Source organism: Mesorhizobium sp. WSM4816 (genome assembly GCF_055811535.1).
The window spans coordinates 56,737-100,362 of the sequence record NZ_JBVVQR010000021.1; the positions used below are offsets into that span (position 1 = coordinate 56,737).

Here is a 43,626-nt window from a genome sequence, read left to right on the forward strand (position 1 = left end):
GTCACCCCGACCTCCGAATTCAACATCTATGTCGACCCGCATGCCGCCGATGTCGTATTCAAATCCGGCATTCCGATCGTCATGATGCCGCTCGACGTCACCCACAAGGCGCTGACCACGGCCAAGCGCACCCAAGCCTACCGCAAGCTCGGCACCAGGGTCGGCACGGCCACGGCGGAGATGCTGGAATTCTTCGAACGATTCGACGAAGCGAAATACGGCACCGACGGCGGTCCGCTGCATGACCCTTGCGTCATCGCCTATCTGTTGAAACCCGAGCTGTTCAGGGGCCGCAACTGCAATGTCGCTGTGGAAACCGCCTCGGAACTCACCATGGGCATGACCGTGATCGACTGGTGGGGCGTGACCAAACGGCCGAGCAACGCCATGGTGATGCGCGACATCGACCACGATGCGTTGTTCGCGCTGCTGCTGGAAAGGCTGGGCCGGCTTTAGGTTCTTCTTCTCCCCAGGGGCCCCAGGGGAGAAGAAAAAGAGTGCCGCTCACTTCGCCTTTGAAAACGCCAGCCACAGGCCGCCGCCGACCAGAAAACTGCCGCTTATCCGCGACAGCAGCTTGACGCGGCCGGCCGAAAGCAGGCGTCCGGCGCGGCCGGCGGCCAGCGCATAGGTCGAATCCGATACGGCGGCAAAGATCATGGCGGTGAGACCCATGACGCCGATCTGCAACCCATAGTTGCCGTCAGGGGCGATGAACTGCGGAAAAAAGGCGCCGAAGAACACCAGCGTCTTGGGATTGCTGATCGCCACCAGCAGGCCCTGCAGGAAGAAGCCGCCGCGCGGTGTCTTTGCCGATCCGTCGGCGTTCAGCTTGCCCTTGGAGCGGAACATCTGCACACCCATCCAGATCAGATAGGCGGCACCGATCAGCCTGACCCATTCGAACCAATGGCCCATTCCCGCGATCAGCGAGGTCAATCCGATGCCGACAATGGCGATCATGATCGCCAGTCCGGCCTGTGTGCCGGCGACGTTGGCGAGGCCGGCGCGAGAGCCATGGCGGATGCTGTTGGCGATGATCAGCGTGACCGTCGGTCCGGGTACCAGGATGATGACAAGGCAGGCGACGAGATAGGTGGCATAGAGTTCCAGCGACATGATTTCCTCGACGGTATGCGGCTTTGCGACACGGCTGACCGCGATCAATGCATGACAGTAACGCGGGTGCAAGCCGGCAAGAGATGTCGCTGGCAACCTTGACCTGGATTTAGGCTCCAGCCAGCCACGGCAGCGTCGTCTCGTAGGCTGCCGCCGCTTTCAGCACGGCCATGTCGCGGCGCGGCCGCCCGATCAATTGCATGCCCATCGGCCTGCCGCTGCCATCGAAGCCGGCCGGCACGTTGACCGCCGGGCAGCCGCCCAGCGTGGCGAGCGCTGACACCTGCATCCAGCGGTGATAGCTGTCCATGGCACGCCCGGCCAGCTCCCTGGGCCAAGGAGTACCGACATGGAAGGGAAAAACCTGCGCAGTCGGCAGCGCAATCAGGTCGAATTGGTCGAAGAGTGACAGCAACGTTCGATGCCACGACGAGCGCCTCACCGTGGCGGCGTGGATCTGCGGTGCCGTGAGTTGCAGCGCCTGTTCCACCTCCCACACGGCCTCCGGCTTCAGAAGAGCGCGTTTCAAGGGATCGTCGTAATGTGCCTTGAGCGCACAACCGCTGCTCGCCTGGCGCAGCGTCACGAAGGCCTGCCACAGCGCTTCGAAATCGACATCCGGCACCAGCGCTTCGGTCTGAAAGGATGCCGCGGCGAACCGGCCGAGAGCGGCCTCGCAAAGACTAAGGATGCCGGGTTCGACCGGCAGATGACCACCGAGATCGCCGAGCCAGGCGATGCGGCCGCCGGCCGTCGGCGTTTGCAGTCCCTGCAGGAAGCAGCCCTGTTTGTGATGCGAGAGCGGCGCGCGAGGGTCGTAGCCAGCCTGCTCGTCGAGCAGCAAGGCCATGTCGCGAACGTTGCGGCCCATCGGCCCTTCGACGCCCATCTGGGCGTGGAAGACGTCAAGCTCGGGGCCGGCCGGGACAAGCCCCTGCGACGGACGGAAGCCATAGACGTTGTTGTAGGCGGCCGGGTTGCGCAGCGAGCCGCCAAAGTCGCTGCCGTCGGCGACAGGCACCATGTCGAGCGCCAGTGCGACCGCCGCGCCGCCGCTCGAGCCGCCGGCGGTCAAGGCCGGGTCGAAAGCATTGAGTGTCGGGCCGAACACCGTGTTGTAGGTATTGGAGCCCAGGCCGAATTCGGGAACGTTGGTCTTGCCGATGATGATGGCGCCGGCCTTGCGGATGCGCTCGACGAAATAATCGTCTTCCTGCGGCACGAAATCGGCAAAGATCGGCGAGCCGAAGCTGGTCCTGAGGCCCTTGGTCTGCGCGAGATCCTTGATGGCGATCGGCAGGCCGAAAAGCGGTGCGGCATGCCCAGCATGCGCCAGATGGGCGTCCGCCCTGTCGGCCTCGCGCAAGATGTCGGCACGGTCGCGCAGCGAGACGATGGCATTGACCAGCGGGTTTACCGCGTCGATCCGGTCGAGGAATGCCGTCGCCACCTCGCGCACCGACAACCGCCTGCGCCGGATCGCCTCGGCAAGATCCACGGCGGACAGGCGGCAGATATTGCCGGCAGGCGGCACGGCGTGTTTTGTGGCCGGACGCATGGCTCTCACCTGGCTGGCGTGTTTTGGAGCGCCGCCTCGACGTCCTTCGCCAGCGGGATCGCCGGCTGGGCGCCGGGCTTCAGGCAAGCGAGCGAACCAGCGGCTGCAGCACGGGCGAGCGCCTGGTCGAGCGGCAGGCCGGATGACAGCCCGGCGGCAAAATAGCCGCAGAACGTGTCGCCGGCGCCGACCGTATCGAGCGGAGTGACGTTCAACGCCGGAACCATCAGGAGATCGGCTGGCGTGGCGGCCAGAACGCCGTCACCGCCGAGCGTGACGACGATTGTGCGACCGGTCGTCCCCGCGAAATCGCGCATCCGCGCCGGGCGATCGCGGCCGCTCAGCGACAGCGCCTCGCCATAGAGGTCGAATTCGGTTTCGTTGGCGACGACATAGTCGGCCTTGCCGAGGAAGGCGGCCGCCTCTGCGCGGAACGGTGCCGTGTTGAGCACGGTAACCGCGCCTGCCGCCCGTGCTGCGTCAAGTGCTGCATCGACAGTCTGCAGCGGGATTTCCTGCTGCAGGAGCACGACATCGCCCTTCTTCATGAAAGCCTTGGAGAGGTCGCCTGTGACGACCGAATCATTGGCGCCCGGCACCACGGCAATGACATTCTCGCCGTCGTCGGCGACCATGATCAAGGCCGTGCCGGTCGAGGCGAAGGTTTCACCGACACCGGACAGGTCGATCTTGCCGTCCCGCAACAGCGCCAGCGCTTCGGTGGCGAAATTGTCCTTGCCGACCGCGCCGACCATGCGCACCGTGGCGCCGGCACGCGCGGCGGCCAGCGCCTGGTTGGCGCCCTTGCCGCCGGGTGCGGTGGCGAAACCGGAGCCACGGACCGTCTCGCCCGGTGCGGGCAAGCGGTCGACATTGGCGATAAGGTCGAGGTTGATCGAGCCGACAACGATTATCAAGTGGTGCCTCCCTGCTGACTGCGGGAAGCTACTCCGTAAGGCCGCCGCTTGCCAGACCGCGCGATCTAATCGCGTCAGGTTTGAACGCGCTTCTCAGCGCACTCCAGGCGTCGGCGGTGCCGACATCGACAATTGGCGCGCGATTTCAGGATCCGACCTGTCCCGCTTCCCAGCCAAGGATGGCGCGTTTGCGCGTCAGGCCCCAGTGGTAGCCTGTGAGCGCGCCTGACTTGCCGAGAGCCCGGTGGCACGGCACCACGAAGGACATCGGATTGGCGCCAACCGCGGCACCCACCGCCCGGCTGGCGCTCGGTGCGCCGATGCCGGCGGCGATCGAGGAATAGGTGCAGGCCTTGCCCATCGGGATGCGCAGCAGGGCCTCCCAGACGCGGACCTGGAAGTCGGTGCCGATCAAGACGACGCGCAGCGGCTGGTCGGCGCGCCACAGTGCCGGGTCGAAGATGCGCGCCGCATAGGGCGCCGTCGCGGCCATGTCCTCGATATAGTTTGCGTTCGGCCAGCGGCCGGACATGTCGGCGAAGGCCGCACGCTCGTCGCCGACATCGCTGAAGGCGAGGCCGGCAAGCCCACGGTCTGTGACCATGATCAGGGCGATGCCGAAAGGCGAGATATGATAGCCGTAGCGGATCGTCAGCCCGGCGCCGCGCGCCTTGTAGTCGCCCGGCGACATCGCTTCATGGGTGACGAAAAGGTCGTGCAACCGGCCGGGGCCCGACATGCCGACCTCGAAAGAAGCCTCGAGCAGCGGCATGCCGGAATCGAGCAGTTTGCGCGCGTGGTCGAGCGTGACCGCCTGCAGAAACGCCTTGGGCGACAGGCCGGCCCAGCGGGTGAAGAGCTTCTGCAACCCGGTCGGCGTCTCGCCGACTTCCTCCGCCAATATCTCGAGCGACGGCTGGTCACGATAGTCAAGGCTGATCTTCTCGATCGCGCGCCGAACAACTTCGTAGTCACCGCCTTCGGGTGTGATGTCTTTCTTCAGAATAGCTGTCTGTGCGTTCATCGGGCCATCTCCTTGATCGTGAATATCGTCCTTCGCGGCTCCGATCACCACCCGAAACTTGCCTTCTCGTCATGTGCATCCAGATAGATCTGGCTTCGAGCAAGGAGCCGACGAGGGCTGGCAAAACGTGCATTCAAGCAGGGAGAAGTAGACGCTGCCGATTACCGTTTATGGCAAGGCACCGCAGAACCGGTTCGCGAACGAGGCGGTTCGCTCACATTCAGCGCGCTTTCGCGGTCGCCAGGGCGCGCGAAAAGGCTGACGCAAAGCTCTCGCGGTCGTCGGGATTGAGGAAGCCGCCGATCGGCACATTCTGGCCTTGTGCTTCCACCGCCATCCTGGTGATGCCGATTTCGGCGTGGCGGGCGACCGAAAAACGCGCCCAGAACGGATTGAAGCGATGCGCTTCCGATTTGCCTGATGGCGCGGTCTTGCGGATGTCGAGGCTGGTGCGCGAGACCGACACTTCCTCACGGGCGCGGGCGGCACGATAATTGGCGCGAAAGGCGATGTAGACGGCGATGACGTCGAGACCCAGGAAGCCGAACACCGGCCAGGCGCCGCGCGACAGGAAAAACGCTCCGGTAGCCAACGAGCCGAACAGCAGAGCGCCCATCAGGATGGCAAAGCCGGTTTTGCCCAGCGAGCGATGCGGTATCAGCAACGCCTGGAAGAATGGCTCGTCGGCCTGATATGAGGCGTTTGTGTCGCTCATGCCGGGATATTATAGGAAGGGGATGACGAGCCCCAAGTCCAAAAAATCCTCTACACCCAAAAATGAACTGCTCCCCGGCCGACGCGACGGCTCGAACGCCAAACCGCGTGCCCGGCCGGTGCGGTCCGATTCGCGCTACAGCCCGGCCGAAGTGCACGAGATTTTCCGACGCTTTTCCGTTCAGCGGCCCGAGCCGAAGGGCGAACTCGAACACATCAACGCCTTCACGCTGCTGGTGGCGGTGGTGCTTTCGGCACAGGCGACCGATGTCGGCGTTAACAAGGCAACGCGGGCGCTGTTCAAGGTCGCCGACACGCCGCAAAAGATGCTGGCTCTCGGCGAAGCCAAGGTCGGCGACTATATCCGCACCGTTGGGCTGTGGCGCAATAAGGCCAAGAACGTCATCGCGCTGTCGGAGGCGCTGATCCGCGATCATGGTGGCGAGGTGCCCGACGACCGCGATCAATTGGTCAAGCTGCCGGGCGTCGGGCGCAAGACCGCCAATGTCGTGCTCAACATGGCCTTCGGCCAGCACACCATGGCCGTCGACACGCATATCTTTCGCATCAGCAACCGGCTGCGGCTGGCGCCCGGCAAGACGCCGGAACAGGTCGAGCAGGGGCTGTTGAGGATCATTCCGGACGAATACATGCGCCATGCGCATCACTGGCTGATCCTGCATGGCCGCTATGTCTGCAAGGCGCGCAAACCGGATTGCCCGGTCTGTGTCATCGCCGACATCTGCAAGGCCGAGGAGAAGACGAATGATGTTCCGGCGCCGCTGGTCGAAATTGCGCCGCTCGAACCCGTAGGCGAAATTCAGTAGCCGTAGCCGCGCGCCATCGCCGCGGCGAAGACCGGGATCAGCAGGAAGATGAAGGCTTCGGCGCGGACATAAGTTCGAACGGATGCAAGTTGTGCTGTCGGCACTTGAAAGCCGGGGCTGGCCGAGGCCTGCCTGCTCCAGGACGCAAAGCGGACCGTCGGGACGATCGACAGCAGCCCGACGGTGACGAAGGCCACCATCTTTGCCCAGAACGCCCAGTTGTAGACGTAGAATTCCCAACCCTTCAGCCCGTAGATGACGCGTCCGATGCCGACAACGATGATCAGCATGGCGATGATGCCGTAATGGCGATCGATGCCGACAAGCCGCCGAAGCGTCGCGGCGGGCAGATCGCCGCGGATCAGGACAAATTCGGCGCCGATGATGCCGGCCAGTGAAAACACCAGCAGATGATGAAAGATGGCAAGCAGAAGATCGGTGGTATCCATGCCCTTTTCCCTCCGTCGGACGGCACAGCGGACGCTGAATCAGTTTCGTGCGAAGGGTAGCATCGTTCGGCAAGAATCCCATGCCGGAGCTGGCGTTCGCGACTACGTCCCTGCGTTGTTGACGCCAAATCCTGACAGCCAAAATTTTGCCCATGACCAGGCTGAAACGCGCCTTGAACCCGATGCCGGACGACATTCGAACCGCTTTGACAAAGCAAGGATTGATGGCGGCCTATGATGACAGACCGGATTATCAGAAGAACGACTATCTCGGCTGGATCGCTCGTGCCAAACGCGCCGAGACAAGACATAAGCGGCTCGACCAGATGCTGGACGAATTGAAGCGTGGCGGCGTCTACATGAACATGCCGTGGCGCGGCTGAAATCGCGCGTGTCAGGTCACAGTTTCCCGCGGTCGATGCGCCTCGACCTCGTTTCTCGCGCTGGAAGATGATCTGCCCTGTCCTGGCTCTTGTTGGACATTTGGGCGACATGCATGAGGCACCGGCAAAGAAACACTTTGAATTTGCGCATGATCGTTTCGGAGGCGGTTTTTCGGCGATCGTGCGTGGCGAGGCAGAGTTATGGGAAATCCGGGAGCAGCCAGCGCGCCGGTCATCGAGACGAAGCGAACCATCTTGCGGCCACACCAGCTCGATGATTTCGATGCCTATGTCGCCATGTGGGCCGATCCGGACGTCACGCGCTTCATCGGCGGCAAGCCGCGCACGCGCGAGGAAAGCTGGATGCGCTTCCTGCGTCATGCCGGCCTGTGGTCGCTGCTGGGCTACGGCTTCTGGGCGATCGAGGACAAGGTATCCGGCCGCTTCATCGGCGAGGCCGGCTTCCACGATCTGAAGCGCGACATGGTGCCGTCGATCGAAGGCGTTCCGGAAGCCGGTTGGGCGCTGGTCCCGAGCGCACATGGCCAAGGGTTCGCCAGCGAAGTCGTCGGACGGGCTCTCGCCTGGGGCGACGAGGCATTCGGGCGTGCAAGGACTGTCTGCATCATCGATCCGGAAAACACCGCTTCGCTGAGCGTCGCGGCCAAATGCGGCTACAGCGAAGTGTTGCGGACCACCTATCACGACAATGCGACGATCCTGCTGGAACGGCAGCCCTAGCGGTTGCGGCCTGGCATCCTGTGGTTCTGGTCGAATTGAGGCTTTCTACGCCTGCCGCTTCAGCACCGGGCCTTCCGCTTCGGCCTTTAGGGCTGCCTGTTCGAGCATCGAGGCGTCTTCGCCGAAAGCGCGGGTGGCGCGCGCGGCCGCCTCAATCAGCGGATTTTTCATGCGCTGCAGAAAGGCCACGTCGACGCGCGTGCTCGGGCCGGACAGCGTCAATGCACCGAGCAGGGTGTGCCCCGGCCCGAACACTGGTGCCGAGACGCCCGCCGTCTCGGGGTCGCGATCGCCGACCGACAAACAATGGTAGGTTTTGCGGATCGTCTCGTATGGTTCGCCCTGCTGACCGGAAAACGCCGCAAGCACGCGGCCGCCTGTGCCGGCCAGCAGGGGCAGCACGTCGCCTTCCCGGATGGTGTAGCGGATGGGATGCTTGGACTCGACCCGGTAAAGACAGGTGCGCACGTCGCCCGAACGGACATAGAAAGCGACGCTTTCCCAGCTTCGCTCGGCCAGATCGCGCATGATCGGCAGCAGGATGTCGATCGCCACCACCGAACGCTGGTATAGGGCGCCCAGCCGAAAGGTGGCAGGGCCGACACGGTAGCGGCCGTCGTCGAGACGCTCCAGCAATTGCCCGCGCAGCAACGAGTTCGCCAGCCTCAGGATCGTGCTCTTGTAGAGGCCGGTGCGCGCCGCGATTTCGGCCAGGCTGAGCGAGTGCTCGGAAGCAGCGAAAGCGTCGAGGATGGCGATCGCACGATCGAGCGCGGCAACGCCGTTGGTCGACGCAGGCTTGGATTGTGTTACGGTTGTCCGCTTGACCACGTCGTTCCGTTCCCAGTTGGACAGAAGGGCCGATCGGAACAATTGTGCCGCATCCGGACAGTTCTGTCCAGCAGAATGCCATTCCGGTTGACAGAACGATGCAAAGACTGCATGAATTTTTGTCGAGCGGGTCTGAATTCAGGCTACGTTGCTGGCAGGCACCGGAGGAGGTGTCGTGATTGGAGGAACCCCATGCTGAACAGACGCAGATTTTTAACGAGCACCGCCGCTGCCGGCGCCGCCGGTTTCGCAGCGTTGCATCTCTCGCCCGCTTTCGCGCAGGACGCACCGCAGATCCAGATCTTTGTGCCGGCAGCGCCCGGCGGCGGCTGGGACCAGACGGCGCGCACGATGGACCAGGTGCTGCGCAGTGAGAAGCTGATCTCCGGTTCGCAGATCACCAATGTCGGCGGCGCCGGCGGCACAGTCGGCCTGCCGCAATTCATCAGCCAGTGGAACGGCAAGGGCAATTCGCTGATGGTTGCCGGCATGGTCATGGTTGGCGCCATTATCGCCAACAAATCGGCCAACAATCTCACCGAGGTCACGCCGATCGCCCGCCTCACCGGCGAATTCGAGGCGCTGGTGGTGCCTGCGGCCTCGCCGTTCAAGACAGCAGCGGATTTCGTCGCCGCCCTCAAAGCCGATCCGACCAAAGTGCCGGTGGCTGGCGGTTCGGCCGGCGGCTCGGACCACATATTGTTCGGCCTTATCGCCAAGACGGCCGGTGTTCCGGCAGCCAACCTCTCCTACGTGCCGTTCGCCGGCGGCGGCGAGGCATTGTCGGCGCTTCTCGGCAACCAGGTCGCGGCCGGCATCTCCGGCTACGGCGAGTTCTCCGAACAGGTCAAGGCAGGCGCGCTTCGGCTGCTTGCCATTTCCGCGGACAAGCGCCAGGAAGGCATCGACGCACCGACGATGAAGGAAGCCGGCATCGATGTTGAACTATTCAACTGGCGCGGCGTCTTCGCACCGCCGGGCGTTTCCGACGCCGACAAGGCGGCGATGATCACGCTGGTCGAGACGATGGCCAAAAGCGAAGCCTGGGCCACCGAATGCAAAAACCGCAACTGGACGCAGATCCTGCTCACCGGCGACGACTACGCGAAATTTCTCACCGAAGACACGGCTAGGATCGCAGCCATCCTTAAGGACCTCGGCCTTGCCTGATGTCCCCGGAGAGGGGCGGTCTGCACTGCCCCTTTCCGATGTTCGCCAGCCGCATGGACATACGATCCGGCGCGAGTGAAACTGCGATGAGGTCGGCCGTGGGAGACCGGCTATCCAGGGAGGACGATCATGAGCACCAGCGACCAGCAGGCGGCGCGGCCGCGCCTTGCCGTGCCCGAATTGCTGATCGGCATCGGGCTTCTTGCCTGCGCCGGCGCAGTGGCCTGGCAGACTCTTTCGATTCCGGTGTCGCCGCTCTACTCCAAGGTCGGCCCGACCGTCTTCCCCTACATCACCATGGTCGGCATGACGGTCCTTTCCCTGCTGCTGATCGTCGCCGCTCTGCGGGGCGGCTGGCAGCCGGAGGAAGAAAAGGAAACCCCGACCGACTGGAAGGCGATGGGCATCGTCGCCGTCGGACTGGTCGCGAATCTTGTTCTGATCCAGCCGCTTGGCTTCACCGCAGCCTCGGTGATCATGTTCGTTCTCATCTGCCACGGATTCGGCAGCAGACATCCGCTGCGTGACGTGCTGCTCGGCCTGATCCTGGCGCTTGCCGCCTATTTCGGCTTCGCCAGGGCGCTCGGCGTCAACATCGGCGCCGGCTTCATCGAGAACCAGCTGAACACGGGCCTCGATTCGATTATCCGTATGTTGAGAGGCTGAAGCCATGGAAACGCTTGGCCATCTCGCGCACGGATTTTCGGTCGCTTTTACGCCGGTCAATCTCATGTGGTGCCTGCTCGGTACGACACTGGGGACAGCGATCGGTGTGCTGCCCGGCCTCGGACCGGCACTGACCATCGCGCTGCTTTTGCCGATCACCTACCAGGTGGCGCCGGAAGCGTCCTTCATCCTGTTTGCCGGCATCTATTACGGCGCCATGTATGGCGGTTCGACGACATCGATCCTGCTCAACACGCCGGGTGAAAGCGCGACCATCGTCACTGCGCTGGAGGGCAACAGGATGGCCCGTTCCGGCCGCGGCGGCGCGGCACTTGCCACTTCGGCGATCGGCTCCTTCGTCGCCGGTACACTCGGCACGCTGGGGGTCGCCTTCCTGGCCCCGGTCGTCGTCAAATTCGCGCTGTCCTTCGGCCCGGCCGAATATTTCTCGCTGATGGTGCTGGCCTTCATCACGGTTTCGGCGGTGCTCGGCTCGTCGTCGGTTCGTGGCCTGACCAGCCTGTTCATCGGCTTCGTCATCGGCATGATCGGCGTCGACCTGCAGACCGGGCAACCGCGCTTCACCTTCGGCATGAGCCAATTGCTCGATGGCGTCGACGTGATCGTCGTCGCCGTCGGCCTCTTTGCGGTCGGCGAGACGTTCTACATGGCCTCGCGCCGCTATGCCGGCAAGGACGAGATCGTGCCGCTGAAGGGCTCGCTCTACATGACGGCGGCCGAATGGGCACGCTCGTGGAAGGCTTGGCTGCGCGGCGCCCTGCTCGGCTTCCCGATCGGCGCGCTGCCGGCCGGCGGCGCCGAAATCCCGACCTTTCTGTCCTATGCAATCGAGAAAAAGCTCTCCAATCACAAGGAGGAGTTCGGCACGGTCGGCGCCATCGAAGGCGTTGCCGGGCCGGAAGCCGCCAACAACGCATCGGCCGCTGGCGTGCTGGTGCCGATGCTGACGCTTGGGTTGCCGACCTCGGCGACGGCCGCGATCATGCTGTCGGCCTTCCAAAGCTATGGCATCAATCCCGGGCCGATGCTGTTCATGACGCAGGCCAATCTGGTCTGGGGGCTGATCGCCAGCCTGTTCATCGCCAACATCATTCTCGTCATCCTCAACCTGCCGCTGATCGGGTTGTGGGTGCGGCTGCTGAAAATCCCGGCGCCGCAGCTCTATGCCGGCATCCTGGTGTTCGCCACGGTCGGCACCTACGGTATTTCTCAGTCGCCGACCGACCTCGTCATCCTCTATCTGCTCGGCGGGGCCGGGTTCCTGATGCGGCGCTTCGATTTCCCAACGGCGCCGGTCATCATCGGCATGATCTTGTGGCCGCTCGCCGAAACGCAGTTCCGCCGCGCGATGACCATCTCGAACGGCGACTGGTCGGTGTTTTACAAACATCCGCTGTCGCTGACACTGCTGACGCTGGCGTTCATCGGGCTGATCGGGCCGCATGTCTACGCTTACATCGAACGCCGCCGCATGCGTGGACCGGAACACGTGCCGGGCGATGCCTGACCTGCTTGTGACATCATGACCGATCTGCTGTCCGGCATCCGCGTCCTCGACCTGACCAATGTTCTGGCTGGCCCCTACTGTGCCTATCAGCTAGCGCTGCTCGGGGCCGATGTGATCAAGGTCGAGGCGCCGCAAGGCGGCGATCTGGCGCGCCAGCTCGGCGGCTCGCCGGAACTCAACAGCACCGGCATGGGCGCTTCATTCCTGGCGCAGAACGCCGGCAAACGATCGGTGGTGCTCGATCTCAAGAAAGAGGCCGATCGCGAACGCTTCCTCGATCTGGTCGCCTCCGCCGACGCGCTGGTCGAGAATTTCCGGCCCGGCGTGATGGATCGGCTGGGGCTCGGCTATGCCAGGCTGAAAGAGGTCCGCCCCAGTCTTGTCTATTGCGCGATTTCGGGCTTCGGCCAGACCGGGCCGATGCGCGACAATCCGGCCTACGACCAGATCATCCAGGGTCTTTCGGGCATCATGAGCATCACCGGCACAGCGCAGACCGCGCCGCTGCGTGTCGGATACCCCGTCGCCGACACGCTGGGTGGGCTGGTCGGGGCGTTCGCCATCACGGCGGCACTTGTGAAGCAGAAGACGACAGGCGAGGGCGCTTTCCTCGACGTGTCGATGCTCGAATGCACGCTTTCCGCGCTGGGCTGGCCGGTCTCCAACTATCTGACGGCAGGCGTCGAGCCGCAGCCGATGGGCAACGAGAACATGACGGCGGCACCTTCCGGCACGTTTCGCACCGGCGACGGTCTGCTCAACATCGCCGCCAACAAGCAGGAGCAGTTCGTCACGCTCTGCCGGCTGGTCGGGCTGCCGGAGCTGGCGTCGGACCCGCGCTTTGCCGAGCGCGAGACGCGCAAGCGCAACCGCATCGCCTTGAAGGCGCTGATCGAGGATGCCCTGGCGAACAACTCGGCCGCAGCCTGGGAGGAGACGCTCAATCGCGCAGGCGTGCCGGCGGGCAGGGTGCTGACGATCCCGCAGGTGCTGGCCGAGCAGCAAGTGATCGAGCGCGAGATGACCACCCGTTTCGATAGCATGCCGAACATCGACCGACCGCTGACCGTCGTGCGCGGCGGGTTCATGGTCGATGGTGCAGCACCGTTGCCGACCAGGCCGCCGCCGGCGCTGGGCGAGCACATGGACGAGGTGTTTGCCAGTCTGCCGCCGCGCGTCAAGAAAAGGGCGCAGGCATGAGCGACGCGAGAACATGAGCAACGTTGAGAAAAAAACCGGCCGCGAGCGCGGTGAGGAATGGTGGCAGACCGATATCATCGAAATGCGCCCTGGCGTGATCCGGCTGCGTGGCTATGAGATCCAGGACCTGATCGGCCGCGTCAGCTTTCCGGCGATGATCTGGCTGATGCTGCGCGGCGAACTGCCTGGCGAGGAGCAGGCGGCGCTGCTCGGTATCGCGCTGGGGGCGGCCGTCGACCACGGGCCGCAGGCGCCGTCGATCGCCATTGCCCGCATGGCGGCCACCTGCGGCGTCGGCATCAACAGCGCCATGGCTTCAGCCATCAATGTGCTTGGCGACGTGCATGGCGGCGCCGGCGAGCAGGCGCTTGCCTTCTACGGCGACATCGCCGCGGCACTGGACGCAGGCGTGACGCTTGCCGATGCCGTCGCGTCGCGGCTCGATCGCTTCTTCGCCGAGGAAAAATCCTATGTGCCGGGGCTCGGCCATCGCTTCCACCCGGTCGATCCGCGGGCGCCGCGTCTCATCGAGCTGACCCGCGATTTTGCCGCGCGCGGCGTCGTCAGCGGACGTTTCGCCGACATCGCCGAGGCTGTTGAGGCCGAGGTCGCGCGGCGCAAGGGCAAGAAGATCCCGCTCAACATCGACGGCGCCACCGCCGTCATCTATGGCGAGCTCGGCTTTCCGCCGCCGCTGACACGTGGCCTTTTCGTGCTGTCGCGCTCGGTCGGCATCTTGGCGCATGCGTGGGAACAGTCGCAACAGAGCGACCGCAACAAAGGACCACTGCCGCGCGAATGGTTGTGGGCCTATACCGGCACGCCGGTGCGGTCTTTCCCTCAGGGAGAGGACGACGCCAAATGAGACCTTGGTTCAAGTTCGCCAGCGGGCGCTGGCTGGGGAATTTTCAAGTTCTTCAGCAGCGTTGAAAGTTCGGGCTCGTCGATAAGCACGGCTGCGTCTGCCGGCGCCAGCCATGCCCGCTGCCGCCTTTTGGCTTCCTGCCAGTTGGCCAGTTCCTCCGTCACCGCCAGCAGGTAGACGGTGACGTCGACGCGGACGAAGCGGTTCGTCAGCCGCTTCCAGTAGGAATAGGTGCCGGCCGGCTGCTTCAGCGTCTTGCCGAGGACGCCGGCTTCCTCCCGCGCTTCGATGGTGGCTGCCTTGCGCCCACTCTTGCCCTTCATCGTCCAGCCCTTGGGCACGATAAAGCGCCTTCTCGATATCGAGGTGACCAGCATCACCTCGACGCCGCCATGCCTGCCCAGCCGAAAGGGAATTGCCGCGACCTGGCGGATCCGCTCGCCCTTCCTCGCCTTGCGCACGACCTTCTTCCTGGTGGCTGCCATTGCCGACGATCCAATCAGGGCAGTGCCCAAGCGCAAAGGCACGTTGCGAAATCAAAACCGCCTTTGATGCTACTTTAAGTAGAGCGGCGTTCAAGCATATCAGCTAAATAAATGAAACGCCGGGCCATCAGCGGCAGACGCTGATGAGGCGGCTGCCCGATCGCCGCAACTGGCAAGTAGGCGCCATCTGCGGCACATCTGGCCGTTGCGGCACGACCACGCGATCCTGGGCACGGAACTGCTGTTGCTGCTGCTGAAATTGCTGCCGTCGCAGCCTGTTCTCCAGCATCTGCAATTCGCCTTGCAGGACCACGGTATTGCGATTGGCGGGAGCGACGTTCTGCGCGGAGACAGCCGCGCCCGACAGCATCGCTGTTGCCAGGATTGCCGACATCAAGATCGTCGAAAGGCGAAGCGGCGACATCCATCCATTCCCTTACGAAACACATCTTGGGCCCGCACGAAACAGAACCCTGCGATTATATAGGGCGTTTGTCTGATGATGCCATGGCTAAAGCCTCGCCGGAGCGGAATTGGCGGGCTAGCCAGTCAGGGCGCAAAGCCCGTCGACCGATGTGTGCTGGCGAAGGGCACCAATACGAGGGCCGACGACAAGAAGCTGGAGAGCATCCTGCACTTCCATGCCTTTCAGGCTGGCTTGGATAATTTGAACCGCAACATCACACAGTTGAAAAGCTCGGCATGGCCGGGCTGCGTTCCCCGGAGCCCTGGCCACGGCACGGCGATAGGCCAGCCGCGCGATTATTCGCGGAATGCGCGGCTGATCTGGTCGGTCAATGGCTTCATCAGAAACGAGATGACGGTGCGATCGGTCGTGCGCATGAACGCCTCCACCGGCATGCCCGGCTTGAGGCTTTCCGGATCCAACGAGCCAAGCTTGTCTTCGTCAAGCCTGATCCGCACGCTGTAGTAGGATAGTCCGTTCCGCTCGTCTTCGACGAGGTCGGGAGAAACCGTTGCTACATGTCCTTCGATTTCCGGCGTGACCTGCTGGCTGAACGCCGACAACCGCAGATGGACAAGCTGGCCGGGCTGGACCTGATCGATGTCTTGAGGCGCGATGCGTGCGTCCACAGTCAATTCGTCAGCGGTCGGGACAATCATCATAATTGGCTCGCCGGTCGTGACGACGCCGCCGACCGTATGGATCGCAAGCTGATGCACCCGTCCGTTCTGGGGTGAACGAATATCGGTCTGTCTAAGCAATTCCTCCGCGGCGATCTTTCGCTCTGCCAATTCTGTGGTTCGAGCCTCCGTTTCGCGCAATTCTTTCGCGACCTCGCTGCGCCAATCCTGCTGGATCTGGATGATGGCCATTTCTGTTTCGCTGATTCTGCCGTTCGCTTCGGCTATCGCAGCGACGAGTTGGCCGCGCCCTCCCTCGATCTGAGCCTCGCCCCGCTCCAGGTCCAGGAGTCGCGACCGCTGGACGAGTTTCTTTTCCCAAAGGCCCCTGACGCCCTTGATCTCGTCGCGGACCAACGCAATCTCGTGCTCCTTGGCCGCCCTTTGTGCCTCGAGGCCCGCTATCTCCTCCTTGAGCTGGCTCACCCGTTGCCTGCGTTGCTCGATTTGGGCACGGTAAGCTCCCCGGCGCAAAGCGAAAAGTTTCTGCTCCCCGCCGATCACACGCGCCACATGTCCAACAGAGGAGCGGCTGGTGAGATCCTCGGAAAAGGCTATCGCCTCGGCACCCTCACGCTCCGCTGTGAGGCGTGCCTCCCGCGCCGAGAGTTCGTCCAGGGTATTGGTTATGACGGCGAGATTGGCGCGTGTAAGCGTGTCGTCGAGACGGAGCAAAATATCGCCTGCTCTGACTTCATCGCCGTTGCGCACGTTGATCTCACCCACAACGCCGCCGCTTGGATGCTGAACCGCCTTGACGTTGGATTCCACTGCGATATGGCCGGTAGCGATGACGGCGCCTGACAATTCCGTCGTTGCGGCCCATGCACCAAGGCCGCCGACAAGCAGCGCCACGGTTGCGGCGCCAAGAAGCATATACCGGCGAAGGGATAAGTCGTTCTGCGTCGGCTGCGATCGCACATCGGTAGGGAGGTTAGCCCGAACGAACAGCAGCCCGCCGATTTTGCCCTTGACGCCGGCCAGATGGCTCGCTCCGGCACGAATATGCGGAATCATCCCCCTCACGCCGTTACGCGCGCCAAAGAACGATCGATCATGAAATAACGTCATCCTGATGCCTTTTCCTCCGGGGCAACTGCTTGAAGCGTTCCCACGGAGGCACTCCGCGTCGTGCCCCGGACGACCAGATCCCTCGCCCCAAATGCGTGCTGACGGCCGGAGTCGAGAACAAGTAAAAGGTCCACTGCCGCCAGGGCGCTTGGACGATGGGCGATTACGACAACCACGCCGTGCCGCTGTTTGACCGCAAGGATCGCCTGGGTCAAAGCCTGCTCGCCTCCAGCGTCCAGATTCGAGTTCGGTTCATCCAAAACAACGAGGAAAGGATCACCATAAAGCGCGCGGGCCAGTCCGATGCGCTGCCGCTGTCCTGCTGAAAGCGATGCGCCGCCCTCGCCGATCTCGGTCTGATATCCGCGAGGCAAGCGCAGGATCATTTCGTGCATGCCCGCGGTCTTGGCCGCCGCGATAATGGTTGCCGGATCCGGAGAAGGATCAAAGCGGGCAATGTTTTGAGCAATGGTGCCTGCGAAAAGTTCGACATCTTGCGGCAGATACCCGATGTGCCGCCCCAGTGCCTCAGCCGGCCACTGTTCGATGGCGGCGCCGTCCAGGCGGATTTTGCCGCGCGCTGCCGGCCAGACGCCGACGAGCGCCCGCGCCAGTGACGATTTGCCCGATGCACTCGGACCGATGACACCGAGCGCGGAGCCGGCGCTCAGCGAAAACGCAACATCCTGTACGACAAAACGGCGTTCGCCTGGCGGAACGACGCTGATCTCTTCAACCGAGAGTTGTGTCCGCGGCGGCGGCAGCTGCAAGCGATCCTCTGTGGCAGGGAACTGCGTGAAAAGTTCGTTCAGCCGGTGCCAGCCTTGTCTGGCGGCAAGAAAGTTCTTCCAGTGCGCAATTGCGAGTTCGACCGGCGCCAGCGCTCGCGCGGTGAGAATAGAACTTGCGATGATGATGCCAGGCGTGGCTTCCTGGCCGATCACCAAATACGCTCCGATCGCGAGAACGACTGATTGCAGCAGCATCCTAAAGCCGCGGGAGAGCGCGCCGAATGAACCCGTGACATCGCTGGCGCGCATCTGCGCCTGCCTGTATTTGCCGTTTGCTTCCGCCCAGCGCGAGGCCATAGTGGATCTCATGCCCATCGCTTCGAGCACCTCGGCATTGCGGATGCTTGCCAGTGCGATATTGCTGCGCGCTCCGGCATATCCAGACATTTCAGTTGCTGGACGGCGGACCGTTTTCTCCGTGAGCACGGTCAATGCCAAAAGCAGGATCGCCCCAATCAGCGCAGCCAGGCCGAGCCAAGGATGGAAGGCAAAACAGAGCGCGAGATAAAGCGGCATCCACGGCAGGTCGAAAAGAGTGGCGGGACCACCGCTGGCCAGGAAACCACCGATTTGATCGAGATCGCGCACCGGCTGCATGCCCTCGCCCGAACGGCCTCTGGCCAAGGGCAATTGCGACATCACGCGGTAGGTCCGTTCACTCAGGCGCTCGTCGAGTCCGCTGCCGATACGCGCCAGCACCCGGCCGCGGATCGCGTCGAGGGCACTTTGAAAAACATAAAGAATCGAAATCAGCAGGACCAGAGCCACCAGCGTCGGCACGCTACGGCTGGGCAGGACCCTGTCGTAGACCTGCAGCATAAACACCGAGCCGGACAACATCAGCACGTTGATAAGGCCGCTGAAACCCGCCACCGCCAAAAAGGCGCGCCGGAAATGCGCCAGGCAGGCAGCCAATTCGGACTTCGCCCTCGGCGGGCGGAGCTTCTCTGAACCAGATTGTGACATTGATGTCCCCTCGATCAACCGCATGCGTCAGCAGGCGATGCGGGCCCATAACTGCAGGCCCGCATCGTCCGGCATTGGCTACGCGGCCTGATCGGCGATCACGCTGTTGTTATGCGCAGACAGTTGCTCGATGAGTTTCGCAGCCAGCGCGTCGGCATCGCCCGCTTGCGTATGTGCATACTCTGCCCAATCAAAAGCCGGTCTCGGATCGCCCGCATTTGCTAGCGCGGTCGATACAGCGTCCCGGACCTGCTCGATAGCGTCGTCGAGTTGGCCCCGAGCGTTCCCGAGTTGTGGAAACACGATGTTATCGCCCTCAAGCGCCACCTGTGCGCCACTCTCCTTAGCCGTGCCAGGCGTTGCTTCGGCCTCCTCATGTTCGGCCAGGGTCTGCTCAGACCGGAAGTTTGCGCCCTGTTTGCCGAAGAAGTTTGCAAGCCACTGGGAGCCAGAAACCGGCTGGCCAGAGTCCGGCTGGCCAGAAACCGGCTGGCCAGAAACCGGCTGCCCAGAAGCCGGCGGCGTTGTCGGGGCCGGTTCAGCTGGCGCGGTTGGCGTCGGGGCCTGCTGCGGCGCCGGATCGGAAGCCGCAGGTTCATCCTGAACGGCAGCGACGGATCCCTGCTTCGGATCGACGAGATCGAGTTTGACGTTCTTGCTCCCGACAGAGACGGTGCGCGTCGAAGCTTCGATGCCCGCCCCCGAGAAGGTTACTGTGTAGGTGCCCGGCTTGAGGGCGAGGTCATAGCCGCCAGCGGCCGTGGTCTTCGCCGTAAACGTCGTGCCCGTCGAACTCTTTGCCGTGATGGTGAGACCGGATAGACCTTCACCGGGATCGTAGAACCTGTCGCCGTCCTTGTCGTCGATCGCCACACCGGTCAGGAACAGGTCTGATCCGGTCTTGCCGAAATTCTCCGTCACGAAACCGCTGGAGCGCCCCCGGTAATCGCCAACCTCGAATCCAAGCCCTACCTCGCGGAAGTTGCCGTTGAGGATGTTGGCACGATGACCCGGGGAGTTCATCAGGTTGTTGTGCAGGAGCAGAATCTCGTCATTATAGCCTGTCGGTGACCTGGTCGTAGCCCACGCGATGTTCTCCCCTGTCGCCCAGGAGCCGGCGAGGGTGTAGCCAGCCGCCTTCATGCGCTGGGTGGGCGAGGAGCCTCCCGACCCCGTGTGAGAAAAGGTGTCGGTTGCAAGCATCCATCTGCTGTGCCCCTCAGCCGACTCGCTGAGATCATTGTCAAAGGCCAGCGGCTGCACGCCGGCCTTAGCCCTCTCCGCGTTGATAAGTTCAAGTAGATATTGTTCTTGTGCGCTATGTTGCGGCATTAGGTCGTCGCTCCACTGTTTCGTTTTTGGACGGTCCCGCCAAGCTGTAGAATTTCCCCAATCACGCTTGGTAAAAGCCGACTGTGGCTAACCTGCGGCAAGCAGCTGTTAACCATGATTTTGTTAAAGAGAATTTGTGGGGATGCGATAACACAAAATTTCATATTGTAATGCAACCAGCAAGTGTGACATTCAATTATGCGCGTTCTCGCGATGCGCGACGTGCGCGCCAGGCCGTGACGAGTTGCGAGAGGTGGCGGCCGCGGCTATGCCGCCGGCAAGAGGTCGGGCTCTCGTCCTTTACCCCGCATGCCGCCGGCATCCAGATCGGGACGGCGCCCGGTCCGGTCCCGAACGCCTCGCGTCGACCATTGCCATTAACCGATGGTTAATCGCCGATCCTGGACATCAGGGACCCGTGTGGCCGAAGCCATCTCGATCGCTGTCAAGATCGTTAAAGGAAAAGCTGATCAAGTCGGCTTCGCCGTGCAAGCGGGACGCTTGGTTGTGGAGCGCCGCTGGATCAGCCGCAACAGGCGGCTGATGGTAGGACGCCAGCCCCGCAGCGGGGTTAGACGGGCTCGCCCGCGGCCCTCGCTTCAGTCAACTTCGCGCAGGCGGTATCCGACGCCGGTTTCGGTGGTGATGTAGCGCGGCTGGTCGGGCGTTTTCTCGATCTTTTGCCTGAGCTGCCGCACATAGACCCTGAGATACTGCACGTCGGTCGAATCGCCCCAGACCTGCTTCAAAAGAAACTGGTGGGTGAGAACCTTGCCGGCGTGCTGCACGAGGATGCGCAGGATGTCGTACTCCTTCGGCGAGAGCTTTATCTCCCTGTCCTCGATCATGACGATGCGCTTCACCAGATCGACCGTGAGATCGCCGGTGTGGAAGACCGGCTTCTCGCCTTGCTGCTGGAACTGGTGGCGGAGCGCCACGCGGATGCGCGCGACAAGCTCGTTCATGCCGAACGGCTTGGTGATATAGTCGTCGGCGCCGAAATCAAGTGCCGAGACGATGCCGGCCTCGTCGGTGCGGCTGGAAAGGATGACGACCGGAACATCCAGGCCGTCGTCCCGCCATTTGCGCAGCAATTCGTGGCCGCCCATGCCGGGCAGGCCGAGATCGAGCAGAATCAGGTCCGGCTTTTCCGTCTCCACGAGTTCGATCGCCGTCTTGGCGTTCGGCGCCTCGCTGATCGCATAGCCTTGGCTGCCAAGGCCGACGCGGAGCAGCTTGCGGATCGGCGGTTCGTCATCGACGACCAATATCCTGACGTCCAGATTCGTCATGCCAATTTAGCCACGTCGGGGTCGCTCACAGTTCGGTCATCGCCGTTGGGGTCGTCGTCCACCGCGGGCAGTTCCGTTGGCACCGGCATCTTGATGGTGAAAACCGCACCTGAATGGTCGGTCCTGCTGGCCGCCGAAATCGTCCCGCCCATCGCCTCGATGAAGCCGCGGCAGATCGAGAGCCCAAGCCCGGTGCCGGCACGGACCTGATCGCCCTTGCGCACCCGGTAGAACGTGTCGAAAACGCGTTCCAGATCGGCGCGCGGAATGCCTGGCCCCTCGTCCATGATCTGCAGGATGACGGAACCATTGTCGGCCCAGCCCTGCAGGCGGATCGTCGAGCCAGGCGGCGCAAATTTAGCGGCATTGTCGAGGAGATTGAACAGCGCTTGCTCGAACAGGACAGGGTCGACCCTCAGCATCGGCAGATCCGTGGGAATGTCGACTTCGGTCTTGTGTTCGCCAATGATTTTTCTGGCTCGATGCAAGGCGGTGCCAACAATGTCGCCGACATAGTGGAACGCGTAGTTCGGCTCCATCGCACCGGATTCGATCTTGGTCATGTCAAGCAGATTGGCGATGAAGCGGTTCAGCCGTTCCGATTCGTCGAGCACGGTCGACAGCAGGTCCGCCCGGTCCGTTTCGGGAAGCGCCGGTGCAAATTCCCGCAATGTGCCGGCGGCGCCCATGATGGCGGCAAGCGGCGTCTTCAGGTCATGGGAAATCGAGGTCAGCAGCGCCGACCGCAGGCGGTCCGCCTCGGCCTCGAGCTTGGCCCGGTCGACGTCGGCAACCAGCTGGATGCGTTCGATGGCGACTGCCGCCTGGTCGGCGAGCGCGTCGAGCAGGCGCCGCTGCTCGGGCGTCAACAGCGGACCTTGCTTGTCGTTGTCGAGGCCGACGACGCCGACAGCGGTGCGCCCGGTCCGCAACGGCAGATACAGGCGTCTTGCTCCGGGAAGCGTGTCGGCGCCGCGGCCCGCGGGACGGTCGTGCTCCCAGGCCCAACGGGCGGCCGCGATGTCGGCCTCGGCCAGCGTGTCGTCGGGTGGGTAGCCGGCCTTGACGGTGATCGAGCCGTTTTCCGGCAGCAGCAGCACCACGCGCAACTTCAGCATCGAGGCTATCTGGAAGGCAGTCGCCCAGAGCACGTCGTCAAGCGTGCCGGCGCCAGCGAGCTTCTTCGAGAAGAGATAGATATCTTCCGTGGCGCGTGCCCGCGAGCGGGCAGCAACCGCCTGTCGCTGCACCCGCGCTGTCAGATTGCTGGCAATGACCGCAACAACCAGGAAGGCAGCCAACGCCACGATGCTCTCCGGATCCTGGATCGTCAGCGTGTAGCGTGGTTCCAGGAAGAAATAGTTGAAGGCAGTGGCGCTGATGAGGCAGGCATACAAAGCCGGCCAGAGACCGCCGGTCACCGCCGACGTCAGAACCCCGATGAGAAAGATGATCGCCAGATTGCGGACGTCGAGAAACTGGTGGAGAAGGACGGCGAAGGCGAGCGAGCCAGCAACATAGGCCGTGGCCTTGAGATAGGGCCAGATCTCGAATTGCCACTGCTCGTCCGCCACCTTGACGGTCCGTGACGTCGCCTCGTCGTTGCGTTCGTTTCCCGAAATGACATGGACGCTGATGTCGCCGGCATTGCGGATGAGATCATAAGTGAGCGAGCCTTCGATCAATTCCCGCCAGCGCGATCGGGTCGGCCTGCCGATCACGATATGGGTGAAGTTGTTGGCGGTCGCATGGCGAACGATGTCCTGCGCGACGTTCTGGCCTGGAATGGTCGTCACCTCGGCGCCGAGTTGCTCGGCAAGGCGCAGCAGCGTCGCCAGCCGATCCTTTTCCTCCTCGGACATGGCGGCTGAACGAGGGGTATCGACATGAAGCGCCGTCCAGGGGGCGCGGAGCCGGTCGGCCAATCTCCGCGCATAGCGGACGCGGGCCGCCCCGCCCGGACGCGCATCGACGCAGACGAGAACCCTTTCCCCCGCCGCCCAGGGCCCGGGTATAGCGTGGGCCTGCATGTGGGTCAGCAACTGCTCGTCGACGCGCTGGGCGGTGCGGCGCAGCGCCAGTTCCCTGAGCGCCGTCAGATTGCCTGGCGAGAAATAATTCTCGATCGCGCGCCGGGCGGTGCTGGGGATATAGACCTTGCCTTCATCGAGCCGCTTGATCAGGTCGTCGGGCGTGAGATCGATAATCTCGATGTCGTCGGCCTGGTCGATGATCGAGTCTGGAACCGTCTCGCGCACCCTGACGCGCGTGATCTGCGCCACGACATCGTTCAGGCTTTCGACATGCTGGATGTTGAGCGTGGTGTAGACGTCGATGCCGTGCGTCAGGATTTCCTGAACGTCGAGATAGCGCTTGGGATGGCGGCTGCCCGGCGCGTTGGTATGGGCAAGCTCATCAACGAGGACCAGCGCCGGACGCCGGGCAAGGATGGCATCGAGGTCCATTTCCTCGAGGATGCGCCCCTTGTAGTCGACCCGATGACGGGGAATCACCTCATAGCCGTCGACCAGCACCTGGGTTTCCTTGCGGCCGTGCGTCTCGACGACGCCGATCACCACGTCCACTCCGTCGGCCAATCTTGCACGGCCCGACATCAGCATTTCATAGGTCTTGCCGACACCGGGTGCTGCGCCCAGAAAAATCCGCAGACGACCGCGCGCCTCCCGCTCCGCACGGTCAAGCAGGGCGTCGGGTGAGGGTCGGGTTTCGTTGCTTCTGTCGTCCGGCATCACAATCGATCATGAATGGCGCCGGGGATGGTGTCGATCCCCAGCCTGCCACTCATTGCTTCCCACCATTCATTGCCTGGTGGCCTCGTCCAGCGCCAGGTTAAGCGCCAGCACATTGACCACAGGCTCTCCCATGAAGCCGAGCTCGCGGTCCTCCACATGGCTGTCGACAAGCGACTTGACACTGGCTTCATCGGCGCCCCTGGCCCTGGCCACCCTGGCGACCTGGAAATAGGCGGCCTCGGGGCTGATATGCGGATCGAGGCCGCTGCCTGAAGTCGTGACCAGATCGATCGGCACCGGCTGGTTCGGATTTTCCGCTTTCAGCCTGTCGGCATCGCTCTTGACGCGGTCGATCAGCTTGGCGTTGGTCGGCCCGAGATTCGAGCCGCTCGAAGCGGCGGCGTCGTAGCCGTCGCCGGCAGCCGACGGCCGGCCATGGAAATAGTGCTCGCTGGCGAAAGCCTGGCCGATCAGCTCGGAGCCGACGACCTTGCCGTCCCTCTCGATCAGGCTGCCATTGGCCTGGTGCGGGAACAAGGCCTGGGCGATGCCGGTCATGCCGATCGGATAGATCAGGCCGGTAAGGATGGTGAAGAAGACGATCATGGTGATCGCGGGTCTGATTTGCTTGAGCATGGACTTGATTCCTTATGCGAGACCAAGCGCGGTGATGGCCATGTCGATCGCCTTGATGCCGACGAAGGGGACGATGATGCCGCCGAGGCCGTAGACAAGAAGGTTGCGGCTGAGCAGCGCGCCCGCGCCGACGGCGCGATATCTGACGCCCCTCAGCGACAGCGGGATCAGCGCGACGATGATCAGTGCGTTGAAGATGATGGCTGAGAGAATGGCGCTCTGCGGCGTAGCCAGATGCATGATGTTAAGCGCCTGCAGCGGACCTGATGTCTGCCCCGGCGCGATGTAGAAGACGGCGAACAGGGCCGGGATGATGGCAAAATACTTGGCCACGTCGTTGGCGATGGAGAAGGTTGTCAGCGAGCCGCGCGTCATCAGCAGCGCCTTGCCGATTTCCACGATCTCGATCAGCTTGGTCGGATCGCTGTCGAGGTCGACCATATTGCCGGCTTCGCGTGCGGCGACCGTGCCGGTGTTCATGGCAACGCCGACATCGGCCTGCGCAAGGGCCGGCGCATCATTGGTGCCGTCGCCGCACATGGCGACGAGCTTGCCCTTGGCCTGTTCGTCGCGGATGAGCTTCAGCTTGTCCTCGGGCGTCGCCTGGGCAAGGAAATCGTCGACGCCGGCCTCGGCCGCGATCGCAGCCGCCGTCATCGGGTTGTCGCCGGTGATCATCACCGTGCGGATACCCATCTTGCGCAGTTCGGCGAAGCGCTCCCGGATGCCGCCCTTGACGATGTCCTTGAGATGGACGACGCCGAGCAGGCGTCCATCGCGCTCGACCGCCAGCGGCGTGCCGCCGGATTTGGCGACATCGTCGGCGATCGCCTGGAGGTCGCGGACGGTGTCGCTGCCGGGTCGCGTGCCATGCGTGGCGACGGTCGACCGATTGACGTGGGCGAGCACCGAATCGACCGCGCCCTTGCGAATCGAAGAGCCATCGATGTCGACGCCGCTCATGCGGGTTTGCGCAGTGAAGGGCACGAAAGCGGCATGCAGTGTCGCCATGTCGCGGGCACGGATGGCGTATTTCTCCTTCGCCAGCACGACGATCGAGCGGCCTTCCGGCGTTTCATCGGCAAGCGAGGCCAACTGCGCCGCGTCGGCCAACTCCTGCTCGGTGACGCCCTTGACCGGGCGGAATGCCGTCGCCTGGCGATTGCCGAGCGTGATCGTGCCGGTCTTGTCGAGCAGCAGCGTGTCGACGTCACCGGCCGCCTCGACCGCGCGGCCCGACATCGCCAGCACGTTGAACCGCACCAGGCGATCCATGCCGGCGATGCCGATGGCCGAAAGCAGCGCGCCGATGGTCGTCGGGATCAAGGTGACGAACAGGGCGACGAGGACGGTCACCGAAATGGTGCCGCCCGAATAGGCGGCGAAACTCGGGATCGTTGCCGTCGCCAGCACGAAGATCAGCGTCATGCCGACGAGCAGGATGGTGAGCGCGATCTCGTTGGGCGTCTTCTGGCGCGCAGCGCCTTCGACCAGCGAGATCATGCGGTCGAGGAACGTTTGGCCGGAGGCCGCGGTGATGCGCACGCGGATCCAGTCGGACAGAACCTGCGTGCCGCCGGTCACCGCCGAACGGTCGCCGCCGGATTCACGGATCACCGGAGCGGATTCGCCGGTGATCGCCGCCTCGTTGACCGAAGCGACGCCTTCGATCACCTCGCCGTCCGATGGAATGATGTCGCCGGCCTCGACGAGCACCACGTCGCCGACCTTCAAGCTGGTGCCGGGCACCAGCTTGAACCTGGTGCGATCGTCGCCGCTCAACAGCTTGGCCTGGCTCTCGGTGCGAGCCTTGCGCAGCGAATCGGCCTGCGCCTTGCCGCGGCCTTCGGCGACCGCTTCGGCGAAGTTGGCGAAAAGCACGGTGAACCACAGCCAGATGATGATCTGCAGCGAGAAGCCGAGATCGCCGCCACCAGTGACGAGATCCTTGACGAACAGGACTGTCGTGAGCGCCGAGACCACGGCGACGACGAACATCACCGGATTGCGCATCAAGGTGCGCGGGTTCAGTTTCCTGAAGGCGCCCTCGATGGCGGGCAGCAGGATGCGGGCATCCATGATGACAGCGGATTTGGACTGGCTCATTTGGTGGCTCCAGTATCGATGTTGTTGGTTGGCGCCGATCGATCGGATGCCGAAAGCAGATGTGGAAGCCCGGAGGCCAGCAGCCAGACCACGATCATGACTACCGCAATGCCGAAGAACGTGGACAAGGTCGGAAAAGGAGGCGGGGTTGCCCCTTTCCGATCGTCACGATGCCGAATCTTGCGACGTATGGATTTGAGCCAGGACATGACATTGATCCAAGGTGGGACGGTTCAGAAAGTCTGCCCGTGGATGCCGGCCAGGTGCTCCACGATCGGCCCGACTGCCAGCGCCGGGAAGAAGGTGAGGCCGCCGACGATCAGAATGACGCCGACCAGCAGCCCGACGAACAGCGGCCCGTCGGTCGGAAAGGTGCCGGCGGAGGCGGGCACCGTCTTCTTGGCGACCAGCGAGCCGGCGATCGCCAGAGCCGGGATGATGACCAGGAAGCGGCCCATCAGCATGCCGATGGCAAGCGTGACGTTGTACCAGGGCGTGTTGCCGGTCAGGCCGCCAAAGGCCGAGCCGTTGTTGGCGGCAGCCGAGGTGTAGGCATAGAGAACTTCGGAGAAGCCGTGCGGGCCGGCATTGGCCATCGAAGCGACGCCTGTCGGCAGCACCACCGCGATGGCGGTGAAGATCAGCATCGCCAGCGGCAGGCAGAGAATGGCGAGCATCGCCATCTTGACCTCCTTGGCCTCGATCTTCTTGCCGAGATATTCGGGCGTGCGTCCGACCATCAGTCCGGCGACGAAGACGGCGATCACGATATACATCAGGATGCCGTAGAGACCGGCGCCGACACCGCCGACAATGACCTCGCCGAGCTGCATGTTGATGATCGGGATCATGCCGCCAAGCGCTGTGAAGCTGTCATGCATGGCGTTGACGGCGCCGCAGGACGCGGCGGTGGTGATCACCGCAAACAGCGCCGACAAAGCGATGCCGAAGCGCGTTTCCTTACCTTCCATGTTGCCGCCGTCGATGCCCAGCGCATGCACCAGCGGATTGCCTGATGCTTCCGCCCAGTAGCAGACGGCAACGCCGACGATGAACAGGACGCCCATTGCAGTCAAGATCGCCCAACCCTGGCGCTGGTCGCCGTTCATGCGGCCGAAGACGTTGGTCAGCGCCGCACCGATGGCGAAGATCGAAACCATCTGGATCAGATTCGAGATCGCGTCGGGGTTTTCGAAGGGATGCGCGGCATTGGCGTTGAAGAAGCCGCCACCATTGGTGCCGAGCATCTTGATGGCGATCTGCGAGGCAACCGGCCCGACCGCGATCGTCTGCCGCGCGCCCTCCAGGGTTGTGGCGTCGAGATAAGCGCTGAGCGTCTGCGGTATGCCGAGATAGACATAGACCAGCGTCAGCACCATGCAGAGCGGCAACAGCAGGTAAAGGGTGCACCGGGTCATATCGACCCAGAAATTGCCGATCGATTTGCCGGAGGCCTTGGTGAAACCGCGGATCAGCGCGATTGCGATGGCGATGCCGGTCGCTGCGGACAGGAAGTTCTGCACGGTGAGGCCGGCCATCTGCACGAGATAGGACATCGTGCTTTCACCGCCGTAGTTCTGCCAGTTGGTGTTGGTCATGAAGCTGGCGGCGGTGTTGAAGGCGAGCCCGGGTTCGACGGCGCTCATGCCGGCCGGATTGTAAGGCAGGCTGCCTTGCAGCCGTTGCAGGGCGTAGAGCACCAGGAAGCCGGCGAGGTTGAAGAACAGCACGGCCGCCGCATAGGTGGTCCAGTGCTGCTCCTCACGTTCGCTGGTCCCCGAGATGCGATAAAGGCTGCGCTCGACAGGACCCAAAATCGGCGAGAGGAATGTGCGGTCGCCGCTGAAAACGCGATACATGTAGCCGCCGAGCGGCTTCACCAGCAAAACGACGATCCCGCAATAGACGAGGATCTGCATCCATCCGTTGAAAGTCATTGAAATAGCCTTCCGTGCCTGCGCCAGTTGCCGTTAGAAACGTTCTGGGCGAATGAGGGCGTATGTCAGGTAGGCGAGAAGGAACAGGGTCACAGCGCCACCGAGGATATAGTCGACAAGCATGTTGCGGTCCTTCCGCCTAAAGACTGTCGGAGGCTTTGACGAAGGCGAAGAACAGGGCGAAAAACAAAAACCCTATCCCGAGAACGATGATGTCCATCGGAGCTGTTCCTTATTTTCGTTTTTGCACTGGCTTGCCTGCAGCCGGGCAGCGTTGAAGTCATGTGAAGACACTCTGTCGCGATGATAATGGCGACCGAGATGTGTCCTTCCCGACGGAATATGGATCCAAACCCCATAAAGGTTCGAGACGTGGCGAAGAGGAAAGAAATAAGAATCCTATAAAGGATTTGCCGTCGCGGCTCTCAGCGCGGCGCTCAAAGACAAGCCGTGCGGCGGACGAAGCCGCCGAAAATCAGCGATTTCGCGTATAGATCACGGCATAGTCGTCCGCATACGCCCGCTTCCAGCCGAGTTCATCGAAGAATGGGATGGGGCTGTCGTCCAGCGTGCGAATGGCTGGCGGGTGCGAAGCTGATGCGGGAACGAGGGCGGACTCGCTCCGCCAGATCGGCTGCTCAGCCTTCGGCCTTGAAGTTCTTGGCTTCCTTCTCGACCTTGGCGCTGTCCTTGCCGTGCTTGCGCATCAGATCCTTCGCCTGGTTGGGCGAAACATCAGTTGTCTCGGCCAGTCGCAGGGCCTCCTTGTCGTCCTGTTCGCGTTTCTTCCGATCGGCCATTGCGGTCCGTTTGTCAGCCATCACAATGCCTTTATGCTCTTGGCGATTTCGTTCAGCACCTTGCGGTCGGTGCCGTGGCGCTTGATCAGCGTGCGAGCCTGGTCGGGAGTGATGCCGGCTTCCTCGGCGAGATGCCTCACCTCATAGTCTTCGTCGCCGGCTACTTGTGAGCGATCGCGGTTGTCGGTCTTGGTCTTGTCGTCTGGCATGGCAGTTCTCTCCTCACTTAGAGGCTGTTTGGAAAGTCTACTCCGGCGGCCATCTGATGGCGTTTTCTGCGCTTTCGGTGCTCACGGACCCGAACGTCCGCTGCGCTCCGGTTCTCGAAACCACCACCATATGACTCGCCGGAGCGACTTTCGAAACAGTCTCTTGGACCTGGAGCATAACGGCGGAGATTTCGTGAGGTTCCTTAATGCATGTCGCCCAAAGTGCGCAGCGGTTTTGGGACAACGACATGGTCTTGGGCAACGACATCCCTAAAAACAAGAACCAAAAGCACGTCGCATCGCGCTCTTCAGACGTGGCGCGCCTTAACGCCGGCCTTCGCGCACAAACACATGGGCTTCCTTGGCGGCCGCCGTGAATGCCCGCCGCGCAGTCCCAACCGCCCGCCGCTGCTCCATCGCATCCATCATGGCTTTCAAGGCCGCGCGATATTTCGGCCCGCGCTTTTCGTCTGGCCATTTGTCGACCAGAAGCGAGGCCGCCTGGACCGTCCTCGTCACAGAAAGCCGGCGTCCGGTGCGTTCGCTCTCGATCGTCACCGGAACATCGAACTGTTCATCACGCATCGCCGTCAATCCTCGACTCCAACGACAGCAACGGCGCAGCGAAGTTATTCGTTCCGACAGCGAATGGCGCGATCCATCCCGACCACAATTCATGGTTACGGAGTGGCTTATGTCGCCAGTCTCATTTTAGACAGTGCGCAAGCCAATTGCGGGCCGGGCGATGTGCATCAGCGGCACCGATGGTCGAACACGATCCCCATGGTCCTACCAATTGCGGTCATGACGATAAGCTCGACCAGTTGGTCGTCGCTGTCCGTACAAGCTGGGCCTGCCCGGCGGATGGTATCTATTGCGGCTCTGGTCGATATGGTGTCGCCGGCGCGGAATTTTGAAAGCGCAGATGAAACGAGTTCATGGGCCGGCAAGTCAACGACAGGCGCTCTCGAAACGATGTCCATTGGCCTCCTCCGCCATGAACTCTCTGCCACGAGAATAATACGCCGAATGGTGGTTTTCGCCAGCGAAATTGTGGTCCGACCAGAGGCCGATCGGACACCAATTGGACTGGGACAGCTAGCTTTTTGCAGGGCTCAGCGCGATGCTGCCGACCTCGATTTCTCTCTGCCCTTCGCAGCTGGCTTGACCCTTATACGCATCGCTCCACCCTCGGGATGATCGATCTCAAAGGCATTGGTCTTGCGCACGAGATCGCTCAGCTTGCGAAAGCCGAAGGTCCTGGGATCGAAGTCCGATGCCAGATTGGCGAGCTGATTGCCGACAATGCCGAGCGGCACCCAGCCGTCCTCGGTTCCCATCTGTGAAATGACCCTGGTGATGATCGGCGTCGCGGCGCTGGGCGGCTGCAAGGACTTCGTCGGCGCCGCATCGTTCGCGTTGGCTGGCGCAGTCGGCAGCAGGTTCTCGGTGTATACGAACCGGCGGCAAGCCTGCCGGAAACTCTCCGGCGTCTTCTGCTCGCCAAACCCATAAACGTCGATCCCGTGTTCCCTGATGCGAGCGGCAAGGCGGGTGAAATCGCTGTCGGACGACACCAGGCAGAAGCCTTCGAACCGCCCGCTGTGGAGAAGGTCCATGGCGTCGATGACGAGCGTGATGTCGGATGCGTTCTTGCCGGTGGTGTAGGCGAATTGCTGCTGTGGGATGATCGCATGCTTCGACAGCACGTCGGCCCATGCCTTTGAGCGGGTGCTGGAGAAATCGCCGTAGATGCGACGGACGCTTGCCTCGCCGATCTTCGCGATTTCCTCGAACAAGCCGTCGGCAATCTTGGCCGAGGTATTGTCCGCGTCGATCAGCACTGCAAGCCGTGGAGAACGTGGTTCGGTCGGCAAGGTGAGCCCCTGTTTTTGGCTGCGTACCAAATGCATATGGTGCAGCGGCGCCATGCGAAACTTTTTTATCGAGATGCGACTGATGTCGTCATCGAGATTCGACTGATGTCGTCTACTTCGCCCGATACAAGATCATGCCGGCGTGGTGCAGCACGCCGTCGATGAACGTTCCGTCAGCGGTAAAGCCGGTGTCGTCCCAGTAGTCGATGTGATTTCCCCGGATCTCATAGCGCCCCTGGTATGCGCTGTCACGGTTCCCGCGCGCTTCGTCATAGCGACCATTTGGAAGCAAGTTGTGGCGGATATGGCCATCCGCCGTGACCCACATCCCGACATAGGAGTGGCTTGCCGAAGCTGGGGTAACGGAATTCTGCGCGATATTCATTTGGGCGAAGCCTTTCTGTGCGGATAAGTCGGCCGCGCCGGCAACAAGCACGGCAGCGGCAAGGATGGAAATCTGTTTCATGGGACTACTTGCTGGCTGTCGGCCGGATGACGATCTCGTTCACGTCGACATCGTCCGGCTGTTCGATGGCAAAGCGCACGGCACGGCCGATCGCGTCGGGCTGCAGCGCAATGGCGCGATAGGTCTTCATCGCTTCCACTGCGATCGGATCGGTGATCGTGTCGGCGAGCTCGCTCTCGACCACGCCGGGATGAATGCAGGTGACGCGGATGTTGTCGTGCTCCTGCCGCAAGCCATCGGAGATGGCGCGGACCGCGTATTTGCTTGCGCAATAGACAGCGGCTGTCGGCGATACCGAAAGCGCGCCGATGGAGGCGATGTTGACGACATGGCCGGAGCCTCGGGCCGTCATCTGCGGCCGCACCGCAGCGATGCCGTAGAGCACGCCCTTGATGTTGACGTCGACCATTCGGTCCCATTCATCGACCTTCATCGAGATCATCAGCGACAACGGCATGACGCCGGCATTGTTGACGATCACATCGACGCGTCCCCAGGCCTGGCGCGCCGCCTCGGCAAAGGCGGCGACATTGGCGCGGTCGGTCACGTCCAGGCGGCGTGTCATTGCCTCCCCGCCCTTTGCCCTGATCTCTTCTGCGAGCGCGTCCAGCCGATCGGTGCGGCGCGCACCCAGCATGACCTTTGCTCCTGCGGCACCGAGCTCCCGGCCGATGGCGGCGCCAATGCCGCTCGAAGCCCCGGTGATGAGCACGACTTTGTTGGGGGACAAGTTTGGGTTGAGGGACATGTTCGGTCTCCGTCTGGTTGATCCTTGAACCGCCATGCAGCGGTTGCCACGAAGATGGATCTGTTTCACTGTAGCGATAAGACGACCATTTGTTCACAGCGTCGAAAGCACAGCTAACCAATGCAGCCGGATCTCAATGCGCTTGCCGTCTTCGCCCTCGTCGCCGAGGAGCGGAGCTTTCGCGCGGCTGCGGACCGGATGGGCGTCACCCGCTCGGCGGTCAGCCAGACGATGAAGCGGCTGGAAGAGACGCTCGGTATCGCGCTCGTCCAGCGCACGACGCGAAGCGTCAGCCTGACCGAGGCTGGCGAACGCCTCTACGCCGAGATAGCGCCCGCCATCGCCGACATGCGCGCCGCAATGGAGAGCACCGGGGACCTGCGCGAGCGTCCGCGCGGGCAGTTGCGGCTCGCCGTCTCGTCGATCGCCGAGCGCTTTCTTTCAGGGCCGTTCCTGGCGACCTTTGCCGAAGCCAATCCGGAGGTCCGGATGGACATCACGGTGACGGACGAGGAATTCGATATCGTCGCCGAGGGATACGATGCCGGCGTCAGGCTCGGCGAGGTGATCGAGCAGGACATGATCGCGGTGCCTGTTGCCGGTGACGAGCGGCAGCTGGCCGCCTGCGCGCCGGCCTATCGTGATCGGTTTGGCGAGCCGTCGCATCCGCAGGAACTCGCGGGCCATCGCTGTATTGGCTGGCGTCGCGCCCCGAAAGTCGCGCCCTATCGCTGGGAATTCGCCGAGGACGGCAAGGAGTTCAGCGTCGCGGTCGCGCCGGCGATCACGACCAACGACATGGCGTTGATGATAAAGCTCGCCATTGCCGGAGCCGGCATCACTTTCGGCATGGAGGAAAGCTTTCGCCCGTGGATCGCTCGGGGCGAGCTGGTGCCGGTTCTCGTCGACTATTGCCCGCGCTTTGCCGGCTTCTACCTTTATTATCCGAGCCGTCGCAACGTCGCGCCGAAGCTGCGCGCGCTTGTCGAACACCTGCGGCGTCCTGGCTAGCGTTTTCCACGCGGACGATTGAACCGAAATCGCTTTCCGGCCGCCCGCTTTGGGACGGGAGTCCAGATCGTCAAACTCCGCTGTGCGCACCCGGTATCTCGATGTTGCATTTATATTAGTGTGAGCGCATGTTTTCATCAGCCGGCGCAAGCCGGTTAGGCCCGGTGGCCAGCCGGTCACCCCCAACAGGCTGCCGGGCCGCCTGCAACGGCTTGGGAGGACATGACATGCCGAAAATCTCGGAACTCTTTTTCAAGACAGCGATCGTCTTTCTTATTCTGGGAATTGCAGCCGGCCTGCAAATGGCAATTTCAGGCAATCACGGCGCCTACCCGGCTCACGCACACATCAATCTCCTGGGATGGGTAACAAGTGCAATCTTCGGTGGGTACTACGCGCTGAACCCGACAAAAGCCGCCCGCACTATCGCAATGGTCCATTATGGCGTCTATAATTTTGGCCTGGTGGTGATGTTGCCGGCCCTCTACTTGATGCTGCATGGAAATCCGGCGCTTGAGCCGATCGTCGCCACCGGCTCGATGATCGTCGCTGCCAGCGTGCTCATCTTTGCCTTCGTGGTTTTCTCCGCCGAAACGGCGCGCTCAGTCTCGGGAATGCCTGCGGTTCCACGCTAAACGATGTCAGGATATTGCTGAGCCAACAAAAAGGCTCGCGGCACCTCTGAGCGTTTGGTCATCATTGTGCCGGCAATGCCTTCGCGGCAGCGGTCAGAGTTGCCCGATCGTTGCCGTGCTTGCGGATCAGCTCGCGCACCTGCTCCGGCGTGATGTTGTTCTGCAGAGCGAAAAAGTTCACCTCATAATCATCGTCCGCCGATATCTTGTTGCGGTCGCGAAAGTCGCGTTTGTTTTTGTCGTCTGCCATATCGCACGTCCTTTTAGAGTTTTATCATATTCACTATGGCTAATATACGCCGATGACCTAGACTGGGTTCCATGCGCAGGCGGGCAGATGCCGGCACCGGCCGGCTAGAGTTCATCCCCCCGATGGAGCCCAAGCTGGTGGCCATGCCGCCCGAGGGTGACAACTGGATTCATGAGATCAAGCTGGATGGCTACCGCGCCCAGATCATTATCAACGGCCCCGAGGATATCCGCGTCTATACCGAAACCGGTAAGGACTGGACGCGTCAATATCTGGGGATCGTGGAAGCCGCGGGTGAGCTTGAGGTCAAGAACGCCATCATCGACGGCGAGGCGGTCGTCACCGACAAGGCCGGCATGCCCGACTTCAACGCGCTCCAGAACGCCGTCCACGACAATCCCTACGGCATGTACCTGTGCGCATTCGACATTCTGCACCTGAACGGCCATGATCTGCGCGACGTCGGCTGCAAGGCGCGCCGCGAAATTCTCAGCGGTATCATCAAGCCGCACAGCCGGATTCGGTTCAGCGAGGCCCTGCCTGGTGACGCGCAGTCGCTCTTCCACCTCGTCGAGGAGGTCGAGCTTGAGGGAATTGTCTCGAAGCGCGCCGACAGCAAATATCGCAGCGGCCTGACCTCGAACTGGCTGACGACCAAGAGCTTCACGGTCGATGAATTCGAACTGCTGGGCGTCGAGCGCCAGCCCGGCGAGGCAGCCTTCGCCCTTTTGGCACAGCCCGGCACCGGGAAATATGTCGGTTCCGCCCTGATCAGCCTCGGCCGCGACATGAAGGAGCGGTTGTTCAAGCGGGTTCGGGAGCACGCCGGGCCGCCGCCAGAGGCGATGAAGAAACGGCCGGGGACACAATGGCTCAGGCCCGGGGTGAAGCTGCGCATCAGGCATCTTCGCGGCGACCACAGTCACATACGCAATGCGTCGCTGCTGGGTTTCGGTGACGAGAGCTAGTGCGCTTTGTCTGCCCCCTTTGAGCGACGGGCGCTTCGGCGCCGCAGCCAGAAGGACGTCGTGACCTGGTTCACGCGGCTGGCCAACGACTGGCTGCCCAAACCTTCATCCTTGGCCGCACCAGCGCTTCGTCGTCAATCAGCCGAAGCAGGAGCCGTATGCCCCTTGCCTGATTGGGCTCGTCGGATCTGTGTGGGGCGCTCGGCAATGGGCGTGCCCACCGCTGTATTATGCGACGATTGAGCCCGCTACGGACATGCCCGGCTGGGCGGCAACCAGGCCGCGAATTGGCCGCAATGTCCCGGTTCAACTGTCTGCCGTGGCTCATGCTATCCCTGAGGTGCGTGAAGTATGAAGTATCTGTTGTCTCTGGGCATTGTGCTCTTTTCGGTACCTTTATCGGCATCGGAGATCATCCTGGAGCAGGTCACATTGCGCCGAGGGATGGAAGGCGACACCAGGCAGTCGGGAGCCTTGGACGATCCAAAAACCTACAGCAAAAACAAGGTGTACCGTGAGGAAAAGGCGCTTGCAGCGAAAGCTGGCGTCGAGATAGACCAATTCCTGGATGATTACTATGCGAAAGGATTTCGGAAGGAATCTGGAGCCAACAGAGCAGTACACTACCTGATATTCTACAATTCAATCTCGGCACCGCAGTGCAAGAGGGAATATTTGATCCAGCGGGTAAGGCACACCAAAATATACTACCCAAATAATAGTAGGATTGCGGACAAAACAGTCAAGTATCATGTGGAGGTTTTCAAGCTGAACAGCTACGGGCACACCAAACGCGCCGACCGTCATAACAGCTTCATTTTCTGGGGGACGTCCAATCGCGAAAGACTGTCGTCGACATCGAGGTCGGTTGCGGCGAGGTGCGCAGCGTGGCCGATGGATCGGCTTGGCCTTTCGAGCAGAAAATCCTGTTTAAAGAGTTGCAGGACTATTCCAGCAAACCCGGCCTCTACGACAAGGTCAGCTTCGAGTTCTCGAGGTCTTACAGCTTTGCTTCGGAATTCGACCGGAATGGACACAAGATAACGTTGCCGGATTTTCTTAGGTAAGCTTCCTCGAGGCGACCTTGCTGCCTTCCCGGCTGAAGCAGCTGATCTGAGCCGTGCCCGACTTTCCTTTCAGCCGCCGCCGGGACTCGAAGGTTTTCTACGGTGACGTGCACCTTTTTGTCTTCTTCTGTTCCCGCAACCCGTTGCCCGCTGCCTCACGGTGGCGGGGCCTTTTGATGGGCACACCGGAACCAGAGCTTAGCGATCCGGTTAACTGGATATGCCAAACAAGATCAAAGACCTGCCACCGAAGCCCGCCCCGAAGAAGACACCTGTCCGTCGTCCCGACAAGGAAGCATCGCCGGAGCCTGAACATGTGGACCCGCCGCCACGAGACGTGCGCGAGGCTCCGGCACCAAATCCAAACGGCGACAGGACGGGACCAACCGGCCAGCAGTAGGCGAGGCAAGCAACTGCGGGAACGGATACATTTTTGTCAGCAGACAACGCTGCCCCATTCCATAGCGCCTCTCCGAACTGTTGTTTCGGTGCTATGGTGTTCCTGCATGATCAGACTGCAAGGATATGAGGCATGCCCGAAATCACCCGCCGTACACTTCTTGCGTTCACCGCCGTAGCCTCGGTCGTTGAACCGACGTTTGCTGAAGGGGAAGGTGCCTCGCGCGAATTGCAGGCGCTGATTGGAGCCCATGAGGCGGCCTATGTCGCGCTCCACAGGGTTGTTCATCGAACGGACAGCAGCAGCCACGACCGCAAGAGGGCAGACCGGATTGAAGAGGACGCATTGCTGGCCATCTGCTCCTTTCCTGCGATCAGTCGAGGCGACCGCCGAGCCAAGGCCGAGTACCTGTTAGCCACTGAGGCACGGGGCGAACTTGACCTGGAAGAGCACATGCAGGCCATCCTGCACTCGATGATGCGTGGCTGATACCGTTGTCACCGGCAGCCACCGCAATTCGATGGCTCCAGCGAGTTCAATGGAAAGCGGATGGTTCTGCGGCTCTCTTGGACTGCTCGGCCCGACGATGTGGGTGCCCGTACACGTGGGAGAGCATCACATCGAGCCCTTGGGACCGGTACGAGGTGCAGCCGCCCGGTATCTACCTACGCGGCGCGTCGTTGAGCGAGGTGGAAACCCGAACGGGCTCGACGAGGCTCGACGGCGGTCACGATGCTGTGGTGGTGATCGCAGTACACGCGGTCAGGCGAAGTTGGCCCAGCACAAAAGCGGTGACCGCCGGGCACTGACCGATCTTCGCGAACCGGGAAGCGGCATTGACAACTGCCCAGCTTGATGAGGGGGACGTCACTCGTTGGCAGTCTGGTATTTTCTGGCATGATGTCTTTCTGATTCCTAAAGGTTGGCCGTACGTCATCGCCATGATCCAATAGTCTGGTTTCCACCGTGGAGGGCAGCGACTGGATCGGGCGAGTTCATCTCGCTTGGCTGGCTATGGAACACCATGTGGTGTCGGGAACTGCTTCAAGCAATTGCTTGCGGCTAGAAGCCACACCGCTGCTGATGGGTGCGCGAAGCAGGCATCCCTTGTCCGTGCCGGTTGACCTCCCGGGGGAGCTTGTCCGAAGGCGGGGTGGGTGCGGATTGTGGGGGCCCACCACGCTGCGTTTTTTTTCGGCTTTTAGGGAACCGGCCAGCAATGCGGATACATTTTGTCAGCAAGCGATGTAGTCGCGTCCTAGAGCGCCTCTCCGAAGTGTTGCGCCGGCTGGCCAGCTCGTTGTGTCGATAGCTGCGCTCGTGCCACCGTTTGGTCAGCGCGGCGAGGTCGGCATCGCAAAGTCTTGAGATGAAGGCCGGAGAGCCTGTCACAACAGCCTCTTGTTCAATCAGGTGTACTTCACCTTACTCCCTATCCAAGGAAATTTGATGGCCGCAGGCCCCGCTTTCCGGAAAGCAAAACTGGGAGCGGATTTTTCCAATGTTTTCCCCGGTGTGGGAATTCCCACAGCCGAGCCTGGTTCGACTGGCATATCCTTGTTTGCAACATCCAGGCCCGCCGGCTCGTGTTCAAGCCGGCTAAGGGAAAGGGAACGGTCATGAAATTCTTGGCTCCCGTCACAAAACTTGCTGCGGCGTTTCGCAAATTCGCCGCGCGGCGCTACCGGCCGGAGCTTTATTATATGCGTGGCCCGGGGCCAGCCACCGCCCGCCATGCGAGCACGCACGCCGAGCGAAAGGCTCTGTTATCGGCAACGGACCAGTTGAGCCGTTTACCCGATGGCGTCCTTGGCGACATCGGCATCTCTCGTGACGAAATCATGTGCGCTTTGCGAAGCCGCGCCACCCGCCCTGCGGAGGCCTTTGCCCACGCCCGCTCTCCCCGAAGAGAGAATGACGCCATTCCGGGCGAGAGTCCAGAAGCTGCGGTAGTGGGTCATTTTGAAATTGCGGAGCAGGGCCATCATTGGCGGAATGAACTCAAGCCGGCCGAGTCCGGCACGCACTGGTTTACGCACGGGGCCACAATCACAGAGCCAGGCTGTCACCCCTTACGCCCCGCAATGGGTCAATAAGTCTGGCACCGTACTTGCTTGGTAAGATATGGGGTGGGGTGGAGGCCCGTCGCTTCGCAAATGTAGCGGCGGGTCTTCTGCATACGGGTCGCGCCCCGCCTAAAACCACAGAGATGGGCCGAGCTTGGAAAATTCCATCACAAACGCATGAAACGAGTCGCCCCAAAGCACAGCGTACCCAAGGACCGGTACCAGGCTCGCAAATTGGGGCAGCTTCGTGCGCGCTAACGAAGCAACATATGTCCATCTCGGCCTGAATTTCTGCAACTTCATGTCGTACCTAAATTTGTACACAAGAAGAAAGGAAAAACCATTTGCGCAAGTCAATGGCATATGGCGGAGAGAGCGGGATTCGAACCCGCGTTACGGTCTCCCGTAAACACACTTTCCAGGCGTGCGCCTTCAACCACTCGGCCACCTCTCCGTCCTGGCATTTTCACCGCGGCCGGTTTCGCCGCGCGCGGGTTGGGGAGATGCCGTCTCCCTCGGGAAATTCCGGTGCGAAACGCCGCACCGTGGGTGCCGTCAACCAGCGGACACCCTTTCCCCGCTCCTGAGCCGTCAAAGCAACAGGGCGCGGGGCTCATCTAGTCGATCCGGTGCCGAATGCCAAGACGCTCTATTCGCTTTGTCGGATAGAGTTGCTCTGTTCCTAGCCGACCGACGCCTCTCCGACGCGAACCGGCGGCGCAGGTTCAACTTCAAGTGTCGCAATTGCGGATAAAGCGCGCAGATCCTATTTATCAGTCCGATACAGATATTTCTGAAAAGCTTGCGGGGAGGTAAGGTCTGGGTGTTCCGCTTCGTCTTCCGTCTTGCCGCAATGGTTGCGCTTTCGGTTTCGGTCATCATGGCGGTGGTCGACGCGACGCGCTCGGTGGCGGCCTCCGCCCTGGTCATGACACCGCTCAACACCAGTTGGCTCGCCGTCGCGCCGGATACGCGAAGCGCCTTCGAGAGCTTCGTCCGCGACAAGCTGGGTCCGCTGCTGTGGGACGGCGCCATCGCCTGGGTGCTCAACCAGCCTGGTTTCGCGGTGTTCGCGGGGCTTGCCTTCATTCTCTACATGATCGGCTACCGGCGGGAACGGCCGACCGGGCGGTTCGCCTAGACTTGATAATTCTCCAGCGTCCCCAAACAAAGAGAAAGCCCCCAACAAAGAGAAAGGGAGACTGCACATGTTCCTCAGCGACATGCTGAACAAGAAGCTCAACCTGCCGAAACCTGCCGAGGCGCTGCCGGGCCGCGCCAACCCTATCCCGACGGCATCCAATCATTTTGTCTCGAAGCGGCCGCTGAAGGGCCCCTATCCAGACGGGCTGGAGAAGGCGATGTTCGGGCTGGGCTGCTTCTGGGGCGCGGAACGCATGTTCTGGCAGGTCGAGGGCGTCTGGGTCACGGCCGTCGGCTATGCCGGTGGCGTCACCCCCAATCCGACCTACCAGGAAACCTGCACCGGTTTGACCGGCCATGCCGAAGTCGTGCTGGTCGTCTACGACCCGAAGATCGTGTCCTATGTACAGCTTCTGAAGCTGTTCTGGGAAAGCCATGATCCGACGCAAGGCATGCGCCAGGGCAACGACGTCGGCACCACCTACCGCTCGACGATCTACACCTTCGGTGATGCGCAATACCAGGCGGCGATCGCCTCGCGCGACGCCTACGAGGCCTCGTTGCACGGCGCTGGCCGCGGCAAGATCACCACCGAGATCGCTCCGGCACCGGAATTCTACTTCGCCGAGGAAGACCACCAGCAATATCTGGCGAAGAATCCCTACGGCTATTGCAATCTGCAGGGCACCGGCGTCACCTGCGCCATCCCGGCTGCCGTCTCCGCTGAGGCCTTGGCGGGACGATGATCCCGGCTTTTCCAACAGGTCAAAATTCCGCGTGAATTTTGCTTCGGGCCGTGCCAGATTGGCCCGAAGCGGGAGGAAGACACTCCTGTCTGATGTCGCATGCCTGCCGGAGAACCGGGCAGGCAGGCGGTGCATAACGGAAAAATAACCGACAGGGTGTGGATCACATGAAACGTATCGTTCTCGGCCTCCTGGCCGCAACTGCGATGGTTCTTCCGGCCTTCGCCGCGGACATCCAGCCAGCACTTCTCTACGATCTCGGCGGCAAGTTCGACAAGTCGTTCAACGAGGCGTCCTACAACGGCGCCGAAAAGTTCAAGGCCGAAACCGGCATCGCCTATGTGGAATTCGAGGTTTCGAACGCGACCCAGCGCGAGCAGGCGCTGCGCCGTTTCGCCGAGGATGGCCGCAATCCGATCGCCATGGCGGGCTTCTCCTGGGCGGATGCGCTGGAGAAGATCGCCGTAGAATTTCCCGAAACCAAATTCGCCATCATCGACATGGTCGTCGACAAGCCCAACGTCCGCTCCGTCGTCTACAAGGAGCAGGAAGGCTCCTACCTCGTCGGCGTGATGGCGGCGATGGCCTCGAAGACCAAAAAGGTCGGCTTCATCGGCGGCATGGACATTCCGCTGATCCGCCGATTCGGCTGCGGTTATGTCGGTGGCGCCAAGGCGGCCGGCGCGACCGATGTCATCCAGAACATGACCGGCGACACGCCGGCAGCCTGGAACGATCCGGCCAAGGGCGGCGAGATCGCCAAGACGCAGATCGACCAGGGCGCCGACGTGATCTACGCAGCGGCAGGCGGAACCGGTGTTGGCGTGCTGCAGGCAGCAGCCGACGGCGGCAAGCTCGGCATCGGCGTCGATTCAAACCAGAATGGACTGCAGCCCGGCAAGGTGCTGACCTCGATGGTCAAGCGCGTCGACGTTGCCGTCTACAACACCTTCATGGACGCCAAGAACGACAAGTTCACCGGCGGCATCAACGATCTCGGCCTCAAGGAAGGCGGCGTCGACTACGCCATGGACGACAACAACAAGGCGCTTGTCGACGACGCGATGAAGGCGGCGGTTGAAAAGGCCAAGGCCGATATCATCGCCGGTACCGTCAAGGTGCATGATTACATGTCGGACAATTCCTGCCCTTATTGATCGCAGGGCAATCGCATTTGGTGTCTTGCGAAGGTGGACCGGATTCTTGCGAAGAGGACCCCCACCCTAACCCTCCCCACAAGGGGGAGGGAACGCTGCCGCGAGCCAATTTGCCGAGGTCAGCGCCAACGGAAGTCTCCCTCCCCCCTGTGGGGAGGGGTTAGGGGTGGGGGTACATCGTAGAGCGAAAGCGTCGGCTTTCCACAGCGTAGCCCAGCTATTGATCGCGACCTTGCCGATCCGCTCGAAGCCGCCGGTGAAAACCCGGCGGTTTCTTGCTTATCAGCAACCTCACCAGTGCGGCGGCTTGGTCACCGGCACGTCGGGGGCGGCCTGTTCCTCCAGCGCCAGGAAGCGGTCGGCCAGCGCATCGAGCTTGCGCTGCATGCGCTCGATCACCTTCCACTGCTCGGCGATCTGGCCGGACAGTTCCTCGATGGTCTTCTCCTGCTCGGCGGCGCGGATTTCCAGCGTCGTCAGCCGGTCGTCGGGCATGGTCATTTGAAATCCTCGATCCAGGCGATTGTGCAGGCTGCGGCCACGTTCGAAATTGACAAGCGCGCAGGGATTTGTCGAGAGTGAACGCTGCTCCGGCAATTGGCACAGGCGGGGCGTCATGCTAGGCGTTTTGACCAAGCGATAAAAAATGGGACAGGCCGCATGGCGCAAGCCGCAATCGAGCTGGTCGGCATCAACAAGAGTTTTGGCGCCGTCCGCGCCAATCGCGACATCAATCTGGAGATCGCGCGCGGCACCATCCATGGCATTGTCGGCGAGAACGGCGCCGGCAAGTCGACGCTGATGTCAATTCTTTACGGGTTCTATCAGGCTGACAGCGGCGAGATCCGCGTCGGCGGCCAGCCGGCGTCGATCAAAACGCCCAACGACGCCATCGCGCTCGGCATCGGCATGGTGCATCAGCATTTCATGCTGGTCGACAATTTCACGGTGCTGGAAAACGTCATTCTCGGCGCCGAAAGCGATGCGCTGCTGAAGAAGAGCATCGCCAAGGCGCGGTCCGAGCTGGAACGGCTCGAGCGCGAATATGGGCTGGAGGTCGATCCCGATGCGATCATCGAGGAGTTGCCGGTCGGACTGCAGCAGCGTGTCGAAATCCTCAAGGCGCTGTATCGCGGCGCCGAGATCCTGATTCTCGACGAGCCGACGGGCGTGCTGACGCCCGCAGAAGCCGACCATCTGTTCCGCATCCTCAGGCAGTTGAAGGAGCAGGGTAAAACGATCGTGCTGATCACCCATAAGCTGCGCGAGATCATGGCGATCACCGACACGGTCTCGGTCATGCGCCAGGGCACGATGGTGGCGACACGGGAAACCACGAAGACCACGGTCGGGGAACTGGCCGAGCTGATGGTCGGGCGCCGCGTGCTGCTCAGGGTCGAGAAGGGCGAGGCGGAAGCCGGCGGGGTCAAGCTTGCGGTGAAGAACCTGACGGTGAAGGATTCTCGTGGCGTCACCATGGTCGACGACGTCTCCTTCAATGAGGCCTTTGCACAGAATCGGATTGATGATTCCGGGGGTAAGGAAGAGAGGGAGATGATTCGGATGGTCGATCGTG

At 62.2% G+C, this 43,626-nt stretch carries 46 protein-coding genes, 1 tRNA gene and 1 pseudogene (1 of these 48 only partly in view); 19 read left to right on the forward strand and 29 right to left on the reverse strand.

Going from position 1 to position 43,626, the window contains the following annotated elements:
• Positions 1-456 carry the end of a nucleoside hydrolase gene (locus AC0L3H_RS21165; protein WP_091595580.1) on the forward strand. It extends 486 nt beyond the left edge of the window, so only the last 456 of its 942 coding nucleotides appear in the window; its start codon lies off the left edge, out of view; its stop codon occupies positions 454-456.
• Between the two features lie 48 nt (positions 457-504).
• On the opposite strand, the gene AC0L3H_RS21170 is transcribed toward AC0L3H_RS21165, so the two are convergent.
• From AC0L3H_RS21170 to AC0L3H_RS21190, 5 genes are all read right to left on the reverse strand, one after another.
• The gene (locus tag AC0L3H_RS21170; RefSeq protein ID WP_091595683.1) at positions 505-1,119 is read right to left on the reverse strand and encodes a LysE family translocator; all 615 of its coding nucleotides are present in this window, start codon (positions 1,117-1,119) and stop codon (positions 505-507) included.
• A gap of 109 nt (positions 1,120-1,228) precedes the next feature.
• Positions 1,229-2,677: an amidase gene (locus tag AC0L3H_RS21175; RefSeq protein ID WP_473586774.1), complete on the reverse strand. Its 1,449-nt coding sequence runs from the start codon at positions 2,675-2,677 to the stop codon at positions 1,229-1,231.
• A 5-nt stretch (positions 2,678-2,682) separates the two neighbouring features.
• On the reverse strand, positions 2,683-3,594 hold the full coding sequence (locus AC0L3H_RS21180) for a ribokinase (protein ID WP_473586775.1): 912 nt from the start codon (positions 3,592-3,594) through the stop codon (positions 2,683-2,685).
• A 145-nt stretch (positions 3,595-3,739) separates the two neighbouring features.
• A complete protein-coding gene (locus tag AC0L3H_RS21185) occupies positions 3,740-4,618 on the reverse strand; it encodes a methylated-DNA--[protein]-cysteine S-methyltransferase (RefSeq protein WP_473586776.1) in 879 nt (292 codons plus the stop codon).
• Positions 4,619-4,838: 220 nt separating this feature from the next.
• Positions 4,839-5,333 carry a DUF2244 domain-containing protein gene (locus AC0L3H_RS21190; RefSeq protein WP_473494327.1) on the reverse strand — a complete coding sequence of 165 codons (495 nt, stop codon included), beginning with the start codon at positions 5,331-5,333 and terminating at the stop codon, positions 4,839-4,841.
• Between the two features lie 22 nt (positions 5,334-5,355).
• Between AC0L3H_RS21190 and nth the strand changes: the two genes are divergently transcribed.
• Positions 5,356-6,159, forward strand: a complete 804-nt coding sequence (gene nth, locus AC0L3H_RS21195; RefSeq protein WP_473586777.1) for an endonuclease III — start codon at positions 5,356-5,358, stop codon at positions 6,157-6,159.
• On the opposite strand, the gene AC0L3H_RS21200 is transcribed toward nth, so the two are convergent.
• The gene (locus tag AC0L3H_RS21200) at positions 6,153-6,608 is read right to left on the reverse strand and encodes a DUF2214 family protein (protein ID WP_287222287.1); all 456 of its coding nucleotides are present in this window, start codon (positions 6,606-6,608) and stop codon (positions 6,153-6,155) included. The genes nth and AC0L3H_RS21200 overlap by 7 nt on opposite strands.
• 152 nt (positions 6,609-6,760) lie before the next feature.
• On the opposite strand from AC0L3H_RS21200, the gene AC0L3H_RS21205 reads away from it, so the two are divergent.
• Both AC0L3H_RS21205 and AC0L3H_RS21210 read left to right on the forward strand, forming a co-directional pair.
• Positions 6,761-6,991: a YdeI/OmpD-associated family protein gene (locus AC0L3H_RS21205; protein WP_287299265.1), complete on the forward strand. Its 231-nt coding sequence runs from the start codon at positions 6,761-6,763 to the stop codon at positions 6,989-6,991.
• Positions 6,992-7,192: 201 nt separating this feature from the next.
• Entirely contained in the window at positions 7,193-7,732 is a 540-nt protein-coding gene (locus tag AC0L3H_RS21210) for a GNAT family N-acetyltransferase (protein WP_473586778.1), read from the forward strand.
• Between the two features lie 45 nt (positions 7,733-7,777).
• Here the strand turns inward: AC0L3H_RS21210 and AC0L3H_RS21215 are convergent, their stop codons facing one another.
• A complete protein-coding gene (locus AC0L3H_RS21215; protein ID WP_473586804.1) occupies positions 7,778-8,563 on the reverse strand; it encodes an IclR family transcriptional regulator in 786 nt (261 codons plus the stop codon).
• A 192-nt stretch (positions 8,564-8,755) separates the two neighbouring features.
• Here AC0L3H_RS21215 and AC0L3H_RS21220 point away from each other — a divergent pair, with 192 nt between their 5' ends.
• The 5 genes from AC0L3H_RS21220 to AC0L3H_RS21240 all read left to right on the forward strand — a co-directional run bounded on the left by AC0L3H_RS21220 (position 8,756) and on the right by AC0L3H_RS21240 (position 13,992).
• Positions 8,756-9,733 carry a Bug family tripartite tricarboxylate transporter substrate binding protein gene (locus AC0L3H_RS21220; protein ID WP_091595596.1) on the forward strand — a complete coding sequence of 326 codons (978 nt, stop codon included), beginning with the start codon at positions 8,756-8,758 and terminating at the stop codon, positions 9,731-9,733.
• A 129-nt stretch (positions 9,734-9,862) separates the two neighbouring features.
• Positions 9,863-10,399, forward strand: coding sequence for a tripartite tricarboxylate transporter TctB family protein (locus AC0L3H_RS21225; RefSeq protein ID WP_077379464.1), 537 nt, complete (start codon positions 9,863-9,865; stop codon positions 10,397-10,399).
• A 4-nt stretch (positions 10,400-10,403) separates the two neighbouring features.
• On the forward strand, positions 10,404-11,927 hold the full coding sequence (locus AC0L3H_RS21230) for a tripartite tricarboxylate transporter permease (RefSeq protein ID WP_473586779.1): 1,524 nt from the start codon (positions 10,404-10,406) through the stop codon (positions 11,925-11,927).
• A 15-nt stretch (positions 11,928-11,942) separates the two neighbouring features.
• Complete coding sequence (locus AC0L3H_RS21235; protein WP_473586780.1) at positions 11,943-13,127, forward strand: CaiB/BaiF CoA transferase family protein; 1,185 nt, start codon at positions 11,943-11,945, stop codon at positions 13,125-13,127.
• A gap of 13 nt (positions 13,128-13,140) precedes the next feature.
• Positions 13,141-13,992 carry a citryl-CoA lyase gene (locus AC0L3H_RS21240; protein WP_023797466.1) on the forward strand — a complete coding sequence of 284 codons (852 nt, stop codon included), beginning with the start codon at positions 13,141-13,143 and terminating at the stop codon, positions 13,990-13,992.
• Here the strand turns inward: AC0L3H_RS21240 and AC0L3H_RS21245 are convergent.
• From AC0L3H_RS21245 to AC0L3H_RS21265, 5 genes are all read right to left on the reverse strand, one after another.
• A complete protein-coding gene (locus tag AC0L3H_RS21245) occupies positions 13,968-14,477 on the reverse strand; it encodes an NUDIX hydrolase (RefSeq protein WP_473586781.1) in 510 nt (169 codons plus the stop codon). The genes AC0L3H_RS21240 and AC0L3H_RS21245 overlap by 25 nt on opposite strands.
• Positions 14,478-14,604: 127 nt before the next feature.
• Positions 14,605-14,871 (reverse strand): hypothetical protein, encoded by a 267-nt coding sequence (locus AC0L3H_RS21250; RefSeq protein ID WP_473586782.1) that lies wholly within the window; start codon positions 14,869-14,871, stop codon positions 14,605-14,607.
• 368 nt (positions 14,872-15,239) lie between these two features.
• The gene (locus tag AC0L3H_RS21255) at positions 15,240-16,694 is read right to left on the reverse strand and encodes an HlyD family type I secretion periplasmic adaptor subunit (protein ID WP_473586783.1); all 1,455 of its coding nucleotides are present in this window, start codon (positions 16,692-16,694) and stop codon (positions 15,240-15,242) included.
• Entirely contained in the window at positions 16,691-18,451 is a 1,761-nt protein-coding gene (locus AC0L3H_RS21260) for a type I secretion system permease/ATPase (RefSeq protein WP_473586784.1), read from the reverse strand. Before AC0L3H_RS21260 ends, AC0L3H_RS21255 begins: the two co-directional genes overlap by 4 nt.
• Positions 18,452-18,529: 78 nt before the next feature.
• Positions 18,530-19,783: a CAP domain-containing protein gene (locus tag AC0L3H_RS21265; RefSeq protein ID WP_473586785.1), complete on the reverse strand. Its 1,254-nt coding sequence runs from the start codon at positions 19,781-19,783 to the stop codon at positions 18,530-18,532.
• Between the two features lie 265 nt (positions 19,784-20,048).
• Between AC0L3H_RS21265 and AC0L3H_RS21270 the strand changes: the two are divergent.
• Positions 20,049-20,326, forward strand: a pseudogene (locus AC0L3H_RS21270) (IS5/IS1182 family transposase); the annotation flags it as partial.
• 56 nt (positions 20,327-20,382) lie between these two features.
• On the opposite strand, the gene AC0L3H_RS21275 reads toward AC0L3H_RS21270, so the two are convergent.
• The 14 genes from AC0L3H_RS21275 to AC0L3H_RS21340 all read right to left on the reverse strand — a co-directional run bounded on the left by AC0L3H_RS21275 (position 20,383) and on the right by AC0L3H_RS21340 (position 32,607).
• The gene (locus AC0L3H_RS21275) at positions 20,383-21,075 is read right to left on the reverse strand and encodes a response regulator transcription factor (RefSeq protein ID WP_473586786.1); all 693 of its coding nucleotides are present in this window, start codon (positions 21,073-21,075) and stop codon (positions 20,383-20,385) included.
• Positions 21,072-23,825, reverse strand: a complete 2,754-nt coding sequence (locus tag AC0L3H_RS21280) for a DUF4118 domain-containing protein (protein ID WP_473586787.1) — start codon at positions 23,823-23,825, stop codon at positions 21,072-21,074. The genes AC0L3H_RS21275 and AC0L3H_RS21280 overlap by 4 nt, the downstream gene beginning before the upstream one ends.
• Before the next feature lie 69 nt (positions 23,826-23,894).
• A complete protein-coding gene (gene kdpC, locus AC0L3H_RS21285) occupies positions 23,895-24,464 on the reverse strand; it encodes a potassium-transporting ATPase subunit KdpC (RefSeq protein ID WP_473586788.1) in 570 nt (189 codons plus the stop codon).
• A gap of 12 nt (positions 24,465-24,476) precedes the next feature.
• Positions 24,477-26,570: a potassium-transporting ATPase subunit KdpB gene (kdpB, locus tag AC0L3H_RS21290; protein WP_473586789.1), complete on the reverse strand. Its 2,094-nt coding sequence runs from the start codon at positions 26,568-26,570 to the stop codon at positions 24,477-24,479.
• Positions 26,567-26,779: a hypothetical protein gene (locus AC0L3H_RS21295; protein WP_473586790.1), complete on the reverse strand. Its 213-nt coding sequence runs from the start codon at positions 26,777-26,779 to the stop codon at positions 26,567-26,569. The genes kdpB and AC0L3H_RS21295 overlap by 4 nt, the downstream gene beginning before the upstream one ends.
• 24 nt (positions 26,780-26,803) lie before the next feature.
• Positions 26,804-28,507, reverse strand: coding sequence for a potassium-transporting ATPase subunit KdpA (kdpA, locus tag AC0L3H_RS21300; protein ID WP_473586791.1), 1,704 nt, complete (start codon positions 28,505-28,507; stop codon positions 26,804-26,806).
• Positions 28,508-28,540: 33 nt separating this feature from the next.
• Entirely contained in the window at positions 28,541-28,630 is a 90-nt protein-coding gene (locus tag AC0L3H_RS21305) for a K(+)-transporting ATPase subunit F (protein WP_091595620.1), read from the reverse strand.
• A 515-nt stretch (positions 28,631-29,145) separates the two neighbouring features.
• Positions 29,146-29,328: a hypothetical protein gene (locus AC0L3H_RS21310; RefSeq protein ID WP_473586792.1), complete on the reverse strand. Its 183-nt coding sequence runs from the start codon at positions 29,326-29,328 to the stop codon at positions 29,146-29,148.
• Positions 29,328-29,516, reverse strand: coding sequence for a DUF3606 domain-containing protein (locus tag AC0L3H_RS21315; RefSeq protein ID WP_023797481.1), 189 nt, complete (start codon positions 29,514-29,516; stop codon positions 29,328-29,330). Before AC0L3H_RS21315 ends, AC0L3H_RS21310 begins: the two co-directional genes overlap by 1 nt.
• Positions 29,517-29,840: 324 nt before the next feature.
• Positions 29,841-30,101: a DUF982 domain-containing protein gene (locus tag AC0L3H_RS21320; protein WP_473586793.1), complete on the reverse strand. Its 261-nt coding sequence runs from the start codon at positions 30,099-30,101 to the stop codon at positions 29,841-29,843.
• 167 nt (positions 30,102-30,268) lie between these two features.
• Entirely contained in the window at positions 30,269-30,499 is a 231-nt protein-coding gene (locus tag AC0L3H_RS21325; protein ID WP_027153036.1) for a hypothetical protein, read from the reverse strand.
• A gap of 132 nt (positions 30,500-30,631) precedes the next feature.
• Positions 30,632-31,393 (reverse strand): NYN domain-containing protein, encoded by a 762-nt coding sequence (locus tag AC0L3H_RS21330; RefSeq protein ID WP_091595693.1) that lies wholly within the window; start codon positions 31,391-31,393, stop codon positions 30,632-30,634.
• Positions 31,394-31,505: 112 nt separating this feature from the next.
• Complete coding sequence (locus AC0L3H_RS21335; RefSeq protein WP_473586805.1) at positions 31,506-31,778, reverse strand: Atu4866 domain-containing protein; 273 nt, start codon at positions 31,776-31,778, stop codon at positions 31,506-31,508.
• An 85-nt stretch (positions 31,779-31,863) separates the two neighbouring features.
• Complete coding sequence (locus tag AC0L3H_RS21340; RefSeq protein ID WP_473586794.1) at positions 31,864-32,607, reverse strand: SDR family oxidoreductase; 744 nt, start codon at positions 32,605-32,607, stop codon at positions 31,864-31,866.
• 120 nt (positions 32,608-32,727) lie between these two features.
• On the opposite strand from AC0L3H_RS21340, the gene AC0L3H_RS21345 reads away from it, so the two are divergent.
• Together AC0L3H_RS21345 and AC0L3H_RS21350 are read left to right on the forward strand one after the other, a co-directional pair.
• Positions 32,728-33,618, forward strand: coding sequence for a LysR family transcriptional regulator (locus tag AC0L3H_RS21345; protein WP_473586795.1), 891 nt, complete (start codon positions 32,728-32,730; stop codon positions 33,616-33,618).
• Positions 33,619-33,845: 227 nt separating this feature from the next.
• Entirely contained in the window at positions 33,846-34,253 is a 408-nt protein-coding gene (locus AC0L3H_RS21350; RefSeq protein ID WP_091595630.1) for a hypothetical protein, read from the forward strand.
• A gap of 61 nt (positions 34,254-34,314) precedes the next feature.
• On the opposite strand, the gene AC0L3H_RS21355 is transcribed toward AC0L3H_RS21350, so the two are convergent.
• Complete coding sequence (locus AC0L3H_RS21355; RefSeq protein ID WP_091595632.1) at positions 34,315-34,503, reverse strand: DUF3606 domain-containing protein; 189 nt, start codon at positions 34,501-34,503, stop codon at positions 34,315-34,317.
• A 71-nt stretch (positions 34,504-34,574) separates the two neighbouring features.
• Here AC0L3H_RS21355 and AC0L3H_RS21360 point away from each other — a divergent pair, with 71 nt between their 5' ends.
• The 3 genes from AC0L3H_RS21360 to AC0L3H_RS21370 all read left to right on the forward strand — a co-directional run bounded on the left by AC0L3H_RS21360 (position 34,575) and on the right by AC0L3H_RS21370 (position 39,034).
• Entirely contained in the window at positions 34,575-35,471 is an 897-nt protein-coding gene (locus tag AC0L3H_RS21360; RefSeq protein WP_473586796.1) for an ATP-dependent DNA ligase, read from the forward strand.
• A gap of 1,599 nt (positions 35,472-37,070) precedes the next feature.
• A complete protein-coding gene (locus AC0L3H_RS21365; protein WP_473586797.1) occupies positions 37,071-37,427 on the forward strand; it encodes a hypothetical protein in 357 nt (118 codons plus the stop codon).
• Positions 37,428-38,557: 1,130 nt separating this feature from the next.
• Positions 38,558-39,034 (forward strand): DUF1127 domain-containing protein, encoded by a 477-nt coding sequence (locus AC0L3H_RS21370; protein WP_473586798.1) that lies wholly within the window; start codon positions 38,558-38,560, stop codon positions 39,032-39,034.
• A gap of 334 nt (positions 39,035-39,368) precedes the next feature.
• Here AC0L3H_RS21370 and AC0L3H_RS21375 read toward each other — a convergent pair.
• A tRNA-Ser gene (locus tag AC0L3H_RS21375) sits at positions 39,369-39,458 on the reverse strand.
• Positions 39,459-39,827: 369 nt separating this feature from the next.
• Here AC0L3H_RS21375 and AC0L3H_RS21380 point away from each other — a divergent pair.
• The 3 genes from AC0L3H_RS21380 to AC0L3H_RS21390 all read left to right on the forward strand — a co-directional run bounded on the left by AC0L3H_RS21380 (position 39,828) and on the right by AC0L3H_RS21390 (position 42,050).
• A complete protein-coding gene (locus AC0L3H_RS21380; RefSeq protein WP_473586799.1) occupies positions 39,828-40,145 on the forward strand; it encodes a hypothetical protein in 318 nt (105 codons plus the stop codon).
• A gap of 67 nt (positions 40,146-40,212) precedes the next feature.
• Positions 40,213-40,893 carry a peptide-methionine (S)-S-oxide reductase MsrA gene (gene msrA / locus AC0L3H_RS21385; RefSeq protein ID WP_473586800.1) on the forward strand — a complete coding sequence of 227 codons (681 nt, stop codon included), beginning with the start codon at positions 40,213-40,215 and terminating at the stop codon, positions 40,891-40,893.
• A gap of 167 nt (positions 40,894-41,060) precedes the next feature.
• Positions 41,061-42,050 (forward strand): BMP family lipoprotein, encoded by a 990-nt coding sequence (locus AC0L3H_RS21390; protein WP_236375727.1) that lies wholly within the window; start codon positions 41,061-41,063, stop codon positions 42,048-42,050.
• Positions 42,051-42,341: 291 nt separating this feature from the next.
• On the opposite strand, the gene AC0L3H_RS21395 is transcribed toward AC0L3H_RS21390, so the two are convergent.
• The gene (locus tag AC0L3H_RS21395; protein ID WP_091600472.1) at positions 42,342-42,551 is read right to left on the reverse strand and encodes a SlyX family protein; all 210 of its coding nucleotides are present in this window, start codon (positions 42,549-42,551) and stop codon (positions 42,342-42,344) included.
• A 159-nt stretch (positions 42,552-42,710) separates the two neighbouring features.
• Between AC0L3H_RS21395 and AC0L3H_RS21400 the strand changes: the two genes are divergently transcribed.
• A partial coding sequence (locus tag AC0L3H_RS21400; RefSeq protein ID WP_473586801.1) for an ABC transporter ATP-binding protein occupies positions 42,711-43,626 on the forward strand: 916 nt, incomplete at its 3' end.

Coding starts and splice junctions, on each gene's coding strand:
- AC0L3H_RS21220 (WP_091595596.1), top strand. CDS start 8,756: ATGCTGAACAGACGCAGATTTTTAACGAGCACCGCCGCTGCCGGCGCC.
- AC0L3H_RS21325 (WP_027153036.1), bottom strand. CDS start 30,499: ATGGACATCGTTTCGAGAGCGCCTGTCGTTGACTTGCCGGCCCATGAA.
- AC0L3H_RS21265 (WP_473586785.1), bottom strand. CDS start 19,783: ATGCCGCAACATAGCGCACAAGAACAATATCTACTTGAACTTATCAAC.
- AC0L3H_RS21190 (WP_473494327.1), bottom strand. CDS start 5,333: ATGAGCGACACAAACGCCTCATATCAGGCCGACGAGCCATTCTTCCAG.
- AC0L3H_RS21255 (WP_473586783.1), bottom strand. CDS start 16,694: ATGACGTTATTTCATGATCGATCGTTCTTTGGCGCGCGTAACGGCGTG.
- AC0L3H_RS21205 (WP_287299265.1), top strand. CDS start 6,761: ATGACCAGGCTGAAACGCGCCTTGAACCCGATGCCGGACGACATTCGA.
- AC0L3H_RS21230 (WP_473586779.1), top strand. CDS start 10,404: ATGGAAACGCTTGGCCATCTCGCGCACGGATTTTCGGTCGCTTTTACG.
- AC0L3H_RS21365 (WP_473586797.1), top strand. CDS start 37,071: ATGCCCGAAATCACCCGCCGTACACTTCTTGCGTTCACCGCCGTAGCC.
- AC0L3H_RS21335 (WP_473586805.1), bottom strand. CDS start 31,778: ATGAATATCGCGCAGAATTCCGTTACCCCAGCTTCGGCAAGCCACTCC.
- AC0L3H_RS21175 (WP_473586774.1), bottom strand. CDS start 2,677: ATGCGTCCGGCCACAAAACACGCCGTGCCGCCTGCCGGCAATATCTGC.
- AC0L3H_RS21390 (WP_236375727.1), top strand. CDS start 41,061: ATGAAACGTATCGTTCTCGGCCTCCTGGCCGCAACTGCGATGGTTCTT.
- AC0L3H_RS21275 (WP_473586786.1), bottom strand. CDS start 21,075: ATGACGAATCTGGACGTCAGGATATTGGTCGTCGATGACGAACCGCCG.
- kdpA (WP_473586791.1), bottom strand. CDS start 28,507: ATGACTTTCAACGGATGGATGCAGATCCTCGTCTATTGCGGGATCGTC.
- AC0L3H_RS21320 (WP_473586793.1), bottom strand. CDS start 30,101: ATGCGTGATGAACAGTTCGATGTTCCGGTGACGATCGAGAGCGAACGC.
- AC0L3H_RS21245 (WP_473586781.1), bottom strand. CDS start 14,477: ATGGCAGCCACCAGGAAGAAGGTCGTGCGCAAGGCGAGGAAGGGCGAG.
- AC0L3H_RS21315 (WP_023797481.1), bottom strand. CDS start 29,516: ATGCCAGACGACAAGACCAAGACCGACAACCGCGATCGCTCACAAGTA.
- AC0L3H_RS21355 (WP_091595632.1), bottom strand. CDS start 34,503: ATGGCAGACGACAAAAACAAACGCGACTTTCGCGACCGCAACAAGATA.
- AC0L3H_RS21305 (WP_091595620.1), bottom strand. CDS start 28,630: ATGCTTGTCGACTATATCCTCGGTGGCGCTGTGACCCTGTTCCTTCTC.
- AC0L3H_RS21280 (WP_473586787.1), bottom strand. CDS start 23,825: ATGCCGGACGACAGAAGCAACGAAACCCGACCCTCACCCGACGCCCTG.
- AC0L3H_RS21350 (WP_091595630.1), top strand. CDS start 33,846: ATGCCGAAAATCTCGGAACTCTTTTTCAAGACAGCGATCGTCTTTCTT.
- kdpC (WP_473586788.1), bottom strand. CDS start 24,464: ATGCTCAAGCAAATCAGACCCGCGATCACCATGATCGTCTTCTTCACC.
- AC0L3H_RS21250 (WP_473586782.1), bottom strand. CDS start 14,871: ATGTCGGCAATCCTGGCAACAGCGATGCTGTCGGGCGCGGCTGTCTCC.
- AC0L3H_RS21200 (WP_287222287.1), bottom strand. CDS start 6,608: ATGGATACCACCGATCTTCTGCTTGCCATCTTTCATCATCTGCTGGTG.
- AC0L3H_RS21395 (WP_091600472.1), bottom strand. CDS start 42,551: ATGACCATGCCCGACGACCGGCTGACGACGCTGGAAATCCGCGCCGCC.
- AC0L3H_RS21345 (WP_473586795.1), top strand. CDS start 32,728: ATGCAGCCGGATCTCAATGCGCTTGCCGTCTTCGCCCTCGTCGCCGAG.
- nth (WP_473586777.1), top strand. CDS start 5,356: ATGACGAGCCCCAAGTCCAAAAAATCCTCTACACCCAAAAATGAACTG.
- AC0L3H_RS21310 (WP_473586792.1), bottom strand. CDS start 29,328: ATGGCTGACAAACGGACCGCAATGGCCGATCGGAAGAAACGCGAACAG.
- AC0L3H_RS21340 (WP_473586794.1), bottom strand. CDS start 32,607: ATGTCCCTCAACCCAAACTTGTCCCCCAACAAAGTCGTGCTCATCACC.
- AC0L3H_RS21370 (WP_473586798.1), top strand. CDS start 38,558: ATGAAATTCTTGGCTCCCGTCACAAAACTTGCTGCGGCGTTTCGCAAA.
- AC0L3H_RS21240 (WP_023797466.1), top strand. CDS start 13,141: ATGAGCAACGTTGAGAAAAAAACCGGCCGCGAGCGCGGTGAGGAATGG.
- AC0L3H_RS21360 (WP_473586796.1), top strand. CDS start 34,575: ATGCGCAGGCGGGCAGATGCCGGCACCGGCCGGCTAGAGTTCATCCCC.
- AC0L3H_RS21170 (WP_091595683.1), bottom strand. CDS start 1,119: ATGTCGCTGGAACTCTATGCCACCTATCTCGTCGCCTGCCTTGTCATC.
- AC0L3H_RS21210 (WP_473586778.1), top strand. CDS start 7,193: ATGGGAAATCCGGGAGCAGCCAGCGCGCCGGTCATCGAGACGAAGCGA.
- AC0L3H_RS21260 (WP_473586784.1), bottom strand. CDS start 18,451: ATGTCACAATCTGGTTCAGAGAAGCTCCGCCCGCCGAGGGCGAAGTCC.
- msrA (WP_473586800.1), top strand. CDS start 40,213: ATGTTCCTCAGCGACATGCTGAACAAGAAGCTCAACCTGCCGAAACCT.
- AC0L3H_RS21295 (WP_473586790.1), bottom strand. CDS start 26,779: ATGTCCTGGCTCAAATCCATACGTCGCAAGATTCGGCATCGTGACGAT.
- kdpB (WP_473586789.1), bottom strand. CDS start 26,570: ATGAGCCAGTCCAAATCCGCTGTCATCATGGATGCCCGCATCCTGCTG.
- AC0L3H_RS21225 (WP_077379464.1), top strand. CDS start 9,863: ATGAGCACCAGCGACCAGCAGGCGGCGCGGCCGCGCCTTGCCGTGCCC.
- AC0L3H_RS21235 (WP_473586780.1), top strand. CDS start 11,943: ATGACCGATCTGCTGTCCGGCATCCGCGTCCTCGACCTGACCAATGTT.
- AC0L3H_RS21185 (WP_473586776.1), bottom strand. CDS start 4,618: ATGAACGCACAGACAGCTATTCTGAAGAAAGACATCACACCCGAAGGC.